General features: G+C 57.5%; 38 protein-coding genes, 9 pseudogenes and 1 other annotated feature. Of the genes and pseudogenes, 25 read left to right on the forward strand and 22 right to left on the reverse strand.

All coding sequences use genetic code 11. The annotated features are described in order from the left end of the window. Positions 1–241 precede the first annotated feature (241 nt). The 14 genes and pseudogenes from ROSMUC_RS14480 (at position 242) to ROSMUC_RS14545 (ending at position 18,732) form a co-directional block, all read left to right on the forward strand. Entirely contained in the window at positions 242–826 is a 585-nt protein-coding gene (locus ROSMUC_RS14480) for an ANTAR domain-containing response regulator (RefSeq protein WP_037274664.1), read from the forward strand. Then, a complete protein-coding gene (locus ROSMUC_RS14485) occupies positions 823–1,995 on the forward strand; it encodes a CmpA/NrtA family ABC transporter substrate-binding protein (RefSeq protein ID WP_037274666.1) in 1,173 nt (390 codons plus the stop codon). Before ROSMUC_RS14480 ends, ROSMUC_RS14485 begins: the two co-directional genes overlap by 4 nt. A gap of 267 nt (positions 1,996–2,262) precedes the next feature. Then, the gene (locus ROSMUC_RS14490; RefSeq protein ID WP_037274667.1) at positions 2,263–3,630 is read left to right on the forward strand and encodes a CmpA/NrtA family ABC transporter substrate-binding protein; all 1,368 of its coding nucleotides are present in this window, start codon (positions 2,263–2,265) and stop codon (positions 3,628–3,630) included. Between the two features lie 75 nt (positions 3,631–3,705). Continuing rightward, positions 3,706–4,782 carry an ABC transporter permease gene (locus ROSMUC_RS14495; protein WP_037274669.1) on the forward strand — a complete coding sequence of 359 codons (1,077 nt, stop codon included), beginning with the start codon at positions 3,706–3,708 and terminating at the stop codon, positions 4,780–4,782. Positions 4,783–4,787: 5 nt separating this feature from the next. Then, positions 4,788–6,473, forward strand: a complete 1,686-nt coding sequence (locus ROSMUC_RS14500; protein WP_037274671.1) for an ABC transporter ATP-binding protein — start codon at positions 4,788–4,790, stop codon at positions 6,471–6,473. 4 nt (positions 6,474–6,477) lie between these two features. Then, positions 6,478–8,911, forward strand: a pseudogene (gene nirB / locus ROSMUC_RS14505) (nitrite reductase large subunit NirB). After that, positions 8,908–9,237 (forward strand): nitrite reductase small subunit NirD, encoded by a 330-nt coding sequence (gene nirD, locus ROSMUC_RS14510; RefSeq protein WP_037274673.1) that lies wholly within the window; start codon positions 8,908–8,910, stop codon positions 9,235–9,237. The pseudogene nirB and the gene nirD overlap by 4 nt, the downstream one beginning before the upstream one ends. Next, a complete protein-coding gene (locus tag ROSMUC_RS14515; RefSeq protein ID WP_037274675.1) occupies positions 9,237–11,867 on the forward strand; it encodes a nitrate reductase in 2,631 nt (876 codons plus the stop codon). The genes nirD and ROSMUC_RS14515 overlap by 1 nt, the downstream gene beginning before the upstream one ends. Continuing rightward, a complete protein-coding gene (locus ROSMUC_RS14520; protein WP_037274677.1) occupies positions 11,864–12,790 on the forward strand; it encodes a glycosyl transferase family protein in 927 nt (308 codons plus the stop codon). The genes ROSMUC_RS14515 and ROSMUC_RS14520 overlap by 4 nt, the downstream gene beginning before the upstream one ends. A 13-nt stretch (positions 12,791–12,803) precedes the next feature. Further along, positions 12,804–13,952, forward strand: coding sequence for a siroheme synthase CysG (gene cysG, locus ROSMUC_RS14525; RefSeq protein ID WP_037274747.1), 1,149 nt, complete (start codon positions 12,804–12,806; stop codon positions 13,950–13,952). A 145-nt stretch (positions 13,953–14,097) separates the two neighbouring features. Then, positions 14,098–15,165: pseudogene (locus ROSMUC_RS14530) on the forward strand (ISKra4 family transposase); the annotation flags it as partial. 171 nt (positions 15,166–15,336) lie between these two features. Next, positions 15,337–16,965: a Mu transposase C-terminal domain-containing protein gene (locus tag ROSMUC_RS14535; RefSeq protein WP_146005695.1), complete on the forward strand. Its 1,629-nt coding sequence runs from the start codon at positions 15,337–15,339 to the stop codon at positions 16,963–16,965. Then, on the forward strand, positions 16,943–17,800 hold the full coding sequence (locus ROSMUC_RS14540; protein ID WP_245875192.1) for a TniB family NTP-binding protein: 858 nt from the start codon (positions 16,943–16,945) through the stop codon (positions 17,798–17,800). The genes ROSMUC_RS14535 and ROSMUC_RS14540 overlap by 23 nt, the downstream gene beginning before the upstream one ends. After that, positions 17,797–18,732, forward strand: coding sequence for a TniQ family protein (locus ROSMUC_RS14545; RefSeq protein ID WP_075571747.1), 936 nt, complete (start codon positions 17,797–17,799; stop codon positions 18,730–18,732). The genes ROSMUC_RS14540 and ROSMUC_RS14545 overlap by 4 nt, the downstream gene beginning before the upstream one ends. 91 nt (positions 18,733–18,823) lie before the next feature. On the opposite strand, the pseudogene tnpC reads toward ROSMUC_RS14545, so the two are convergent. The 9 genes and pseudogenes from tnpC to ROSMUC_RS14590 form a co-directional block, all read right to left on the reverse strand. Beyond that, a pseudogene (tnpC, locus tag ROSMUC_RS14550) lies at positions 18,824–20,305 on the reverse strand (IS66 family transposase); the annotation flags it as partial. A 59-nt stretch (positions 20,306–20,364) separates the two neighbouring features. Then, positions 20,365–20,715: an IS66 family insertion sequence element accessory protein TnpB gene (tnpB, locus tag ROSMUC_RS14555; RefSeq protein WP_037274686.1), complete on the reverse strand. Its 351-nt coding sequence runs from the start codon at positions 20,713–20,715 to the stop codon at positions 20,365–20,367. Then, entirely contained in the window at positions 20,712–21,122 is a 411-nt protein-coding gene (tnpA, locus tag ROSMUC_RS14560) for an IS66-like element accessory protein TnpA (protein ID WP_037274688.1), read from the reverse strand. Before tnpA ends, tnpB begins: the two co-directional genes overlap by 4 nt. Positions 21,123–21,181: 59 nt before the next feature. Further along, positions 21,182–21,343: pseudogene (locus ROSMUC_RS14565) on the reverse strand (Tn3 family transposase); the annotation flags it as partial. Positions 21,344–21,394: 51 nt separating this feature from the next. Then, positions 21,395–22,516 (reverse strand): transporter substrate-binding domain-containing protein, encoded by a 1,122-nt coding sequence (locus ROSMUC_RS14570; RefSeq protein ID WP_052115395.1) that lies wholly within the window; start codon positions 22,514–22,516, stop codon positions 21,395–21,397. A gap of 86 nt (positions 22,517–22,602) precedes the next feature. Beyond that, positions 22,603–23,338, reverse strand: a pseudogene (locus ROSMUC_RS14575) (IS3 family transposase). Continuing rightward, positions 23,076–23,168 (reverse strand) — a sequence feature (AL1L pseudoknot). Its footprint overlaps the pseudogene before it by 93 nt. Positions 23,339–23,495: 157 nt before the next feature. Then, positions 23,496–24,134 carry an ANTAR domain-containing response regulator gene (locus ROSMUC_RS14580; protein ID WP_052115396.1) on the reverse strand — a complete coding sequence of 213 codons (639 nt, stop codon included), beginning with the start codon at positions 24,132–24,134 and terminating at the stop codon, positions 23,496–23,498. 72 nt (positions 24,135–24,206) lie between these two features. Further along, positions 24,207–25,766 carry an ABC transporter substrate-binding protein gene (locus ROSMUC_RS14585; protein ID WP_037274693.1) on the reverse strand — a complete coding sequence of 520 codons (1,560 nt, stop codon included), beginning with the start codon at positions 25,764–25,766 and terminating at the stop codon, positions 24,207–24,209. A gap of 388 nt (positions 25,767–26,154) precedes the next feature. Further along, on the reverse strand, positions 26,155–26,328 hold the full coding sequence (locus tag ROSMUC_RS14590) for a hypothetical protein (RefSeq protein WP_245875194.1): 174 nt from the start codon (positions 26,326–26,328) through the stop codon (positions 26,155–26,157). A gap of 95 nt (positions 26,329–26,423) precedes the next feature. Here ROSMUC_RS14590 and ROSMUC_RS14595 point away from each other — a divergent pair. Then, positions 26,424–26,654 (forward strand): annotated as a pseudogene (locus ROSMUC_RS14595) (IS3 family transposase); the annotation flags it as partial. A gap of 89 nt (positions 26,655–26,743) precedes the next feature. Here the strand turns inward: ROSMUC_RS14595 and ROSMUC_RS14600 are convergent. The 7 genes from ROSMUC_RS14600 to ROSMUC_RS14625 form a co-directional block, all read right to left on the reverse strand. After that, positions 26,744–27,319: a HupE/UreJ family protein gene (locus ROSMUC_RS14600; protein WP_037274700.1), complete on the reverse strand. Its 576-nt coding sequence runs from the start codon at positions 27,317–27,319 to the stop codon at positions 26,744–26,746. Between the two features lie 165 nt (positions 27,320–27,484). Further along, positions 27,485–28,831, reverse strand: coding sequence for an amidase (locus ROSMUC_RS14605; protein WP_037274704.1), 1,347 nt, complete (start codon positions 28,829–28,831; stop codon positions 27,485–27,487). Continuing rightward, the gene (locus tag ROSMUC_RS21060) at positions 28,818–28,967 is read right to left on the reverse strand and encodes a hypothetical protein (RefSeq protein WP_170062579.1); all 150 of its coding nucleotides are present in this window, start codon (positions 28,965–28,967) and stop codon (positions 28,818–28,820) included. Before ROSMUC_RS21060 ends, ROSMUC_RS14605 begins: the two co-directional genes overlap by 14 nt. Position 28,968: 1 nt before the next feature. Next, positions 28,969–29,667, reverse strand: a complete 699-nt coding sequence (locus tag ROSMUC_RS14610; RefSeq protein WP_037274707.1) for an ABC transporter ATP-binding protein — start codon at positions 29,665–29,667, stop codon at positions 28,969–28,971. After that, positions 29,660–31,471, reverse strand: coding sequence for an ABC transporter permease subunit (locus ROSMUC_RS14615; RefSeq protein WP_037274710.1), 1,812 nt, complete (start codon positions 31,469–31,471; stop codon positions 29,660–29,662). Before ROSMUC_RS14615 ends, ROSMUC_RS14610 begins: the two co-directional genes overlap by 8 nt. Positions 31,472–31,483: 12 nt before the next feature. Beyond that, on the reverse strand, positions 31,484–32,350 hold the full coding sequence (locus ROSMUC_RS14620; RefSeq protein WP_037274713.1) for an ABC transporter permease subunit: 867 nt from the start codon (positions 32,348–32,350) through the stop codon (positions 31,484–31,486). Between the two features lie 58 nt (positions 32,351–32,408). Then, complete coding sequence (locus ROSMUC_RS14625; RefSeq protein ID WP_037274716.1) at positions 32,409–33,614, reverse strand: urea ABC transporter substrate-binding protein; 1,206 nt, start codon at positions 33,612–33,614, stop codon at positions 32,409–32,411. A gap of 181 nt (positions 33,615–33,795) precedes the next feature. On the opposite strand from ROSMUC_RS14625, the pseudogene ROSMUC_RS21415 reads away from it, so the two are divergent. Then, positions 33,796–34,274 (forward strand): annotated as a pseudogene (locus tag ROSMUC_RS21415) (IS66 family transposase); the annotation flags it as partial. A gap of 91 nt (positions 34,275–34,365) precedes the next feature. On the opposite strand, the gene ROSMUC_RS14630 reads toward ROSMUC_RS21415, so the two are convergent. The 5 genes and pseudogenes from ROSMUC_RS14630 to ROSMUC_RS14640 all read right to left on the reverse strand — a co-directional run. Further along, positions 34,366–35,373 carry an IS5 family transposase gene (locus tag ROSMUC_RS14630; RefSeq protein WP_037274754.1) on the reverse strand — a complete coding sequence of 336 codons (1,008 nt, stop codon included), beginning with the start codon at positions 35,371–35,373 and terminating at the stop codon, positions 34,366–34,368. Between the two features lie 260 nt (positions 35,374–35,633). Then, on the reverse strand, positions 35,634–35,846 hold the full coding sequence (locus ROSMUC_RS21065) for a MerR family transcriptional regulator (protein WP_037274722.1): 213 nt from the start codon (positions 35,844–35,846) through the stop codon (positions 35,634–35,636). A 30-nt stretch (positions 35,847–35,876) separates the two neighbouring features. Then, positions 35,877–36,173, reverse strand: a complete 297-nt coding sequence (locus ROSMUC_RS21420; protein ID WP_245875195.1) for a hypothetical protein — start codon at positions 36,171–36,173, stop codon at positions 35,877–35,879. Between the two features lie 185 nt (positions 36,174–36,358). After that, entirely contained in the window at positions 36,359–36,814 is a 456-nt protein-coding gene (locus ROSMUC_RS21200; RefSeq protein ID WP_206018463.1) for a hypothetical protein, read from the reverse strand. Between the two features lie 50 nt (positions 36,815–36,864). Continuing rightward, a pseudogene (locus ROSMUC_RS14640) lies at positions 36,865–37,017 on the reverse strand (IS3 family transposase); the annotation flags it as partial. Between the two features lie 219 nt (positions 37,018–37,236). Between ROSMUC_RS14640 and gcvT the strand changes: the two are divergent. From gcvT to ROSMUC_RS14685, 9 genes and pseudogenes are all read left to right on the forward strand, one after another. Next, positions 37,237–38,352: a glycine cleavage system aminomethyltransferase GcvT gene (gene gcvT, locus ROSMUC_RS14645; protein ID WP_075571748.1), complete on the forward strand. Its 1,116-nt coding sequence runs from the start codon at positions 37,237–37,239 to the stop codon at positions 38,350–38,352. A gap of 30 nt (positions 38,353–38,382) precedes the next feature. Further along, positions 38,383–39,021 (forward strand): urease subunit beta, encoded by a 639-nt coding sequence (locus ROSMUC_RS14650; protein ID WP_052115399.1) that lies wholly within the window; start codon positions 38,383–38,385, stop codon positions 39,019–39,021. A 75-nt stretch (positions 39,022–39,096) separates the two neighbouring features. Then, on the forward strand, positions 39,097–40,806 hold the full coding sequence (gene ureC / locus ROSMUC_RS14655) for an urease subunit alpha (RefSeq protein WP_037274732.1): 1,710 nt from the start codon (positions 39,097–39,099) through the stop codon (positions 40,804–40,806). A gap of 8 nt (positions 40,807–40,814) precedes the next feature. After that, complete coding sequence (gene ureG, locus ROSMUC_RS14660; protein WP_037274764.1) at positions 40,815–41,447, forward strand: urease accessory protein UreG; 633 nt, start codon at positions 40,815–40,817, stop codon at positions 41,445–41,447. Further along, positions 41,431–42,246 (forward strand): urease accessory protein UreD, encoded by an 816-nt coding sequence (locus ROSMUC_RS14665; protein WP_102105984.1) that lies wholly within the window; start codon positions 41,431–41,433, stop codon positions 42,244–42,246. Before ureG ends, ROSMUC_RS14665 begins: the two co-directional genes overlap by 17 nt. Next, complete coding sequence (locus ROSMUC_RS14670; RefSeq protein ID WP_037274741.1) at positions 42,243–42,731, forward strand: UreE family protein; 489 nt, start codon at positions 42,243–42,245, stop codon at positions 42,729–42,731. The genes ROSMUC_RS14665 and ROSMUC_RS14670 overlap by 4 nt, the downstream gene beginning before the upstream one ends. A 95-nt stretch (positions 42,732–42,826) precedes the next feature. Then, positions 42,827–43,420: an urease accessory protein UreF gene (locus tag ROSMUC_RS14675; protein WP_037274742.1), complete on the forward strand. Its 594-nt coding sequence runs from the start codon at positions 42,827–42,829 to the stop codon at positions 43,418–43,420. A 159-nt stretch (positions 43,421–43,579) separates the two neighbouring features. Next, positions 43,580–43,999 (forward strand): annotated as a pseudogene (locus ROSMUC_RS14680) (helix-turn-helix domain-containing protein); the annotation flags it as partial. Between the two features lie 344 nt (positions 44,000–44,343). Next, entirely contained in the window at positions 44,344–44,733 is a 390-nt protein-coding gene (locus ROSMUC_RS14685) for a TadE/TadG family type IV pilus assembly protein (RefSeq protein ID WP_037274745.1), read from the forward strand. 22 nt (positions 44,734–44,755) lie between these two features. Here the strand turns inward: ROSMUC_RS14685 and ROSMUC_RS14690 are convergent, their stop codons facing one another. After that, positions 44,756–45,496, reverse strand: a complete 741-nt coding sequence (locus ROSMUC_RS14690; protein ID WP_052115400.1) for a response regulator — start codon at positions 45,494–45,496, stop codon at positions 44,756–44,758. Positions 45,497–45,543: the final 47 nt, after the last annotated feature.

Raw genomic sequence — 45,543 nt, forward strand, 5'->3', positions numbered from 1 at the left:
GACGGAAGACTGTCAGCCCGACACCTCAATGCAGCTTGAACCCCAGATGCTTTCCACTCCCCAGTGACACGTGCTGTCGATCTGAAGCGTTGGCCATTGCTTGAAAACTGATCCTGGTAAACTGGGCTTTCGCCCATTTTATGGGCACACTGTTTGAGGTGGACATATTCTGTAAAGGAACCGTGTCCGTTTGATCGTCAATCAATTGCATCCTCCACAAGAACCATTGCAGTTCCAGATCATGAAAAACTCGATCCGAATTGTCGTCGTCGAACAGGACCGCGACAGAGCCTTGGCAATTGTTGACGCCCTGAAAGACGCCTGCGCCTGTGACGTCCTGGTTGTCGGCGATTCCAGTGGCCTGGAGCGGAAGATCGCGGGGTACGGCCCCGATATTGTCCTGATTGATATCGACAATCCGACCCGCGATATTTTAGAGGAACTGACCCTTGCCTCCGGGCCGCTGGAGCGTCCTGTGGCGATGTTTGTCTCGGGCAATTCCGATGGGCTGGCGGCAGCTGCCATTGAGGCGGGCGTTTCCGCTTATGTGGTTGACGGTCTGGCACCAGAGCGCCTCAAGCCCGTGATGGAGACCGCGATTGCGCGCTTTGCCATGGTGCGGCAGATGCGCAATGAATTGGCCGAGACGCGGCGTGCCCTGGAAGAGCGCAAGATCATTGATCGCGCCAAGGGACTGTTGATGAAGGCCAAGGGCATTGATGAAGATGCGGCCTATGCGCTCTTGCGCAAGACCGCCATGGATCGGGGGCGCCGGGTCGCCGATGTTGCGGAGGCGCTTGTGACGGCAGCGGGGCTTTTGGGATGACGCGGGTCACGGTTCCTGTCGCCTATATGCCGCTGGTTGATGCGGCCCCTCTGATTGTCGCGCAGGAGATGGGGTTTGCGCATGCCGAAGGTATTGCGCTTGATCTGATAGCCGCGCCGTCCTGGTCTTCGGTTCGCGATATGCTGGCGTTTGGGCGGGTTGATGCGGCGCATATGCTTTCACCTGTTCCCGTGGCCATGGCCATGGGGCTGGGCGGTGTGGCGACAGCGATGAGCGCGCTTTCGGTGCTGTCGGTCAATGGTAACGTCATCGGCGTGGGGAAACCGCTTGAGGACCGGCTCCGGTCCATCGGCTTTGAGTTTGATTTCGCAGATCCTGCGAAGGCCGCCCGTGCCTTGGCCGAGGTTCGGCAGGGGCCGATCACCTTTGGCGTGCCCTTCCCGTTTTCCATGCATGTCGAACTGTTGCGCTATTGGAGTGCTGCAACCGACCTTGGTGCTGATGGCATCGTGATCCGCACCGTGCCCCCACCGCTGATGGCGAACGCCTTGGCGGCAGGTGATATCGACGCCTTTTGCGTGGGTGAGCCGTGGGGTTCGGTGGCGGTGGAGCAGGGCGCCGGTGCGCTTTTGTTGCCCGGCGTCGCGATCTGGAGCTTTGCGCCCGAAAAGGTGTTGGCCGTGCGCACCGAGTGGGCCGAGACCGAGCCGGACCTCACGGGACGGCTGATGCGCGCCGTGTGGCGGGCCGGCCGCTGGCTCGCCGATCCTGATGCAAGGCTGACGGCCGCGACCCTGTTGTCGCGAAAATCCTATCTGGATCTTTCGCCCGAACTGATCGACCGGGCGCTGTCGGGGCATCTTGTGGTGTCGGACCGCGGCGAGCAGCGCCGGGTCGATGGCTTTTTGATGTTTCATCATGGTGCGGCGAATTTTCCCTGGCGCAGTCAGGCAAAGTGGATTGGCCAGCATCTTGCGCAATACCACGGCACTCGCACCAAAGCGGATATCGACGTCATAGCCAAGGTCTATCGCGCTGATCTGTACCGCATGCACATGGGCATGACCGGCAGTGACATGCCCGGCGCCTCCGAGAAAGTCGAAGGGGCGATTCTGCATGCGACCCCTGTGGCATCGGCGGGTGGTACGTTGACGCTCCTGCCCAATCGCTTTTTTGATGCACAGGTTTTTGACTTTCACCTGGATTGACCGTCGCTTTTTTGTGCAGATGAGAAAAGTGCCGGTGATCTGACACCTTTCCCCGCGAATTATATGGAAAGCTTTGCTGCGTTGCGGCATCGTTTGACCGTGCTCGCAACGATGTGAGCAAATCGAATTCCTCCCAGGATCGGGACACTCTGAGCAGGGCCGCTCACTCTCCGCCGGTATCATCCGGTGGTCAGTGTCGGCCCTATTTCTGTTCTTGTTCGGTCTTGTCTTTTTCCCGACAGACCGGGCGCTTTGAAAGGATACACCATGAGAAGGCTCCTTCTGAGCTTTGCCGCCACCACGGCTCTGGCCAGCCCGTCATTTGCCGAATTGCTTGATCTCGAAAAAGACGAACTGACCTTTGGCTTTATCAAACTGACCGATATGGCGCCGCTCGCGGTGGCCTATGATCAAGGCTATTTTCTTGACGAGGGATTGTTTGTCACGCTGGAGGCGCAGGCCAACTGGAAGGTGCTTCTGGATGGTGTGATCGACGGTCAACTGGATGGTGCGCATATGCTGGCCGGTCAGCCGCTGGCGGCGACGATCGGTTACGGGACGCAGGCGCATATCGTCACGCCCTTCTCGATGGACCTGAACGGCAACGGCATCACCGTGTCAAACAAGGTCTGGGAGATGATGCGCCCGCATATCCCGTCTATGGATGATGGCCGTCCACAGCACCCGATTTCCGCCAAGGCGCTGGTGCCCGTGATCGAGGACTACAACGCCAGAGGTGAGGCTTTCAACATGGGAATGGTGTTTCCCGTGTCGACCCACAATTATGAACTGCGCTACTGGCTGGCCGCCGGCGGCATCAATCCGGGGTTTTACAGCCCCGACAACATCTCGGGCCAGATCGAGGCGGATGTCTTTCTGTCGGTCACCCCGCCACCGCAGATGCCTGCCACGTTGGAGGCGGGGACGATCCACGGCTATTGCGTCGGCGAGCCGTGGAATCAGCAGGCGGTGTTCAAGGGGATCGGCGTGCCGGTCATAACCGATTACCAGCTGTGGAAGAACAATCCCGAAAAGGTCTTTGGTCTGACCGAAGAGTTCACCGAACAGAACCCGAACACAACGCTGGCCATCACCAAGGCATTGATCCGGGCCGCCATGTGGCTCGATGAGAACGACAATGCCAACCGCGCGCAAGCCGTGGAGATCCTCAGCCGCCCGGAATATGTCGGCGCGGATTACGAGGTGATCGCCAACTCGATGACCGGCTTTTTCGAATTCGAGAAGGGCGACAAGCGCGACATCCCGGATTTCAACGTGTTCTTCCGGTACAACGCGACCTATCCGTTCTATTCCGATGCGGTGTGGTATCTGACACAGATGCGCCGCTGGGGGCAGATAGACGAGGCCAAGCCGGACACCTGGTATGACGAGGTTGCCAAGTCGGTTTACAAGCCCGACATCTACCTTGAGGCGGCGCGTCTTCTGGTCGACGAAGGCCTGGCCAACGAGGCGGATTTTCCCTGGGACAGCGACGGCTACAAAGAACCGACGCCCGCGGCTGATATCATCGACGCCATTCCCTATGACGGGCGCGCGCCCAATGCCTATCTCGACAGCCTGCCGATCGGCCTGAAGGGCGAGCAGACGGTCGATGGCAATGAGGTCAAGGGCTGATCCGCGCCTGCAAACACGCTGTGCTCCGGGCTTGGCCCGGGGCCTTTCTCTCTCGCCGAGGAGGACATGTGAGACATGACAACCGTTGATCCCAATTTCACCGAAACAAAAGACCGCGAGGCGCGTCGCGCCCGGCTTTTTACCCGTATCAATGCGGCTGATAAATGGTTCCAGGTTCTGGGCCTGTCCTGGCTGACACCTGTTCTGAGGGCCGCAGCCGGCGACAACCCGACCGCGCAGTTGAAGGAAATCTGGCGGCTTCTGGCGGTTCCGGTCATCGCGATTGTCGTTTTCCTGATGCTCTGGGGCACGCTGGCGCCGAAAGTGCAGACATCGCTTGGTGCGGTTCCCGGACCTGCTCAGGTCTGGGCCGAGGCTGTCAACCTGCACGAGGATGCGCTGGCCAAGGCCGACAGCAAGGCCCGGTTTGACGCGCAGGTCGCGCAGTTGAACGAACGCCGTGTCCAACAAGGGCAGGAGCCGGTTGAGCGCGCATATACCGGGGCGCCGACGTATTACCAGCAGATCTGGACCTCTATTCAGACGGTGTTCTTTGGCTTCTTGATTGCAACGGTGGTCGCCGTGCCGCTTGGGATCGCCGCGGGTCTGTCGCCGATCGCCAATGCCGCGCTGAACCCGCTGATCCAGATCTTCAAGCCGGTCTCGCCGCTGGCATGGTTGCCGATCGTGACGATGATCGTCTCGGCGCTGGCGGCCTCCAATGACGGGGTCTTGGCCAAGAGCTTTGTCATTTCGGCGGTGACCGTGACGCTCTGTTCGCTTTGGCCGACGCTGATCAACACCGCCCTTGGCGTGGCGAGCATCGACAAGGATCTGGTGAACGTCTCGAAGGTGCTCAAGATGAACACCTGGACCAAGATCACCAAGCTGGTCCTGCCGTCGGCCCTGCCTTTGATCTTTACCGGTTTGCGTCTGTCGCTTGGCGTGGGCTGGATGGTGTTGATCGCGGCTGAAATGCTGGCGCAGAACCCCGGTCTGGGCAAGTTCATCTGGGACGAATTCCAGAACGGCTCCAGCTCCAGCCTCGCCAGGATCATGGTCGCGGTCCTGAGCATCGGCATCATCGGCTTCCTGCTGGACCGTGTGATGTATGCGCTGCAATCGCTCTTTACCTTTACGAACAACCGGTGAGCGCCATGGGGATTTTGACACTCGACAAGGTAAGCCAAAGCTATGGCACTGGTGCGCATGCCAGCCATGTGCTCAACGATATCAACCTGGACGTGCAGGAGGGCGAGTTCCTGGTTCTGCTCGGCTTTTCCGGGACAGGTAAGACGACGCTGATCAACCTGATGGCGGGGCTTGAAACGCCCGCCAAGGGCAAGGTCACCTTCAAGGGCGCGCCGATTACAGAGCCCGCCCCGGAACGCGGCGTGATTTTCCAAAACTATTCCCTGATGCCGTGGCTGACGGTGAACGGCAATGTCCGGCTGGCCGTTGACACGGTTTTCCCCGGTCTGTCGAAGGCGGAAAAGGCCGAGAAGGTCGCGCATTACATCAAGATGGTAGGGCTGAGCCACGCCGCCACGCGCCGTCCAGCAGAGTTGTCGGGCGGCATGCGCCAGCGGGTGAACGTGGCCCGCGCTCTGGCCATGAACCCGGAAATGCTGCTGTTGGACGAACCTCTCTCGGCGCTGGATGCGCTGACGCGGGCCAATCTTGCCGATGAGATCGAGGGCATCTGGCAGGCCGACAGGAAGACCTGCGTTCTGATCACCAATGACGTGGACGAGGCGATTATCCTCGCGGACCGCATCATCGCGCTGAACCCGGACGGCACGCTTGGGACAGAGTTCAAGGTGACCATTCCGCGCCCGCGCGACCGGACCCGAATGAACACGAACGAGACGTTCAAGCGTCTGCGTGCGGATGTGACCAAGTATCTGATGGAAGTCGGGATCGAGGCCAAGGTCGAGGGAACGCGGCATTTGCCGAACGTGACGCCGATCCACGGTGTGCCGGCAGCGGTCAAGGAGGCGCAGCACGGTCTGATCGAAAACCGGTTCCTCGATTTTTCTCAGCTGCACAAGGTCTATCCGACGTCGCAAGGGCCGCTGACGGTGGTAGAGAATTTTGATCTGAAGATCGACAGGGGCGAGTTCATTTCGCTGATCGGGCACTCGGGCTGCGGCAAATCCACGGTGCTGACCATGGCTGCCGGTTTGAACCCGATCTCAAAGGGGGCGATCAAGCTGGACGGGCGTCATGTGGAGGGGGCGGACCCTGAACGCGCGGTGGTGTTCCAGTCGCCGAACCTCTTCCCATGGCTGTCGGCGCGCGAGAACTGCGCCATCGGGGTCAACAAGGTATACCCGAAGGCGTCTCAGGCCGAACGGCAGGATGTGGTGGAGTACTACCTTGAACGCGTCGGTCTGAGCGATGCGATGGACAAGCCTGCCAGCGATATGTCGAACGGCATGCAGCAGCGCGTGGGGATCGCGCGGGCCTTTGCCCTGTCGCCGAAACTTCTGCTTCTGGATGAACCCTTCGGCATGCTCGACAGTCTTACCCGCTGGGAATTGCAGGAAGTGCTGATGGAGGTCTGGAGCAGGACCAAGGTCACGGCGATCTGTGTCACCCATGACGTCGACGAGGCGATCCTGTTGGCGGACCGGGTCGTCATGATGACCAACGGTCCGAAGGCCACCATCGGCAAGATCACCCATGTGAGTTTGCCGCGCCCGCGCACTCGCAAGGCCCTGTTGGAGCATCCTGATTACTATGCCTATCGTCAGGAGGTTCTTGATTTCCTTGAAGACTACGAACACGGGGCGACACCAAAGCCCAAACTCGCGGCCCCAAAGGCCGTCGCGGCGGAGTGAAGACATGACCCAGAAACTTGTTATCATCGGTGCCGGCATGGCGTCTGGCCGGGTCATCGAGACCCTGGTCGAGACCGCCCCCGACGTCTTCGACATCACGCTGTTCAACGCCGAGCCGCGGGGGAACTACAATCGCATCATGCTCAGTCCCGTCTTGTCTGGCGAGAAGTCGTACGAGGATATCGTCACTCATGGTGACGACTGGTACGCACAGCACCGCGTGACCTGCCGGTTCGGCGAGCATGTGGTGAAAATCGACCCCGAGAGGAAGGTCGTCGAAGGGCAAAACGGGCCTGTGTCCTATGACAAGCTGGTGATCGCGACCGGCTCGGCCCCCTTTATCATCCCGGTCCCCGGCAAGGATCTTCCGAGCGTCATCACCTACAGGGATCTCGACGATACCAACGCGATGATCGAGACCGCCGAGAAGGGGGGCACTGCCGTGGTCATCGGCGGTGGCCTGTTGGGTCTTGAGGCGGCGGCGGGGCTGGCCGAACGCGGCATGGCGGTCACCGTCGTGCATCTGATGGGGCATTTGATGGAGCGCCAACTGGATGAGGCCGCCGGATATCTGCTGCGCAAGGACCTGGAAAAGCGCGGCATCACGATCCGCACGCAGGCCTCGACCAAGGCGATCATCGGCAAGGACCGCGCCGAGGCGGTGGTTCTGGAAAGCGGTGAAAACCCTGTCTGCCGATCTGGTGGTCATGGCTGTCGGCATCCGCCCCGAGACGCGGCTGGCGACGGATGCGGGCCTTGACGTCGCGCGCGGGATCGAGGTGAGCGCGCAGATGCAGACCTCGGACCCCGATATCTTTGCCGTCGGCGAATGCGTGGAGTTCGATGGCACCCTGTTTGGCCTTGTCGCGCCGCTTTACGATCAGGCGAGGGTTCTGGCCCGCACGCTTCTGAACGAGCCCGACGCCTTTGTCGTGAAGGATACCGCGACCAAGCTCAAGGTAACGGGCTGTGATCTGTTCAGCGCCGGGGACTTTGCCGAAGCCGAGGGTCGCGAGGACATCGTGCTGCGCGATCCCGGCAGAGGCATCTACAAGCGGCTGGTGATCGAAGATGACCGGCTGATCGGTGCGGTCATGTATGGCGATACCGCCGATGGCAACTGGTTCTTCGGTCTGATCAAGGATGAGACCGACATCTCGGAGATGCGCGAGACGCTAGTCTTTGGCCCGGCCTATCAGGGGGGTGCCTCTGCGGACCCTCTCTCAGCCGTTGCAGCATTGCCGCGTGATGCGGAGATTTGTGGCTGCAACGGCATATGCAAGGGCACCATCGTGGATGCAATCGAAGGCGGCGCAGCCGATCTGGGCGCGGTGCGGGCCACAACCAAGGCCAGCGCGTCCTGCGGGACCTGCACCGGGCTGGTGGAACAATTGTTGCAGGTCACGCTTGACGATGATTTTCAGATGCCTGCCGCGCAGCCGATCTGCGGCTGCTGTGATCTGACACATGAGGATCTGCGCCGCCTGATCAAATCGAAGCCGTTGAAATCGCAGGACGCGGTCTGGCAAGAGCTTGGCTGGACGACCCGCAATGGCTGTCATGTCTGTCGCCCGGCGGTGAATTTCTACCTGCTCGCCGACTGGCCGCTGGAGTATCGGGACGACCCGCAAAGCCGCTTCGTGAATGAACGCAAGCACGCCAATATCCAGAAGGACGGCACGTTTTCGGTGGTGCCGCGCATGTGGGGCGGCATCACCAACCCGCGCGAGTTGCGCGCCATCGCCGACGCGGCGGACAAGTACAACGTGCCCACTGTGAAGGTCACCGGCGGCCAGCGGATCGACCTGCTGGGTGTCAAGGGCGAGGATCTGCCGCATATCTGGGCGGATCTGAACAGGGCCGGGATGGTGTCCGGGCACGCCTATTCCAAGGGGCTGCGCACGGTAAAGACCTGTGTCGGCACCGATCACTGCCGCTTTGGCACGCAGGACAGCACCGGGCTTGGCATCAAGCTCGAACAGATGTTGTGGGGGTCGTGGACGCCGCACAAGGTCAAGCTGGCGGTGTCGGGCTGCCCGCGAAACTGTGCCGAGGCGACCTGCAAGGATGTCGGCATCATCTGTGTCGACAGCGGGTATCAGGTCGGTGTTGCCGGTGCCGCTGGAATGGATTTGAAGGAAACCGAGCGTTTGTGCGATGTCGCGACAGAGCAGGAGGCCATCGATGTGACGGTCGCCTTTATCCAGCTTTATCGTGAAAACGCCAGATACCTCGACCGGCCTTACAAATGGGTGGCCAAGGTCGGGCTTGATTGGGTCAAGGGCCGCGTCGTTGACAATCTGGACGAGCGCGCGCGATTGATCGCGGCGTTTGAACTGTCGCAGTCGATCTACCGCAGGGACCCCTGGGCAGACCACGCCAAGCGGGTCGAGGCCTATCAGCCGCTAGCCGACCTGACATTGGAGGCCGCAGAATGAGCTGGATCGATATTGGCCCGGTGAGCGACATCCCCCTGCGCGGGGCGCGCAAGATCAAGACGGCGCAGGGGTGTGTCGCGGTGTTTCGCACCGGCCCCGATGAGGTTTTTGCCGCCACCGACAGCTGCCCCCACAAGGGCGGGCCGCTTTCCGAAGGGATCGTGCATGGGCAATCAGTCACCTGTCCGTTGCACAACTGGGTGTTTGACCTGAACACGGGTCAGGCCCGAGGCGAAGACGCGAGCATTACCACCTTTCCCGTGCAGGTCCGCGAGGGCCGCGTCTGGATCGACGGTGCCAGCCTTGCGGCGCGGAGTGCCGCGTGATGGACGGCAGCGGTCTTCCCGAAACGCGCTCGACCTGCCCCTATTGCGGGGTAGGGTGCGGGGTCTTGTTGCGCCCGGACGGGCAGGGCGGTCTGGCGGTGCGGGGCGATCCCGAGCATCCGGCGAATTTTGGCAGGCTTTGTTCCAAAGGCTCGGCGCTTGGTGAAACCGTGGGGCTGGGTCACCGGCTGCTCACCCCGCGCGTGGCGGGCAAGGACACGGATTGGTCGGGCGCGCTGCAGCTGGTGGCCGACAGGTTCACCCGGACCATCGCGGCGCACGGGCCGGACAGTGCGGCCTTTTACGTCTCTGGTCAGATGCTGACCGAGGATTACTACATCGCCAACAAGCTGATGAAAGGCTTCATCGGCTCGGCCAATATCGATACCAATTCGCGGCTGTGCATGGCGTCATCGGTTGCCGGGCACAAACGCGCCTTCGGCAGCGATACGGTGCCCGGCACCTATGAGGATATTGACGCGGCTGATCTTGTGGTGCTGGTCGGATCGAACCTGGCCTGGTGCCACCCGGTGCTGTATCAACGCCTGCTTGCGGCCCGCAAGGCGCGCGGCACCAGGATCGTCGTGATCGATCCGCGCCGCACCGCAAGCTGCGACGAGGCAGACATGCATCTGGCGCTGCAACCCGGATCAGATGTGGCGCTGTTCAATCGCCTGTTCATCACGCTTTGGCAAGGCGGGGCGCTGGACAAGGATTTTATACGCCATACCACCGGATTCGATGCTGCGCTGCAGGCGGCGCAAAACGACCCGAGCGCGCCGATTGGCCTGGCCGAGGCGGATATCGCCGCCTTTTGCGCGCTTTGGATGCGCACCGAAAAGGTTGTCACCATCTATTCCCAAGGGGTCAATCAATCGACCTCTGGCGCGGATAAGGTGAATGCGATCCTCAACTGTCATCTGGTCACGGGCCGGATCGGCAAGCCGGGATGCGGACCGCTGTCAGTCACCGGCCAACCAAACGCCATGGGCGGGCGCGAGGTGGGCGGGCTGGCAAATATGCTGGCCTGTCATCTTGACCTTGAAAACGCCGATCACCGGTCTGTGGTGCGCGGCTTCTGGGGGTCAGGACCGTTGCCAGAGGCGCCGGGACTCAAGGCGGTCGATATGTTCCGCGCGGTGGGTGACGGCCGGATCAAGGCGCTCTGGATCATTCACACCAACCCGGCCGTGTCGATGCCCGAGGCCGATGCCGTGCGCGATGCGATTGCCGCATGCCCCTTTACGGTGGTCAGTGACATCACCGATCAGACCGACACGGCGCGGTTGGCCGATGTGCTGTTGCCGGCAACCGCCTGGGCCGAGAAAGACGGCACCGTCACAAACTCGGATCGCACCATCAGTCGCCAGCGCCGGGTTCTGCCAGCGCCGGGGCAGGCGCGCCCGGATTGGGACATCCTTGCCGAGGTTGGTCGCCGCATGGGGTTCGAGGCGGTCTTTGATTTCGCCAGTGAGGCCGAGATTTTCCGTGAATATGCAACCCTGTCGGGCCTTGCCGGTCAGATGGGTCGGGATTTTGATATCTCGGCGCTCTCAACGCTGTCGGACGTAGCGTATAACGACCTTTCCCCTCAGCGATGGCCGCTGACGCGGGCGCGCAGCGGAGGACGCTTTTTCGCCGATGGGCAATTCTTCACGCCGGATGGCAAGGCTCGATTGCTGCCGGTGTCATGCAGACCGCCCGCCGCCAGAACCGAGCCGCGCTATCCCTTCCGTCTCAACACCGGGCGGCTGCGCGATCAGTGGCACACCATGACCCGCACCGCGCTCAGCCCGCGCCTGTCGGCGCATCTGGCGGAACCCTTTGTGGATATTCATCCGCAAGATGCAGAGCGATTGAGCCTTGCGCGGTCGGATCTGGTCACGCTGCAAAGCCCTCATGGCCGCGCGATCCTGCGCGCCCGGATCACCGATGCGGTGCAGGTCGGACAGGTCTTTGCCCCGATGCACTGGACCGGGGAAACAGCGCCTTCGGCCCGAATTGACGCGCTGGTGGCCGCGGCCTGCGATCCGGTTTCTGGACAGCCGGAGAGCAAGGCGAGCGTGGTCGCGCTCGCCCGGTTTGACGCCGCGTGGTATGGTTTTGCGGTGGCGCGTGATCCAATGGTGCTGAGCAGCGATTACTGGGCCCTTGCCCGCACGAGCCGGGGTTACCGGGCCGAGCTTGCGGGAGTTAGGGCGATTGCAGATTGGGAGGTCGAGGCCCGGCGTCTGTTTGGTGCCCCCGACGCGCGGCTGGTCAGCATGCTTGACGCAAAAGCCGGCAATGCGCGGATCGTGCTCTATCAGGACGGGGTGATGATCGGAGCGCTGTTTGTCGCCGCGACGCCCGTCGCTGTCATGCGCGACTATCTTGCGACCTTGCCCGGGACCGACAGCGCGGGCGCGATCACGGGGCGCACGCCGCCCGATGTGGCCGATCCGGGGTCGGTTCTGTGCTCGTGCTTCGGGGTCGGGGTCAACAGCATCGTGACGACGATTGAGACCCAAGGGTTGATCTCTGTCGAGCAGATTGGCGCGGCTCTCGGCGCGGGGACGAATTGCGGTTCCTGCCGCCCCGAACTTGCGGACCTGCTGAACCGCGTGCGCGCGCGTGAGGCTGCGGAATGAGCCTGGCCGATCATGTCCGGACACTGGGCCGGGGGCCGGGGCGTGCGCGGGGCTTGACGCAGGACGAGGCGGCGGACGCCATGCGCCTGATGCTGCGCGGTGATGCAGCACCAGAAGCAGTGGGCGCCGTGCTGATGTTGCTCCGCATGAAAGGCGAAACCGCCGAGGAAATCGCCGGGTTCGCGCGTGCGGCGCAGATCGCCTTGCCTGCCTTGCCGAACGCCGATCTGGACTGGCCAAGCTATGCTGCGGGCCGCACCCGGGGGGCCCCGTGGTTTCTATGCGCCGCGCGGCAGGTGGCGGATGTGGGGCACCGCGTCCTATTGCATGGCTGGAACGGCAACGACCCAAAGGTGCGCGCGGGATTGGCGGGGGTCGGCATCGGGATCGCGACCGACCCCGATCATGCTGCATCCCTGCTGGAGCGTGACCGGATTGCCTATTTGCCGCTTGAAACCTTCCATCCGGCGCTGTTTCGCATCTTGAATCTGCGTGAGGTTCTGGGGCTGCGCTCTTGCATCAACACCGTGTGCCGCATGCTGAACCCGGCCGCCGCGCCGGCCAGCGTGCAAGGCGTGTTTCACCCGTCCTATCGGCTTTTGCAGGCGGATGCCGCGAGGCTTCTGGGGTGGGATGCACTGAGCGTCATCAAAGGCGGCGGGGGCGAGTTTGAACGGCACCCGGCCAAGGCCATTTCGGCCTTCGGCCTGCGCGGCGGTGTCGCCTGGGACGACGTGTTGCCTGCCCTCTTACCCGAAACCCGACGCCTGTCCGAGCCTTCGGGTGAAACGCTCGACCCACGATGGGCCACGCAATCGCCCGACGTCTTTGAACGCGCTGTGGTGGCAGGGACGGCGGCAGCCGCCTTTGACACGCTTGGTGCGCGTTCGGCGCCTGATCAGACCTCACAAACCGCTGCCTGAGAAGGGGACGCCCATGAAAGCCTTTCCAATGTTCATTCGCACCACCGGGCGCAAGGTGGTGATTGTCGGCGGCGGCGAACAGGCCGCGCAAAAAGCGCGCCTGCTGCTCAAGACCGATGCGGATCTGGTTCTTGTGGCCCCACGGCTTGAGGATGAACTGCAAGGTATCGTGAAGGATGGCCGCGCGCAGCTGATCACAACCCTCTCGGCAGAGGTTTTTGCAGGGGCGGCCATGGTTTTCATCGGCACCGGTTGCCCTGCCTTCGACGCCGCGGCCCATGGAATTGCCAAAGCCTCGGGCTGTCTGGTGAACGTGGTCGATCAACCGGAGCTGTGCGATATGACCACCCCGGCCATTGTAGACCGTGATCCGATCGTTGTGGCCATCGGCAGTGAAGGCACAGCCCCCGTTCTGACCCGCGACATCAAGACACGGCTCGAGGAACTGCTGCCGATGAACATCGGCGGGCTTGCCGCGCTCGCGGGGCGTTTACGTCCTGGCGTCACACGCAAAGTGCCCCGCGACCAGCGCCGCGCCTTCTGGGCCTGGGTTTTCAAGGGGGAGGCGCGGGATCAATGGAGCCGCGGCGCGGAACGCGATGCGGCGCGTGCGATCAAACGGGCGATTGTCGCGGGCGGCCCGCCGTTGCGATCCGGAAAAGGGCAGATTGCGCTGGTGGGGGCAGGCCCCGGTGCCCGCGATCTGTTGACCCTGCGCGCGGTCGAACGGCTGCAAGAGGCGGATGTGGTGTTTTACGACAGGCTGGTCGACGTGGAAGTGCTTGAGCTCGCCCGCCGCGACGCAGAACGCGTCTATGTGGGCAAGGACGTCGGTGCACATGCTTGGCCGCAGGACAAGATCAGCAGGGTCATCCTGGCCGAAGCGTTGAAGGGCAAACGGGTCGTGCGCCTGAAGTCGGGCGATCCCGGTATCTTTGGCCGGGCGACCGAAGAGATCGCGGCCGCGCAGGCCGCCGGTGTGCCCGTTGAACTGGTTCCAAGCGTCACCGCTGCCTCGGTCGCAGGGGCAGCGCTTCGTCAAAGCCTGACCGAGCGTGGCGTCGCCGATACCTTTGTCATTGCCACCATATCGGGCTGTTCAGACAATCCCTTGCCGGATTGCACACGGTTGACCGGCCCCGGAACGACCACGGCCTTCTGAATGTCGGTGAGGCGCGCGGCACGCATTTCGCAACGGCTCATTCAGCACGGTTGTCACTGTACCCCAATTGATCAGAATCTTGCGGGAGTGGGCAAAACCTGTGGGTGTCTGTGTATGCTAGTGGTTCATTGAGAGGGGAACTACCATGGACATGCGGATTATTGTCGAGACGACTTTCGAGAACGGAACCACAAAGAGGCATCGTCTCGGCCGTCTATCCCGCCCGTTTCGGCGCACTCAGCCTGAGGGGTTCGGGTTATTGCTCGAAGATGCGAAGACCATCCTGGGGCAATTGCAGAATGCGATCCTGCGTGACCAGATCGAGGAAATTTCCGAAGCCAGCAGAATCTGTCCGGACTGCGACGGGGTCCGGGCTATACATGATTATCGGTCGCGGGTGCTCGACACGCTTTTCGACAGGTTCGAGGTCAAAGCGCCGCGCATTCGCCGGTGCGCCTGCAATGCAAAATCCGATGTTGTCTTGGGCGGACCGCTTTCGCCTCTCGCTGACTATTTTCCGGATCGATCGACCCCGGAACTGCGACGCCTTCAAGCCGAACTTGGGGCGCGTCATTCCTTCCGGGAAGCGGCGCGTATCCTGGAAACCTTCCTGCCTTGCGCGAAGCAGGTGAATACATCGGTGCGCAATCGACTGGGCAAAGTTGCCCGGGAAATCTGCGATAGCGAGCAGACTGAACCGTTGGTTCCTTCAGCCGCCAAAGAGGCGCCTGCGTTGACGGTTTTCCTGGATGGTGCGCATATCCGATGCAGGCCGGAATAGCAGAAGCGACACCTCGATGTTGTGGTGGGCAAGATCGAAAGCCACGATAGGTACCGTCGCTTCGGCCTAGTGCAACAGGCGGTCCTGTCACCTGCCAGTCAACTTCGCCAGGACTTGAGGGCTCTCGGTTGGGATTACGAACAAACCGTCACGGTAATTTCGGACGGGGAACCAGCCCTGCCAAACCTCGTCCGCAATGCCGTCGGTAGAAAGGTCCGCCACATCCTCGACTGGTGGCATATCTCGATGCGTATTCAGCACGTCGAGAACGCCGTAAAAGGCCTGCTGCAGAGCAGGGGTTCCTCCGGCATTCCAGTGCTGTTCAAACGTCCAGCCGAAACGCTGCGATGGTACCTTTGGCATGGAAAAGTTCTAACGGCCACGACCAGTCTGCAATGGTTAATGGTCGATTGCGCGCGGCTAGTTACAGATGTGTCATTGTTCCCTAATTAATCAGAATCCGGCCTGAAATTGTCCCATGGAATCAATAGTGATTTGTACCCTTAATTTTAATATTGTACCGTTAATTACCATACTGTACCCTTAATTGCCGTACGGTCGGAACTGTGGATAAATGTCGGCCTATTGGGGCAGGGGATTGACGTGGTCAGCGAACGTCTTGCGAAACACCGTGCAGCGGTTCTGCGTCCGATCCTAGAGCTTGAGAAGAGAGGTAAGCCGATTAGCGCTGCTATCGGAGATGCCGCTTGGGAACTGGGCTTGGCGAAAAGTCACACATGGTCGCTCTACCGGCGCCTGAGAGAGAACGATGCACGTGCCACGGCGTTGGAGTTGGACCGTCGCGGTCCGAAACGTGGGTCGAAACGGATTCCCCAAGACGTCGAAATCATCATCGATGAGAGTCTGCGAAGATACTATCTCGTCCGCGAGCGTTCGAGCTTTCTTCGCATCTGGCGTGAGATTCGTGCCGAGTGCGAGGCGAAGGGGTTTCAGCCGCCGACCCGGAGAACGGTGAAAGCCCGTCTAGACGCTATGGATCAGCGAGAGGTCTTCCGGAAACGGCGCGGGGCAGAGGAGGCGGACAAGGTTTTTGCCGCGCGTCCTGGCCGCTTTGAAGTTTCAGCCCCGCTGGAAGTCGTTCAGATTGATCATACAACTTCAGACATCACGTTGGTCGATCACGTCAATCGACGGCCGCTTGTGCGCCCCTACATGACGGTTGCTATTGATGTTGCGACCCGAATTGTTCTCGGGGTCTATGTCACTTTTGACGAGCCGTCTGTCTTGTCGATCGCACTGTGTCTCGATCACTGCGTGCGCCGAAAATCGGTGCACGTGCCAGGAACACTGGAAGAGGTGGTTTGGCCGACGGCCGGCATTCCGAAGGCGATCCACGTTGACAATGCGCAGGAGTTCCACAGCGACGCCTTCAAAATGGCCTGCGAAGATTGGGGCATTGCTATCGAGTATCGTCCGCTCGGCGGCAAACACTACGGCGGCCATGTCGAGCGTCTGATCGGAACGACCATGGGTGCCGTTCATGTGCTGCCCGGGACCACTCAGTCCTCTATCGTAGAGAAGGGTGACTATGATAGCGAGAAACACGCGGCCCTGACCCTGGCCGAGTTCGAGGATTGGCTTAATCTGGAAATCTGCCGCTACCACAACACGGTTCACGAAGCCCTCGGGCGAACGCCTCTTGCGGCATGGGCGGAAATGGGCGGTGATACTGCGGGACGGCAGGTTGTCGATGTCGATGCCTTTCGGACAAGCTTCCTGCCCTTTGAATGGCGCCGGCTCGGGCGCACCGGGATCACGCTCTTCGGGGTGCATTATTGGAGCGATGTCTTTGCGTCATTGGTCGGACGCGGGCAAGGCAAGGTACAGGTGAAATACGATCCACGAGACCTGTCGCAAGTTTGGGTCATCACCGATGATGGACGCGTGATCCCGGCACGCTACCGGGATCTCAGCCACCCGCGCATATCGCATTGGGAAAGTCGGCGGGCGCGGAAAGAATGGCAAGACAAGCATGGGGGGCAGATCAATGAGCGGGTCCTGTTCCAGTTGATCGATGCGCAACGGCGGCTGGCTGAGGCAGCACGCCAAAAGACAAGGGCTGCCCGGCTGGAAAATGAAAGAGGTGCTCGGCTTCCCCGGCACCAACCGCGCCGTGATCCGTCGCGCGAAATGTTCGCGATCGATACAGGCAACCCTGATCTGCCAACCTATGAGATAGATGAGTTTAATGACCCCAGACGAAAGAATTGACCGTATCCGCGGTGACCACTGGATCGCGTTCGACCGTGCCACGATCGTTCTCAACCGATTAACGTCCCTAATGGAAATGCCGCAACAAAGCCGGATGCCCGGCCTGATGGTCTATGGAAGTTCCGGCATCGGCAAGACGATGATCGCCAAGCGCATGGCAAGCAAGTATCCGACGCAGTACAACGCAGAACTGGGCGCCACGAAAACACCCATCCTGCTGGTTCAGGCGCCTCCCGCGCCTGATGAGCGAAGGTTCTATCAGCACATTCTGGCGACGGTCGGAGCGCCGATGTGGGGAAGGCATACCGTGTCCGAGCTTGAGGTGCGCGCGCTCAGTCATCTTCGCGACATGGACCTGAGGATGTTGATGATTGATGAGGTACACAATCTGCTTGCTGGCAGCTACCGGGAGCAACGTCGTTTCCTGAACATGCTCCGGTTCCTCGCAAATGATCTGTGCGCTTCGCTTGTCGTCTTTGGCGTCAACGAGGCCCTCGAGGCGGTTCGGGGAGACGACCAATTGGCCCGACGACTGGACGAACACTATCTGCCGCTCTGGGATGATGACGTGGAGTTCTCTCGCCTGATCCAGACTCTGATCGCGGCGATGGTGCTTGAGCAACGCTCAAGCTTGACGGTGGCGTCTCTTAGGACGATCCTGAAAGTGACCGGCGGAGTTACCTCGCGCGTGTTCATCATGATCAAGTCACTGGCAATTGATGCGATCGAGACCGGAGAAGAGCGAATCACTGACGAGGCGGTTCAGGCCTGGCAACCGGTTTGGACGAAGCACGCCTGGAACATCCCTCGCCAGCCCGCCGCTGCATTCGGGTGACCGTCAGACCGCTACCTTTTCGACCACCGCCTGCACGCGATGAGCTTCTGTCCAGTTGGATCGGGCGATTGGCGAAGGCCAATCACTGCTCCGCTGAAGAACTTTGCGGCTATCTCGGATTGGGGCAGGGCAGGGTGCCGGAGCATATCAACGATCTCGGACAAGTAGACTGGACCCGCCTCTGCTCGGCAGTTCAACGGACCCGGGATGAGATCGCCGCCATGTCCCTGCCGGATACGGTGCATCATGCCGTGCGATACGTGTCGCGACATGACTTTCAGCATTGTCCGGGGTGCACGGAGCAAACTCCCGATCTCGCTCTTCGTCATTGGCGCTTCGCGTGGTCGCTGACCTGCGAGACCTGTGGTCAGTCCCTCGCTGCAAAATATCCAGCCGGGGCTGTATCAGAGCGGCTACTTGCGCGCGCTGCACGCGGCGCGCAGGCCCTGGAAACGGCTGTAGTGAATAACAATCTCCGGCGGTTGCGTCGGATGGAACTGACCCTGCATGTCGTATCGATGCTGGACGTCGGTCGATCAGCATCCGTCATCTCCGCAAATGAGCGCGAAAGATCGATAGCGCTCGCCGCGGTCGATGTCGGCAAGACCCGTCCCTTGTTGGGGGCCGCCATCATCTTGAGAGCAAACGATCGTACGGTTAGGGGGCTGCGCCGCGCCTTTCCGAAGCATGGTCGGGTGATCGAACGGATACGTGCAATGTCGCATGCCCTCGACCGGCGGCTTCCGGGGCGATGGGAAACCGAGCATCCGACTGGGCAGAAAACATATGGAACGAGCCGCCCAAGTGCATCCGAGAGCGCTCTGCAGGCAGCTCGTCAGGCCATCTCCGAACTTGGAACCGAGGCAGATCGTCAAGTGCTTCTGGCGCGGGCCGATGCAATCTGGAAGCGCTCAGGCGGCATCGAAAGCTGAAGCGAGTTGCCTGTGGATATATTGTAATTAAGGGTACAAAAACGTCCCAAAATGCTCCAAATCCGCAGAATCTGATTAATTAGGGTACAGTTACATTTGCGGAGCCGATCAGGGAATACATGAAGGCGGCGCGCTGCCCGCCGCGCTCGGACCTCGCGAAGAGCCAGGACTTCCTTCCGAGGGCCACGCCGCAGAGGGATCTTTCGGCGGCATTGTTGGTCAGGCAGACACGGCCATCCTCAAGGAACCGCGCGAAGCTCGACCAATGGTTTGGCGATAGCAGGTAATCAATCGCCTTGGCGACCTTGGCGTGTTTCGATAGCAACGCCCGTTCGCCGCGCAGCCAGGTTTCCAGATCCTCGACCAGCGGGGCCGACAGGCGTTGTCGCGCCTCACACCGCTCGTCGGGGGATTTGCCGTTGATGTCGCGCTCGATCTCGAACAGGGCGTCGATACGCTTCACCGCCTCGAAAGCGATCGGCGAGATCTCCTTGGGCGACTTGCCCTTCCGGATGTTGCTTTCGACATCCGCGAGTTCGAAGAACTTGCGGCGTGCATGGCTCCAGCAGAGCGCGGATGTCACCGGTCCGGGCGAGCGCTTTTGATCGTAAAGCTGGTTATATCCGGCATAGGCGTCAGCTTGCAGGATGCCCTGCCAGCCCATCAGATGCCCGGTCGGATGCTCGCCGCCCCGGTCGCGGGAGAAGCGGAAGGTCACCGCCGGTGGGGCGGCACCGCCAAAAGGGCGATCATCGCGGACATAGGTCCAGAGCCGGGCCGTCTTCGTGCCACCGCGGGCGAGCAAGGGGACCGTCGTGTCATCGCCGTGCAATCGCCCGGCGGCCATCACATGCGCCTCGATCAGCGCATGCAGCGGCGTCAGCAACTCGGTCACCGCGCCCACCTGGTCGGCGAGCGTGGACAGGCTCAGATCCACGCCTTCTCGGGCATAGCGGTCGGCCTGGCGGTTCAGCGGCTGGTGCTGGCCGAACTTCTCGAACACGATCATCGCGAGCAGGCTGGGACCAGCCCAGCCGCGCGGGATCGGGTGGAACGGGGCGGGCGGCTGGCTGATCTTCTCGCAATCGCGACACGTGAACTTCTCGCGGACGGTCTGGATCACCTTCCACTGCCGTGGCACCACCTCCAGCGTGTCGGTGATGTCCTCGCCCATCTTCACGATCCGGTCTGACCCGCAGCATGCACAGGCGGTTGGCGCCTCGACGACCACCCGTTCGCGCGGCAGATGCTCGGGGAAAGGCTTCTTCACCGGCTTGCGCCGCTCGAAGCTGCGAACCTTCGTCGCCTTCTCCTCCGCCTGCTCGGCGCGGATGGCGTCCTCCGCCGCAGCGGTTTCAAGTTCCTCGAGCTGCAACTCGAGCTGGTCGATCAGCCGGGCGGTGCGTTCGGCGCTGCGGCCATACTTGTCGCGCTTGAGCATGGCGATCTCGAGCTTGAGGCCCGCGATCAGCGCCTCGGACGCCGACACAACGGCGTTCGAGCGGGCCAGTTCGGACCTCAAAGCGGCCAGTTCGGCGCGCAGTTTCTCGAGCTCGGAGGCGGCATCTGACATGGTCACAATCTACCATCCGGTTTACGAATGCCCATGCAAAACAGGGCTATAAGCGCGTTTTACCCAACCTTTGCAGGGCGTTGTGTCCAACGCGGATTGCGCCAGTCAATTCCTTCCAGAAGATAACCGAGCTGGGCTGCGGAGATCTGAACCGCGTCGCCCGTGCGACTGACGGGCCAGATGAATTTACCTGCCTCGAGGCGTTTCAGATAGAGAGATGTGCCGACCCCATCATGCCATAAAATCTTGACCAGGTCGCCCTTGCGCCCTCGGAAGCAGAATATCTCCCCGGCATGAGGATCGCGCCCGAGGCCTTGCTGGACCTGCAATGCAAGGGTGTTCATGCCACGCCGCATGTCGGTGACGCCACCCGCCATCCAGACCTTCACGCCCGCCGGAAACGCGATCATTGACCGTCCACCACTGACAGGATCCGGGCAAGCGCTTCCGGGTCGACCAAGATGGGCACGATAAGCCGACGACCATTGGGCAGAGCAATCTCCACCTGCGAGTTCCGGGAGAGATCAGGGAGATCAACAGGCCCAGGCTGGGAGGCCGCGATGTCCTTCGTCACGGTTACCGGTGTGAAGGATATCGGGCGGGGCGCTCCCAGCTCACCGTTGCGATACTGTCGACGCCAGGTCGTCAACAGCGACCGGCACATGCCATGCCGCCGCGCCGTAGCTGCCACTTGCCGGTGGCCGACAAAACTTTCCTCTACGATCCGGAGCTTGTCCTCATCCGACCACTGCCGACGACGAATGCCATCGGCCGCGGAAAGAACTTCGATTTGAGGGCGAGAAATGAAATCGGACATAAGGTCGGACTTATCATCGGATCGTCGCCGAAGTCAGACGGCCCCCACCGGAGCGTTACGTGTTGTCTGGGATAGGATGCAAATTTCCGCAAGAGTTGGCTTGGCGGCATCGCGCCCGCCACCATGGTGGCCGCGCTGCGCAGGATATCTGGCCAGTTTGAGCTGATGACGGGTTCCCTGACCTTGCCGCCGATCAAGCCCTTCAGTTCTTTCGGGCAGGATTGTAAACGGCGGAGCAATACTTGGCCACGGTAGCGGCGGCATGCCGGACGTCAACTTGCAGCGAGGACATCGAAGTAGTTGATCTGATATGGATCCGGCTTGACGGAATTTAATGGCGATCGCACGATCTGGAATGTTCCTGCGTCCTCCATCACACCGATTCGTGGCCACTGGTAGGTGTGATTGTTTTCACAATCGACTTTTATCCGGCCTTGAGGCGCATTTACCTCTACCCGATAGATTTCCTCGCGAAGACGGTTTGCGTCCATTCCGTCAAGTGACCTCATCGCATTCGCAAACAAATGCACTTGAGAATAGGCCGACTCGGCGCAGGTATCAATCGGCACCGAGCGGCCGAAGCGCTCAACAAATCGTTTGCAGAATAGTCTGTTCTCGGGCGTCTCAATCGATGCGAAATACGGGGAAGAGGTTACATGACCCGAGAGGGGCAGATGTTTCATTTTCGAAAGATCCAATTCACTAGCTGTTAGGCTAGCAATTACGATATCATTCGGAGTTATTCCACGCTCGTGAAATGCATCGTACAATCGAGTGGATCCTGATCCGACAACAGTCGACAGCACAACATTTGCTTTCGTCGACATTATGTCCGAGACGATATCGTCGATCTGACGATCAGCGCAATCAAGTGGGACATATCTCTCTCGAACGACTTTTCCGTTGCTTTGGGCAACGAGGTCCTTGATGACGCGGTTCGACTCCTGTGGGAACACGTAATCCGATCCCAGGAGATAATATGAAGCACGGCCCCTTTCGTACAGGTATCGGTGCAGTTCTAGGTGCAGTTGATTGGGACAAGGTCCGGTAAATATTATGTTTGGTGAGTAGTCAAACCCTTCATAGCATGTCGGAAAGAACAGTATTGCGTTTCGTTTTTCTACACATGGTGTAACTGCTTTTCTGCTGAATGAGGTGGTACATCCGAAGATAACCGAAACCCCATCGTCCAACAGTAGCTTGTTCGCCAACTTGCTATATTGTTTGGGATCCGATCCCGGGTCGCAAATGATTGGATCAATCATTCGGCCGTCTAAACCACCATTCAGGTTTATCTCGTCGATTGCGAGTATCGTCCCCCTAAGTTGCGAGCTTCCATACCACCCACTGAAACCCCGCTGTGAAAACAGAACTCCAACCGTCAAACTTTGCATTTTCCTGCTCCGAATTACCTGGCGTGTTTTGTGCCGATGTAACACTCTGAACCGCTCCGGTTTTACCGGAGGCTGTTAAGTTCTTCTCAAGCGACTTTATCGAGTGTGTTCATGTTTGCATAGAACGCCTCCTCAGCTTCCGTTGGTGTGATGTATCCGATAGGTTCGAGCAGGCGGCGGTTGTTGAACCAATCGACCCATTTGAGGGTTTCCCATTCGACGGCATCAGCGGATTTCCAAAGGCCTAATCTGTGGATCACTTCTGCTTTGAACAGGCAAATCATCGTCTCGGCCAGCGAATTGTCATAGCTGTCCCCACTGTCCCAATACTGGGTTCCAGCCCCGCGTCAGCCAACCGTTCTGTGAATTTGATCGACAGATATTGGCTGCCCCGGTCGCTGTGATGGATCAAGTTCTCTCCGGACCTTCGCTCGTAAAGCGTCTGCTCAAGGACATCCAAGACAAACTGTGTTTGCTGCGATCTGGATGCACGCCAGCCGACGATGTTGTTGGCAAACGTATCGATGACAAATGCTACATAAACGAACCCTTGCCAGGTCGAGACGTCGACCCCACACACTTCCCGGCGCTCTTTGATAAACCGGATCATTTCCGAAATGGGCGGTCGAGCTCCGCCTGCGCAAAATACGCTGATGCTTTCTTCAGGATCTCATTGGCTTGTCGAAGCTGGCGATTCTCACGCTCCAACGCCTTGATCGCAGCAGTCTGGCTATCAAATTCACCCTGATGCTCAAACACCATCCGCACAGCTCGCTCGCGCACTTCAGGTGAATATCTGTTTCCACATTTGCTCTTTTCCATAGCCCAGTATCCTTACTTCTGGGTCTCCGGCAAACAAGGGGCGGTTCACTCTGCACTTGTCTACCCATTTCAAAACCGTTGGTATCATATGCTCATCCACGGAAATTACTTTGGCTCTTCATTGAGCTTTCTGCGTCATAACAACAAGTTCTTTCCCCTATTTTTTCGACCTTAGCTGGATCGTGTTGGAAGACTTATGAGTTTCCAAGGTTAGCAGTTCACTGGTATTGATTATCGACTCAGAGATAACGTACATTGATAGCCTTTTGCTTGTGGCCTGCCTTCGAATCAGTTCGTACGCTTCTCCTTCGCCAATGTCGTTGGCCCTGCAAAGAGTTTGGACAGCCTGCCCTATGATTCGGTGAGATTTGAGACTTTCCTTCAACTTGGCGATCTTGGCAGATTGTATGCGTTCATACCGATGAATAGAACGCGCCATGATAAGTGCAGTCAGAACTCCGAATGTACGAATAGGCTTTCCGATAAATCCCGTGACGCCAATCTCGAGTAACGAGCGGATGACAGTTGGGTGTTCAAATTGGGCGATCGCGACAACCGGAACCGCGAGATGCGGTCGAACCCACGGAAGGGTCACAATGGATGCGTCTTCGACGAGACAGAAAATCATGTTGATTTCAGGGTCTATCGTGGTTGGTATCGGCCATTCGACGCTAACTGTACAGCCAATGCGTTTCAATTGATTAACGAGTTCGGAGCGTTCCTGGTCCGAGGGGTGAAGGACAAGAACCCGCAAACTGCGCAGTTCTCTTAGCAAAGCCTCACCAGCCTTTGACATTGAACACTTTCCTTTCCTAGGTCGATTCGAGATTCAATTAATCGCCTCGTTTCGCGGTCCGTCCCGGCTCCGTCAAGAACTCGAACGGGCGTTTAGTCCAATACTCCTGTCCAACCACGCGTCAGATAAATTATGCCAGTTCTGAGCAGGAAATCGCAAGCCTTGAACGCGGGGGTGGTGTGCGACCAGCCCTCTGCGAATTGTCAGAAGCGGAATAACAGGGGCGTCAAGCATTATCAGCCGATGCGCTGTCTGATAAAGCATCGCTCGTTTTTCAGGCTCGAGCTCGCGCCTTGCGACGTCGAACATCTTGTCTACGTGCTCGTTATGGTAATAGCCGGTATTGAATCCACGTGGCGACGCATTGCGGGAATGCAATACCTGCTCGACCCAGACGTCGCACGACATACCCCAACTCATTTCGGATGCGTCGATTTCGCTATTCATGCCTTGGTGCCAGTTTTCACAGTACTCAACCCAGTCATCGTTTATCCGCAGATCGACACCGATACCGACGTTTCCCAGATCCCTGCGAATGCGTTCGGCAATGCCAACCGGATTCAATTGTCCGGAACCTGCGCGTGCGATACTGAATGTAAAGGTGAACCCGTCATTTACGCCGGCAGCGGCCAGAAGCTCACGCGCGCGCTCCGGCCGAAATGGGTACAAATCGGGAAATCCGGGTTCATATGACGGCGAAGCGGGCGGCAAAATTCCATTCACAGGTGCGGCGGCCGATCCGAAAAGCTCCTCACTCAAGCTCTTGCGGTCGATTGCGTGTAATAACGCGCGTCGAACGCGCACATCGTCGAGGGGCGCCTTGTTGATGTTCAAGGCGATATACCAGACATAGGGAATAGGCCGTTCGGACACAATGAAGCCAAGTCTGGAAAGCTCATCCAATGATGACGGGTCGGGGCCATAAACGATATCCGCGGAATCGCTAATTAGCGCCTCCGATCTTTTTTCGGCCGAAAGGATCGGAGTAAACTCGATGAATTCGGTCGCCGCTGGCCGGCCCCAATAACCCGCATACCGTCGCAACAGCGCACCATCACCGTGCGGTGTCTCGAAGCGTCTCTCCAAGGCGTAAGGGCCGGTCCCAGGAGCTGACGCTCTGTTGCCGATGTCGGTACGGATGTATTCTGGACTGACCATAACGAAAGCGCCGGGCGCGTCCTCCTGCGTCATGTAGCGCAAGAACTCGGGAAAAGGATCGGTGAGTTCGAGCTCGATCGTTCGAGCATCTGATACTCGGACTCTTTTCAACGTTTCGATCGCCATTCTATTGTAGTCGAATGCCCTTTCGTCGAAGTATGGAGACGACGTGTCCCACATTCTCTCAATGTTTATCCGCACCGCGTCGGCGTCGCATGTCGCACCGTCATGAAAGGTTACCCCTTCGCGCAGTCTGAACGTGTACCGCAACCCGTCCGGCGAAACCGACTGGCTGACTGCCAGAGACGGCACAAGGGATGTCACTGCCCCGATTTCCGAATTAAGGTTGTCTTCTACAAGACTATCGAACATTTGCTGGACCACGCGACCGGTGTTCCAACCACCGAAGGAACAAGGGGGATCAATATGGTCCACCTCCCAGTCCAGAGCGACCCGAATTACATCTTGTTTCATCTTTAAACCTCCAGAATTCTGAACTTTGGGCGCTGACTGTGGAACGTCATTCAGAACTGACCTCGGCGAAGGCGGCTGAACTGGTCATCGTCAGTGCAGTTGTAAGGCTCAATGCGGCCAGCAGTCTGTTCATAGCTTGCGCTCCCTGAATAACAACAGGCAGGACCAGACTCGCGGCAGGAATTTAATTGAGGATAATCACAAATGATTCCACTAGGGCGTCAACGTCCAGCTTTGTCGCTTGGTGATTTCATGTGCATCCAGCACTCGACCATGATCCGCGCTTTTCACCGGCTTTGTCAAGTAGTTTAGGTGGAGTTGGAGTTCCGCCGACTTTGAACTGACGCGGTGGATGTGACCTGCCAAGGGATTTTTTCTCCACCGTCGATTAAAGTCCGGCTCTATCGGGCACCTGAACCTCTCCTTCAGGGGTTCCTTCGTCGCGCTCCCCGCCAAGATGTTCCTCCATTTCGGTCGTCAGCGCGCGTTCCGCCAGCACCTTCATCAGTTCGGAAAGAACGCCTTCCTTGCCGAATAGATCGCCGGGTGAACGGCCTTCCATCAGTTGGTCCAATAGGTCTTTGTCGATGCTTATACGTGCGACTCCTTATCGAGCAGTTACCACGCCAGAGCACAAAATTCAGGTTCGTCCCTGTTCAAAAAGACGGTTTGATCCACCATTCGGACTGCGGCGGGCAATATATGTCAATTTAGTACACTGAACGGCTGGCCGAAGCCAAAATTGCACCGTCTGTCGGCAGCGTCGGGGCCTCGTATGACAATGCCCTCGCTGAGACGATCAACGGCCTCTACAAAACCGAACTGGTCCATTGCCAAGGGCCCTGGCGCAACATGCAGGATCTGGAAATGGCGACACTCGGCTGGGTCGTGTCAACCACACAGGGGCATTCACGCACGATCTTGCCCAAAAAAAGGCAAAGCGCCGAGGATCGATGTGATCATCCGGGACGGAACAATTACCCTGCGGCAATCACCCACACGCCACCGATTGTTGTTGCCCAGCCCAGTCCCCGAATGACTTGTGTTCCGGTCAGCGCGCGACCTGCCGCGACGGCCAGGGCAACACCTATCCCGTGCAAAAGAGCCGTCGAAAGTACGAACCCAACTCCGAAGCTAAGCGCTGCGGCTGAGCCCAATTCCCCGCCATGCGCATGGCCGTGAAACAGCGCGAACGCTCCGACAATACTCGCAGCCGCAAAAACCGGCAGATACACGGACAGGGCAACTGCAAGCCCCAACGCAAGGACGGATAACAGTATCATCGGCTCCACGAACGGCAGACCATACCCGAACACCGCCGCGACGTAGCCCAGCATCATGACGCCGACAAACGACGCAGGAAGTGCCCAACGCGCACGTCCCCCGAGCACGACAGCCCAGAGGCCGACTGCTAACATCGCAAGAATGTGGTCGAGACCGAACATAGGATGCGACAGGCCCGCGACAAACGAGCCATGCTGTTCCGGGCTTAGATGTGCGAAGGCCGGGGTTGCACCAAGCGTGAGTATTGCAGTTGTGAGAATTCGTTTCATGGTCGGTTCCTTCCTGTTTGGGTCGGTCAGCACAGCCACAGTACTGCCCGTTGTGTTGAGTTCTTCGATTGTGAGCAGCGTTCCTCTCAGCAGGGCCTGTTCCGTGACGGCATTGGGCCAAATTGAGAAAATAGCTCCCCACCAAATTTCTGCCTCTGCCAGAGGCTACGGCCTTTTGTCAAACCGCCGTGCGATATCCAGTAGTAGCTCGTCTTGCCCTGGCCTGCCCATCAACATCATCCCAATGGGAAGACCATTTATTGATACGCCTATAGGCAGACTGATACTGGGCAATCCAGCAAGGTTACCAAGCCAGCAGAACCACGTCATACTATCTTGTGTAGTGACATCGCGTCCGCCGAATTTCTGACGATCCTCGCCGTGGCGCGGTGCGAGGACAGGCAGCGTCGGGAGGGCCAAGGCATCCCACTCGCCGAGTCCATTCAAGAGAAGGTCGCTAAACCGCGCGCGCAGTTTCTGGGCGTGCAGTGCCTCTTGCGCTGTGAGTTGTTTCCCTACTTCCAAATGTGCTCTTGTGATTGACGAGAAGCCGCTGTCGGTCCGGGAAAGCAAGTCTTCGTGATAGGATGACGCCTCGACATGCAAAATGGCCTCCCAGGCTGCAAAGTAACTGCGCATGTCTGGCAACGAAACATCAGCCACAGCGACATCCGACCCAGACAATGCGCTGCACACGACGCTGTTCACGTCTTCAGCACGCTCCAGCCCTGTACCAGTGAGGTGGAGAACCTGGAGCTTTTCCGGGGCTGTCTCCGGGCTGAACGGCTTTGCCCGCGTGGTAGATGAATCCCGCTTATCGGCTCCAAGAAAATAGGGCAGCAGAAGGGCGATGTCATCCAAACTAGCTGCAATCGGCCCCGGCGCGTCCAGCGACCAACTCAGTGGCAGAACGCCATGCCGAGACGCCCGCCCGTAAGTGGGCTTGAACCCGTAGACACCACAGGCAGATGATGGAATCCGTACAGATCCGCCTGTATCACTGCCAAGGGCGGCTCCGACAATGCCAGCGGCAACCGCCGCTGCTGAACCGCCGCTGCTGCCACCAGTGATATGCTCTTGGTTATGCGGGTTGCGCGTCGCACCGATACTTGACGTGGAGTTTGTCGCGCCGAACGCCCATTCGTGCATGTTCGTCTTGCCAAAAATGACAGCGCCAGCGGCACGGAGGTTGGCGACAATAGTTGCGTCAATACCCTTTGGCTCCAACGGCAGAGCGTTCGAGCACGCAGTGGTGGAATAATCCTTCGTAAGATAATTGTCTTTGACCGCGATTGGCACACCATCGATAGGACTGAGGGGTTTGCCCGTCTTTCGCCTCTGGGTTGCTGCTTTGGCTTGAGCTGTGACGATTTCTTCGTCTATTGTGACGAACGCATTCAAGTCGGCCAGTTGCGTTTCGCGCTCAAGAGACTGCTTTGCCAGGGAGTCGGGCGTTTGTCGTCCCTCTGCCAAAGCGACAACAAGATCGGATAAGCTCTCACTTTTCGACACTGCTTAGAGCCTCCGGTAAAAAAATATGGGCCGGTTCACCGAACTGATCAACTTTCAACTTCGAAAGCCCACCGCGAATGCGTGCCAGAGTTGCCTTGATGCGCTTGAGCTGATCCTTGCTGAGTTTATCTGGCATCTCACACACCCAACAATTCCTGTTGCAGCTCTTTGTCAGCGCGCAGGCTGTCGCGATCCGTCTCCATCCTGATCGTGCCTTTCTCCATGACGTAGGCGCGTTCCGAAATCGACAAACAAAAATCGAGGTTCTGTTCAGCAACAAGAATTGCAATTTTATGCTCTTCGTTGATCCGTTTTAAAACCCCCGCCATTTCGTCGATGATCGAGGGTTGAACACCCTCGGTCGGTTCATCGAGCAGAAGGATTTTCGGTCGTGTTGCAAGGGCGCGGGCCAAGGCCAGGACCTGTTGTTGTCCGCCGGACAATCCGCCCGCGAGATCGTTCGCCTTGGGTTGCAAGAGAGGAAAATCCTCCAGTATCGCCGCTACGCTTTTCTTTGCGTCAAAGCCATTTGATGCTGCTGCAACGGCGATGTTCTCGGTCACAGACATCCGCGGGAAGACGAACCGGCCTTGAGGTACGTAACCCAATCCAAGGCGGGCCCGTTTTGCTGGTGATGGTGGCGCTGTTTCACCGGCAATCTCGATCGAACCTGACGTCGCCTTGATAAGTCCTGTCGCATACCGCATCAGAGTGGATTTCCCGACCCCGTTACGTCCAAGAAGGGCAACGATTTCAGCGGCGTTCACGTGTATGGAGACATCTCGAATGATAGTGGTCTTTCCATATCCACCAGTGGCGTTCTTGATCTTAAACATGCTCGCCTCTCCCCAAATAGATATCGAGGACAGCATCGTTCGCTCTGAGCGTCTCAATATCCCCTTCTGCAAAAAACTCGCCTTGGTGGAGCACAGTCACATGTCCTTCCAACGTCCGCACGAATTCCATGTCATGCTCAACGACAACCACCGTCGTATGCTTGGCCAAAGTACGGACCAGCAAGGACAGCTCGCGAGTTTCCTCATTTGTCATACCCGCCGCTGGTTCATCCAGAAGCACGACACGAGGTGCAAGACAGAGCACCATTCCGATATCGAGCCACTGCTGCTGACCATGTGAAAGAGCTGAGGCCTGCACAGCCTTCTGTTCTTCCATGCCCAACATCCAGAGAATGCGGGTCGCGGTTTTATCTGCTTGTACCGTGTCTCTTGTGCGTGCAAAAGCTGCGATCCAGAGGTTTTCCATCACGGTGTTTTCACCAAAGACTTGGGGTTTCTGGTTCTTGACGCCCATCCCCTTGTGAACCCGCTCGAAGATTGCCATCTTCGTAATGTCGTCCTTGTCGAGAAGGATCTTGCCACCTTCGGGACGATAGATGCCCACGCAGGTTTTCAAGAACGAGCTTTTACCTGCACCGTTTGGGCCGATGAGTGAATAGGGCCGACCGGATGCAAAGTCGAGCGAAACCTTGTTGACCGGAATTACGCCGCCAAATCGCTTGAAGGCTTCATCGGTCGAAAGGTTCTTCGCGGGACCGGCCTGGGCTGCGGCCTCTTCGAGAATGCTGTCAAGCACTTCAGTGTCGATCTTCACTGCCCCTGCACTACGAGCGGCATCGTTCGGATCAGCCAGGAACTTCTTCCAGAGAGTATCCAGTGCACCCAGAAACCCGTTTTGCAAAAACATTACCAAGAGGATGAGTGTCGTGCCGAGGATCAAAGTCGTTTGACCGCCTGCTACTCCGCCGCCAAGCCAGAATGAAAGACCCCCGATAATAAGGGCACCCAAGAAAGGCCCAGCAAGTGTGCCCAGACCGCCCACCAAGACATAAATCGGAACGAGAAGTGCTTCTTGGACGGAGAAAATCGACGGGTTAAGGTAGTTTGCCCACAATGCGAAGAGTGCGCCCGAAAGCCCTGCAACGGCACCTGAATAGGCAAAGTTCAACAGCTGATATTTGCGGATATCGTAGCCCAGAAGTTCCGTTTTCTCGATATCGATGCGAATGCAATCCACGATCTTGCCGAAGTTGCTTCGCATTAGCCAGCGCGTGAAGAAATAGACTGCTGCGGTGACAACGACGACAGTTGCGAAGGCCTCGTTCGGACCAATCTTTTTGGCTTCGGAGCCAAATCCTAGAATGATCCCGGGGATGTTTGAGAGCCCGTTGTCGCCGCCAATACGGGCTTCACCAACGTCCAATTTGAAAGATTGGGCCACCGACCAAAGCAACAAAGTAAAAGTGTAGGACAGGATCGTGCTCTGCAACTCACCCATGCGAGCGTAGAAAATAACATAGCCGAGGGCGACCGCAATCAGAGCGCCGAAAACAGCCGCGGATGGCAAGGCCCAGACCAAAGTCATTCCGGACGAAGGCGCTAAGTTGATCGCAATGACTGCGCCAAAGTATCCGCCCAATCCGTAGAAGGCTGTCTGAGCCAGGCTGAGCAGACCTCCACGCCCCCAGGCGACATCCAGGCTCAGACCCAAAAGGCCAAAGATAACCCAGGATGTGGCAACGAAAGCAAGGTATGGATTCAAGGTTCCAGACAGAGCCAGTGCGATAATTGTGGCAAGCGCTGGAAAGATCAGGCCTGCATTTTTATGGAGTTTTTCAAACATATCCGATGACCCCTAAAGCTTTCGGCGCCATTTGGCGGAAATACCCATCGGGTAGAGCCAAAGCAGAATGGCGGTCACGAGGAAGAAGAAGACATCACCGACCACGGATGTCATGAAACTGGCGGTCACGGATGCACCGCCGCCGAGGCCAAGGGCTGCAAGAGCACTCCCCGTCAATGTGACCGGCCCGGCTACGACAACCGTAAGGAAGCCTTTTACAGCGAAGAAAAGACCCATCGAAGGCGTTGCCGGAATGATTGGAAGTAGGATTGCACCCGCAAGCCCGGCGAGGCCACTCCCGATCGCAAAGGTCATGGTATTGACCCGAGATGAGTCGATGCCAATCGCCTGAGCCATTTGCGGCTGCTGGATTGAGGCTCGGGCCTTCATTCCATAGACCGTGTGCGTCATGAGCAGATAGATAAAGACGAGTATGACTGCCGCCACGAAAATCATCAGAGTCGGGTATACTGCGAGGCTGTAGTCACCGATTTTGAAACTCCACTGCGGCATCCCGATGCCGGGCGACACGGTTCCAAACACCAGAACCGCAACCTGGTTGAAGACCATGCCAAGGCCCCACGTTGCCAGCATTGTGTCAAAGAGCCGTCCATAGAGCTTACGTATAATCAAAAACTCGACCACTGCGCCGATAGTCATGGTCGTGACCACGGCAAAGGGTATGGCTAACAGAAATGGAAGCCCGATCTGTGTCGCGGTCAGTGCCGAATAAGCCCCGACCATGATAAACTCGCCATGCGCGAGGTTGATCACACCCATCAAGCCATACACAACTGCTAGGCCAAGCGTAGCGATCAACAGAATGGATGCGCTAGATAAAGATGACAGCAAAATTGTCGCCAAGAAATTGAGTTCCATGGAACCTCCCGAAGCTGGGGCAACCTTTGAGGCTGCCCCTTTTGTTGTGTGGCGTCGTTTAGTTTTCTGGGGTAAAGTGCTCTACCACATCAGGATTATCCACCAAGTTGCAGACCTCATTTTCAAAGGTCGGTTCAGTGTCCGTGAAGGTCTCGATGATATCGAAACCGTTATTGGCGTTGCCACGCGCGATATACATATTCTGCCGCAAGTGGTGAGAACCTGGCTCAAGCGTGACCGTGCCATTGGGGGCTTCGTAGGAAATCCCGCTTTGCAGCGCCGCGATCACCTCATCGGTGTCGGTCGTTCCGGCCTTATTCGCAGCTGCGGCCCAAAGATGGACAGCGTTCCAGACGTCTACAGATCCGGTAACCACCGGCGTATCGGTTCCATAGGCTTCTTCCCATGCCGCGAGAAATTTGGCGTTGGTCTCGCCCGGGGCCGAAGGGAAGTAATTCATCACTGACATATAGCCTTCGCCCGCCTGTGGCGACACGACGATCTGCTGGTTGCCCGAGCCGTAATTCGTGGAGATAAGGCCGATGTCTTCCTTCAGACCAGCCGCCGCGAATTGTTCAAGGAAACCCGTTTGCGCGGAACCAATAGGAAGTGCTATGACAAAATCTGGTTTCGCAGCCTGAATTTTCTGAATGGTCGGCGTATAGTCTGTCACGGAGAGGGGGAGATAATCTTCACCAACAACCTCGGCACTGAGCTCTTTCGCATACTCGTGAATCCAGTAACCGGAAATCGTGCCGAAATTGTAGTCAGGACCCATGATGTAGACGCGCGGGCCAAAATTTTTGACAGCCCATTTCATCAGAATGTTCAACTGCTGGGAGGCTGACGAACCGGTAACGAACGTAGTGCGATCGCAGGCACCGCCCTCGTAGAGCGACGAATAGAAGTAAGGGATGTTCGCCTCGCGCAGGATCGGGCGGAGGGCCTCACGCGAGGAACTGGTTAAACCCGCGAACATGGCCGAAACACCATCCCGCAGGACGGCGGTTTGTGCGAACTGAGTGTATTTGGAAAGTTCAGACTGCGCGTCATACCCGACGACAACGATGTCTTCGCCATTTACACCACCGGCTACGTTGATGCTGGCAACAGCCAGATCAAGCGCTTGGTCTTGTTGGATTCCGTATATGTTCAATCCACCGGTGAGGTCGAATATCGCGCCGATCTTGACCTCGGCGAAGGCGACGGAACTGGTCATCGTCAGTGCGGTTGTAAGGCTCAATGCGGCCAACAGTTTGTTCATAGCTTGCGCTCCCTGAATAAAAACAGGCAGGACCAGACTAGTGGCGGGAATTTCAATGATGATAATCACAAGCACCCCGCTAGGGCGTCAACGTCCAGCTGTGTCGCTTGGTGATTTTATGTGCTTCCAGCACGCGGCCATGATCCGCGCTTTTCACCGGCTTTGTCAAGTAGCTTAAACGCCCGGTCCCGGCGTATGCCATGCCGATTGGATCTTCCACGACTTCTCCGGCGTGATCTAGGTCGACGGCTAAGTTGGCTACAACCGGTTGCTCGCCCCTGATCGGCTCGGTCCCGATATCCGGCTGGCTTTCTATTGAACGCACGCCCGGCGCAAGCTGGTCGAGATCACCCGCACCCGCACCCGCACCGGCCCGGCCCGGCGCCGATTGCCGAAGAGGGCGTGAAGCGTATCGGTTACCTCTACCGCGTCGAGGCTAAGATCCGGGGGCGTGATCCCGTCGCCCGCCGCGCGGCGCGACAGGAACGCTCCGCACCGAACGTCGCAGACCTCGAAGCCTAGTTCACACACCATCGCGCCCGCGTCGCGACTAAATCGCCACTGGGTGAGGCATTGAAATACATGGCCAAGTTCAGGGACGACCTCTGCCTGTTCCTGACCGATGGCCAGATCGAACTCGATACGGAAAGACCTCTTCGTGACGAGCTGGTTTTCTGCTGCAGCGCGGATTTGCCCATCCCTTTCGCCCCGCTGTCTTTTCAGCGGGCAAAGTGGTTTTGGGGGTTTTGGTTTATGCGATCGCCTGGGTTTGTCGGGTTAGGGTGATCTTGTTTGCGGCTTTCAGGAGGTTTTGTCCGATGGCCGCCATCGCCAGTTGGGCGTGGGTTTTGGCCCTTCCGACGTATCGGGCGCGGTGCAGGCCGAAGAGCCGTTTCATCGTGCCAAAGCACTGTTCTACCCGAAACCGCTGTTTTGAGATGAGCCGGTTGAACCGTTTCTCCGAGGCGCGCAGCGGGCGGCCCCGGGCGGCCTTGCGCATGATCCCGTCGCGGTGCTTGCCTTTGAGCGCAGCGCGATTGGCCCGGCTGGCATAGGCCTTGTCAGCCAGCACGCGCTGCGCGGATGCGCCGTCGATCATGGTGGCAAATTCCGGACTTTCGGCGCGGTTGGCGGGCGTGGTGTGGACCTTGTCCACAAACCCGTCCTCGTCGGTGCGGGCAAATCCCTTGTAGCCCAGCGTGGATTTTGAGCCTTTCTTCACCCAACGCGCGTCAGGATCGGCGCTGAAATGCAGCTCGGGGTCATCGGGCGCGTCGCCCTCGGCGCGGTCCTGCGGGGGCTCGATATGGCTGCGCGGGCGGGCTGCAGACTCGATCAGCGTCGCATCAATGATCGCCGCCTCGGCCTCTTTCATCTTCAGGCCGTGCTCCTCGATCTGACGGCAGACCTCTGACAGCAGATCATCGTAAACCCCGCCTTTGACCAGCGCATTGCGGAACCGGCAATGGGTAGTCTCATCCGGCACCGATGCGTGCAGATCAAGCCCGCAGAACAGCATGAAATCTAGCCGGACCTTGAGCGCACGTTCCAGCTTCGGACCCGACAGCCCGTGCCACTGGCCGATCAGCAGACACTTGAACAAAACCAGCGGATCATACCCCTGCGGCCCGACACCGGATCTCCCAAGGCCCCGCGTCAGGATCGACGAAAACGTTCGCCAGTTCATCAGAGCGTCGATCTTCGACAGCACATCCTCAAACCCAATCCGATCCGCCGCTTCGCGAAAAAACAAGTCCATGAAAACCATCCCAAAACTTCTGTGACAGAATACCAAAAGATCAAACCGGCAGGAATCCCGGAATTACGCAGAGGTCTTTTACCATGACATTCGGGAAACAGGGGCAGAAACCGAAGCGCCAAAGTCAGCATTCTCGATAACAACACCTTCGAGCGGACATGCCGTCCGATCGCCGTTGGTTGGTCGTTATGTATCCCTTTCATAGTGCTTGGAAACATTGATAGCTGATCTTCGAAATCCGCGCGACACGGACGTCCTTTTCATACAAGAGCATTTTTGACCTTATCAGAATGCAGGTCAGCCGTTCGATTTTGGTTCGGTGCGCCATCCACCACCTGATTTGCGGGCAGAATACCGTCCTTTATCAGCTTGCGGATGACGTGATTGGTCACACCGAGCCGTTTCGCTGCCTCGGTCATGGTGCGCCACGGACCATCCTTGTCAGCAGACAGGTATCCATGAATGTCGTTCACACGTCGGATGGATGAAACGCGTTTTGAATTTCAGGTCTTGCGCTGATCTGTCGGCGTTCCCAGGCGCACGACTTGCGCGAGACTGATAAGTTGATCCGTGATCTGTCTGCCGGGCACTTGCTGGCGGACAGGGCTTTCGATGCGGATTGGTTGTGAAATGACCTGCTGGAACGTGGCATCATCCCGGTCATACCGCCGAAATCCAATCGGAAATTTCCCGCATCCTTCGGCAAGGAAACCTACAAATGGCGACTCTTGATGGAGAACTACTTCGGCAAGTTGAAGGAAAACAGAGGCATAGCCATGCGCTCGTGCAAAACCGACCAAAGCTTCAAAGCCTTCATCTCGATTACCGCAGCAATCATCCAGACCCGGTGAACGTCAACAGCCCCTAGATGTCAGCTGGTTTCTGTCGGACAGTTTGAAGGGTGCGTTCTGCACACCTGATCAGTTCACCGCGGTCCACGGTTGCGCCGATCTGATTGATCGCGTTCCTCGCCGCCGCGAGATACTCAGGCTGGGGTGTAACGATGGTGTGCGTGCGGCTGCCCCGGCGACCGGTCTGTGTGTTTTTCTCCGTTCGCTGTTCCGAGACACGGCAAATCGCCGGCAATGCTGGCCCGCCGATCCAGCAGTTTCCGTCGATGAGGAAAGGCCACGCAAAGCCTGGTTTCTGCTGCAGGATCATTGCGCAACGAAAAAGCCACAGCGAGCAAAGGGCGCGTCATTCCGAAGTTCAAAGCCGCGAGCATACCGTATCGGTCGTAGCGGCTTTGGGAAGAGGTCGAGCAATGGCGAAGCCCATGCTCAAGAACACCGACATCCTGCATCGTCAAACCCAACCGCCGACCTGCGTGGCAACTTCCCTTTTGATAAGCCAGCTTCAGCTGACTTGCCCCTTCGGAGATACATTCGACCGGAAACTCCGCGCGGCACGCGAGCAACATGCCGTTGAGATCGCTCCGCACCAAGCGCGTGATTGAACCTGTCCCGCTTTCGTGCCGCCCCAAGTGCTCGATTCGAATGCGACAGGGCTTTTCCATCCCAGTGCTGAGTGACGTCGCCGTGGATTGTAGAACCCGTTGATGCATTCGAAGATCGCCATCTCAGCTTGCCGCCTCGTTTCCCATGACCGTCGCCAGATCAGTTCGGCCTTGATGGTTTTGAAGAACCCAAGGCGCGGTCTTGACATACCGCAAGGTGAATGGTCTATTGCTCGTTGGGCTGGGAAGCCGATCAAATTCCGACCGGCATTCAGCGCGTCGCACGAAGTGATGGCAGGGCAATTTGTTCCTGCGGCTGCGCCGCTCCCGAAATCCCTAATCTCTGTCGCCACTTTCTTGTGCTAGCTGCGTGTCGCTTACTTCACGAAGCCAAAGAGGAACACATCATGGCAAAAATCCAGAGAACCCCGTTTCACGCAGTTGGCGAAAAGATGGGCGCAGATATGAGAGAGCTTTTCGGATACTATCTTCCGTGGCATTACAACCCGGGACCGGAGGCGGAACACCTTGCGACTCGTGACAAGGCAAGCCTTTGCGATCTTCATTATATGGCGGAGTTTTCGGTGTCTGGACCGGACGCTTCGAAATTTGTCCAACATGTGGCCACAGCGAACGTGTCTGAGCTGAAACCAGGTTCGATCAAGTACTCGACCTTTTGCAACGCCGAAGGTCAAATGATAGATGACGGAACTATCTGGTGTTTCGAGCCTGATGAATACATGCTGATCACGGGAGACGAGACCGATTTCTCATGGTTTCAAAAACAGGCCGAACGCTTTGACGTCAGTATTAAGAATGTGACGGATCAACACACCACACTTGCGCTACAAGGACCGAACTCGCGTCAGGTCTTGCAGCAGGTCACGTCTGCGCCAATTAATGACATCAAATACTACAAATTCATCAAGGGCGACGTGGCCGGTGTTGCCTGTGTGATTGCGCGTATGGGCTACACCGGCGAGTTCGGGTTTGAATTGCACTGTGATCCTGAAGAGGCCGAGAAGGTTTGGAATGCTCTGTTCGAAGCCGGAGAGAAACACGGTCTTGTTCCTCTGGGGCAGTGCGGGCTGGAAAGCGTACGTCAGGAGGCCGGCTACGTCTTGGTCGGCAACGAGCATAACAAGCAGACCAATCCGTTGGAAGCCGGCCTGGGCTGGACGGTCGATTTCAACAAACCCGATTTTTGCGGAAAGGCCGCGCTGGAGAAAATCCGGGATCAGGGCATCAACCGCACGCTGGTATGGTTCGACGTTCCGGACGGTACGATCATGAGCACCGGTGATGCCGTAATCGCCGGTGGAAAGGAAATCGGCCGGGTCACAAGCGGATCGTATTCTCCGGGCCGGAAGAAGGGCAGCGCGATGGCCTATGTCGCGCCGGAATACGCAATAAGCGGTGTTTGCTACGATCTGAAGGACAAGGCTGCCAGCCATTCTGCGAAACTGTCTCTGGTGCCCTTGTTCGACCCTTGCAAGGTCAGAAGCAGAACGTTCGTTCGGTAATTGACTAATCAGGCGGGCGGATAAAACTCTATGTACTTGTCATCAAAAGACGAAGAGCGACTGCGCTTGTTTCTTGCGGCAGAACTCGCCCGCCGCCGAAAGGCTCGCGGATTGCAACTCACTTACCCCGAGGCCTATGCCCTTATCGCAGACGACATTTGCGAGGGTGCCCGAGACGGCAAATCGGTTGCGGAACTGATGTCACTGGGCACACTAATCCTCACCGAAAGCGATGTGTTGCCGGGCGTTTCGACACTCCTGGAAACCATAATGGTCGAGGCTATGTTCGAGGACGGTCAGAAACTGGTTTGTGTTCACAATCCGATACAGAAAGCAGATCTTCCGGCCTCAACGGAAATACCGGGAAAAATCGAGTTCGCCGACACGGATGTAGAGATCAATTCCGGCCGAAAGGCAATCGAAGTCACTGTCGTGAACACTGGTGATCGCCCGATTCAGGTGGGTTCGCATTTCCACTTTTTCGAAGTGAATAGCGCTCTCCAGTTTGATCGGTCATCAGGTTACGGTCGTCGGCTTGCAATCCCCGCAGGCACGGCCGTTCGATTCGAACCTGGTGCGGACATGACCGTACAACTGATTGAGTTTGGAGGGAAAAAAATTTTCAACAAGCCAGAATCGATTGAAAAGGGCGACGCTGAAACGACTTGAGCCATGCCGGACAGAAGATGTCGTTCTTATGTCTTCCCGAAAGCATGGCGGTGATAACAGAAAAGAAGAATCAAGATGAAAATCACACGCCGCCAATATGCTGATCTCTATGGCCCTACCCGTCGAGACAAAATAAGACTCGGAGATACTTCTCTTTGGATCGAAATCGAAGAAGATCTGACGGGAAAAGGCGATGAATTGGTATTTGGCGCTCCCAAAACCTTGCGAGCGGGTGCAGGCGCAAACGTAGACACCTTATCGCGCTGCGGTGCACTGGACATTGTCATCACGAATGCGATCATCGTTGATCCGATTTTGGGAGTGATCAAGGCCGATATCGGCATAAAGAACGGACGTATTGCAGGTATCGGGAAGGCTGGCGACCCCAACATTATGGATGGCGTGGCTCCGGACCTCATTGTCGGCCCGTCCACGGATGTTCGTGCGGCCGAGGGGCTTATCGCTACCGCCGGGGGAATTGACTGTCATGTTCACTTTATTGATCCAGGACAGTGCGGAGAGGCGCTTTCGTCCGGAATCACCACGCTCATCGGCGGTGGTCTGGGCGCGACCACGGTACCCATTGCATCGACCGGCGTTCAAAATCTGGCAATCATGCTCAGAGCCGCGGAGGATTTTCCGCTCAATTTCGGTTTCTTCGGAAAGGGCGGCTCATACACGGTAGAACCGTTGGCCGAGCAACTTCGAAGCGGTGCCGGCGGGCTGAAGATTCACGAAGACTGGGGGGCCATGCCTCCGGTGATCAATGCATGTTTGGAGGCTGGCGATGAATTCGATGTTCAGATCCAGTTACACGCGGATACGTTGAATGAAGCCGGTTATCTTCAGTCAACCATGGAAGCGATCGCGGGCAGAACGATCCATGCCTATCACGTCGAAGGGGCTGCGGGCGGACACGCGCCTGATATCCTTGAAATTTGCGGATACGAAAACGTACTTCCTTCGTCAACCAATCCGACCAATCCGTACACGATAAATACGTTCGATGAACATTTCGACATGACGATGACAAGTCACCACCTGAACCCGAGGGTTCCCGAGGATATTGCATTTGCTGAGTCGCGCATCCGTCATGAGACCATAGCCGCCGAGGACGTTTTGCACGACATGGGGGCTATCAGCGCAATGGGATCCGATTCCCAGGGCATGGGGCGCATTGCAGAAACGATCTGCCGGACCTGGCAACTTGCATCGCACATGAAGTCCCAGCGCGGTGCGCTGGACGAGGATCGGCCCAACGGAAACGATAACCAGCGCGTGCTTCGCTACATTGCGAAGTACACAATCAACCCGGCAATAATTTTCGGTATAGCGGGTGAGGTTGGCTCACTCGAAGTCGGCAAGATGGCTGACATAGTGCTCTGGAAGCCCAAGTTTTTCGGGATTCACCCCGAGATCGTTTTCAAGGGCGGTTTCCCGGTCTGGGCGGTCATGGGCGAGCCAAGCGCTTCGTTGATGACATGCGCGCCGCTGCAATACAGGCCTCAATGGGGGGCATTCGGCCATGGCAACGCCGAATTGTCGGCCACGTTCATGGCAAAAGTGGCCATTGATGACGGAATTCCAGAAAAGCTTGGACTAAGCAAGAAATGTTTGCCTCTGAGAGGAGCGAGACAACTCTCGAAGAGAGATATGATAAGAAATTCCACCCTGCCGAAAGTACGGGTCGACCCTGAGACCTATAGGGTTACAATTGATGATATCGAATGCGTTCACAAACCCATGACCAAAGTGCCACTCGGCCGCCTTTATAGCCTCCGGTGATGGATATAATGAAAAACGAATTGATCCGAATAGGAATTGGCGGGCCAGTGGGAGCTGGAAAAACCCTTCTGATCGAAAAGCTGTTACCAAAGATGATTGCGGACGGCCTGAACGTCGTCGTGGTCACAAACGATCTCGTGACGAAAGAGGATGCCGCTCGATTGAAAGACAGCGGCCTGATAGATCCCGATCGCATCGTGGGAGTGGAAACTGGAGCATGTCCGCACACCGCGATCAGAGAAGACCCGGCGGCGAACTTGTGCGCCGTCGAGCGTTTATCCAGTCTCTACGATCCCGATATCTTGTTTGTCGAGAGTGGCGGTGACAATCTGGCATCGACATTCAGCCCGGACTTGGTCGATTACTGGATTTTCATGATAGATTGCGCGGCCGGTCACGATATCCCGCGCAAGCGGGGACTGGGAGTCCTGAAGGCCGATCTGGTCCTCGTGAACAAGGCGGACATAGCCGCTTTTGTCGGTACCTCGCTGGAAAAGATGGCGCAGGGTATGGAAGAAGTGCGACCCGGTCGAGCATGGCTGATGTCCAGTCTCCTGAACGACGAAGACGTTCAGGATATCTACGAAACACTGCGGCAGCAACTCCCGTTTAAGAGGCGAGCCGATGCTACCACAACTTGACCTGCACTTTTCAACGATAAAAGAAGGGCGTACTGTCCTTCGGTCCGGTTATTCGCGATTTCCCTTAAGGCACAGTCCCGAGTTACACCTTTCAGAGTCATTGCCGAGTTTGGCGACGTGCTTCATCACCAACAGCAGTGGAGGGATGTTCGAAAGGGATCAGCTTGAGGTCTGTGTCACACTGGACGCCGACTCCAAGCTTCAGCTTTTGAACTTGTCGGCAACGCTTCTTCACAAATGCAACCAACTGGCATCACGTGAAACTTGTCGGTTCGAAATCGGAGATAACGCTTACTTTGAAATTGTCAGGAAACCACTCATTCCAACGTCAGGTTCCGATTACGAGCAGAACAGTTATCTGGAAATCGGGCGCGGTGCCATCGCGGTTATAGCCGACACGGTTTTCTCGGGGCGGTACTCTTCTGGCGAACGTCATCGTTACAAGGCAATAAAATTAGGACTGGATGTCGTCTTTCAGGGAAAGCGACTTGTGTCTGAACGAAGTGGTATGCGCCCGTGTGGTGGTATTTCCGCTCTGAGGTCTGAATCCGGGTGGAATTGCATGAGTACGGTTTACTGCATCGGTATCGGTCCCGACTGGAAGGCGGTCGAGCGCGAGACAATCCAAGCTCTGGACGATCCGATGTTGGAAATCGGCTGTCTGCCAAACGACTCTGGCTTGATAGCGAGATTTTTGTTCCGCTCGTCGGGCTCCGCCTCGGACCGCACAGAAATGTTTGTAAGGTATTTTCGGGAGCGTTTCGCCGGAAGTCTCGTGAAAGGAAATGACACGCAATGATCATCGTTAATCGAATTGAATTGAGCTCCGAGCAACGTGGTCCACTAGCGACAGATGACCGAGTTGCCATCGACTGCTTTCAGGCCTGCCGCAACCGGCTGGCGGTGAAGTCCGAGGCTGGGCGCCAACTGTTCATTGAGCTCGATAAGGACGTCTATCTGGAAGATGGCTGCCGTCTTGTCTGCGAAAACGGAAAGCATGTCTTGGCGTTTCGCCCGAAGGAATCCGCGTTTCGCCTAGGTTTTCCAGATGCAATGGACGACCAAAAACGAGAGGAGATGTATTTCGCTATAGGACACCAGCTTGGGAACCTGCACCTTCCCTCGGAGATCGTTGACGGCGATGTTCTTGGTCCATCAGTAACCGGTCGCGACTCGATTATCCGTGTGGCGGAAGCGTTCTCGGGACTCTTGAATTTGGCATTTCTGGATACCCAATTGGGGCTTTACCGGCCACTATTTGGAATCCGGGGAGGGCATCATTGAATAGCTCCTCGGCGTTACAAGTGCTGTTGCATCTCAGCGACAGCGCGTTGCCCATTGGCAGACTTGCGCATTCTTTTGGATTGGAACCGTTAGTCATGTCGGCGCTGATTGAGGGCGAGGAAGCGGTGCATGAATACCTGGTCAGCAAACTGCGCGACTGTATCGCGCCCCTCGATGGCGTTGCCGTATCCTGGAGCCACAGGTATCTGTGCCAAGGCGATCTGTCGGCTATTCATACGCTCGACGAGTTGGTAACGTGCCGAAAACCTATTCCTTCAATGAGGGCAGCGTCTGAAAATTGCGGTCGCGAATTGCTCCGTCTGCTGGCCGATATACCGATCTCACCGGATTTCTCGCTCTTTTCAGATCAGGTTAGACTTCAAAAATGCGGGGGAAACCTCTCCGTCGTGATCGGTTCGGTCTCTGCCGCAGCAGGCATTGGACTTCGTGAATGCGTGGTGATGGAAATGCGGTCGGCTGTTTCGGGACTGTTGTCAGCAGCTGTCAGGTTGGGTATCCTGTCCGCTTCGAATGCTCAAAACATGCTTTGGCAACTGGGTGGAAGTATTGAAGAGGCCGCCGATATCGCACTGAGTTTGGAGCCGGAATCAATGGCGGGCTGGCTTCCTGATGCAGATGCCTATTACCTAAAACACATGCAGCTTTTGGGTCGAAATTTCGGCAGTTGAGTAAGCGACATCTAGGCAGCAGCTAGCTTTCAACTTGACGGTTGTGTGTTGATTGTCACTGAGAACTGACCCGGCAACAGCAGAAATTGTCATTGAGAATTGACCCATGTGCAACCTTGCCCCGGCTTGAACCAGCTGGGGGCATTTGGAGTGATCGACATGGGATTTTTGAAGGTTATCAGGACATGGGCGCTGCGAGACAAGATGCCCATTCGCGAGATTGCTCGGCGCACGGGCATATCGCGTAACACAATCAAGAAGTATTTGCGGGAGGGGATTGTTGAGCCTGCGTTTCAGGTGCCGGATCGTCCCAGCAAGCTGGACCCTTATGCCAAGCAACTTACAGCATGGCTGAGGACCGATCAGCGCAAATCACGCAAAGAACGCCGAACGGCGAAGCTGATGCACGCCGATCTGGTAAAGCTTGGATATGGCGGTTCCTACGAGCGTGTTGCGGCCTTCGTGCGGGAATGGAAGGGTGAACGGCAGCGTGCGCATCACACGACAGATCGCGGGACCTTCGTGCCGCCGGTGTTCGCGCCGGGCGAGGCTTTCCAGTTCGATTGGAGTGAGGACTGGTGTCATTGTTCCCTAATTAATCAGAATCCGGCCTGAAATTGTCCCATGGAATCAATAGTGATTTGTACCCTTAATTTTAATATTGTACCGTTAATTACCATACTGTACCCTTAATTGCCAGACGGTTGAAACTGTGGATAACCTAACCGCTTCGTGTAGCGCGCCAACAGATATTGCCCTTCTAGGGAGCGTAAAACGTTTAGTGTCGGCCTGCAGTACGGGCTGTGGAAATATTGTAATTAGGGGTACAATCTCGCCCCAAATCGCCCTGAATCCACAGAATCTGATTAATTAGGGTACAGTGACAAAGACGCTGGAGTGGAGATTGCACTGGAGCGGTCACGGTGGAGTTTGTGATTCTCTTTCCGGCATTGATCCTGTTCTTGATCTTTATCGTCGGTGTCACTCTATACCTCGGGATAGCGAGTGATGTACAACAGGCAGTTCAGCGCCTTGCACGGGCCTCAGTGGGCATCCAATATGGTCCAGCACCCGTGGGCGACCTGTGCGCAAGGCTAAGTACGGAAGTGCTTGATAGGATCATCGAACAGAGCCCTTTTTTGCAGATCGACAATGTGGTGTTTCCGACCAGCTGCGCGGACCAGCCGGATGAGTCCGGCACCGTCACCCTCACACTTGTCTATAATGTGCCCGTAGGTGTGATCCACACTGTCGCAGATCTTCTCGGCTCCGGGATGGCCAGAATTGAACGCTCAGCGACCATCGACTTGTAACGGGAACGTCTGAATGGTCGCTTCAGTCATCAAGCTCGATTGTAGTCTCTGCCAAGCTTTTTCTGAGCACGCTTATAACATGTTGCATGGCGGGACTCGTCATCGGCTTGACGCGTGAAACGGCCTGAACGATCCGCAATCGGTCATTCAAGCGCACCAGCCCTGTCAAACTCAACGCCCCGAGGACCGAGTGGATCTCTTTGTAGAGATCATCGTCGACGCCATCTCTTTCGATGAGCGTGACAAGTGCTGCGGTTTGGGCAAGGGCCTGCCGCATCAGACGGCGGATTTCATCCCGACCGAGATCTTCGTAGAGATCTTCAACCGTCTGCCGCGCCACGACAGGGAGGCAACACTCTTGGCCGGATGTCACTCGCTCCGCCAATAGGTCCGAAAGTCGCTGTCGCAAGCTACCCGGCGAAATGGGCTTGAGAAGAACGTCCTTCATGCCAGTCCGCAGACAGGCCGTGCGCCATTTTTCATCAATCTCGCCGCTCAATCCGACAAGTATCGGGCCAGCGTCAGCATTGGCTGCCAGCAGGGCGCAGGCCAGATCCAACCCATCCATGACCGGCATCGACAAATCCATCAGCACCAGATCAACCGGTTCGCCGAAAGTAAGTCGATCAAGCGCCAGAGCCCCGTTCTCCACGGCTTCCGCTCGCGACCCGCTCTTGGCGAGCAAATGAACAAACAACGTGCGATTGGTATCATTATCCTCGACTATGAGGATGCGCGCATTCTGAAGGGTGTCAATGTGCATTCAAAACTGACCCGGTTTGATCATTTAAAAATGACCCGCCCCTGAGG

Source organism: Roseovarius mucosus DSM 17069 (assembly GCF_000768555.3).
GTDB lineage: Bacteria > Pseudomonadota > Alphaproteobacteria > Rhodobacterales > Rhodobacteraceae > Roseovarius > Roseovarius mucosus.

Coding starts and splice junctions, on each gene's coding strand:
- ROSMUC_RS14480 (WP_037274664.1), top strand. CDS start 242: ATGAAAAACTCGATCCGAATTGTCGTCGTCGAACAGGACCGCGACAGA.
- ROSMUC_RS14485 (WP_037274666.1), top strand. CDS start 823: ATGACGCGGGTCACGGTTCCTGTCGCCTATATGCCGCTGGTTGATGCG.
- ROSMUC_RS14490 (WP_037274667.1), top strand. CDS start 2,263: ATGAGAAGGCTCCTTCTGAGCTTTGCCGCCACCACGGCTCTGGCCAGC.
- ROSMUC_RS14495 (WP_037274669.1), top strand. CDS start 3,706: ATGACAACCGTTGATCCCAATTTCACCGAAACAAAAGACCGCGAGGCG.
- ROSMUC_RS14500 (WP_037274671.1), top strand. CDS start 4,788: ATGGGGATTTTGACACTCGACAAGGTAAGCCAAAGCTATGGCACTGGT.
- nirD (WP_037274673.1), top strand. CDS start 8,908: ATGAGCTGGATCGATATTGGCCCGGTGAGCGACATCCCCCTGCGCGGG.
- ROSMUC_RS14515 (WP_037274675.1), top strand. CDS start 9,237: ATGGACGGCAGCGGTCTTCCCGAAACGCGCTCGACCTGCCCCTATTGC.
- ROSMUC_RS14520 (WP_037274677.1), top strand. CDS start 11,864: ATGAGCCTGGCCGATCATGTCCGGACACTGGGCCGGGGGCCGGGGCGT.
- cysG (WP_037274747.1), top strand. CDS start 12,804: ATGAAAGCCTTTCCAATGTTCATTCGCACCACCGGGCGCAAGGTGGTG.
- ROSMUC_RS14540 (WP_245875192.1), top strand. CDS start 16,943: ATGACCCCAGACGAAAGAATTGACCGTATCCGCGGTGACCACTGGATC.
- tnpB (WP_037274686.1), bottom strand. CDS start 20,715: ATGATCGCGTTTCCGGCGGGCGTGAAGGTCTGGATGGCGGGTGGCGTC.
- tnpA (WP_037274688.1), bottom strand. CDS start 21,122: ATGTCCGATTTCATTTCTCGCCCTCAAATCGAAGTTCTTTCCGCGGCC.
- ROSMUC_RS14570 (WP_052115395.1), bottom strand. CDS start 22,516: ATGCAAAGTTTGACGGTTGGAGTTCTGTTTTCACAGCGGGGTTTCAGT.
- ROSMUC_RS14580 (WP_052115396.1), bottom strand. CDS start 24,134: ATGTCAAAGGCTGGTGAGGCTTTGCTAAGAGAACTGCGCAGTTTGCGG.
- ROSMUC_RS14585 (WP_037274693.1), bottom strand. CDS start 25,766: ATGAAACAAGATGTAATTCGGGTCGCTCTGGACTGGGAGGTGGACCAT.
- ROSMUC_RS14590 (WP_245875194.1), bottom strand. CDS start 26,328: ATGGAAGGCCGTTCACCCGGCGATCTATTCGGCAAGGAAGGCGTTCTT.
- ROSMUC_RS14600 (WP_037274700.1), bottom strand. CDS start 27,319: ATGAAACGAATTCTCACAACTGCAATACTCACGCTTGGTGCAACCCCG.
- ROSMUC_RS21060 (WP_170062579.1), bottom strand. CDS start 28,967: ATGCCAGATAAACTCAGCAAGGATCAGCTCAAGCGCATCAAGGCAACT.
- ROSMUC_RS14610 (WP_037274707.1), bottom strand. CDS start 29,667: ATGTTTAAGATCAAGAACGCCACTGGTGGATATGGAAAGACCACTATC.
- ROSMUC_RS14615 (WP_037274710.1), bottom strand. CDS start 31,471: ATGTTTGAAAAACTCCATAAAAATGCAGGCCTGATCTTTCCAGCGCTT.
- ROSMUC_RS14620 (WP_037274713.1), bottom strand. CDS start 32,350: ATGGAACTCAATTTCTTGGCGACAATTTTGCTGTCATCTTTATCTAGC.
- ROSMUC_RS14625 (WP_037274716.1), bottom strand. CDS start 33,614: ATGAACAAACTGTTGGCCGCATTGAGCCTTACAACCGCACTGACGATG.
- ROSMUC_RS14630 (WP_037274754.1), bottom strand. CDS start 35,373: ATGGACTTGTTTTTTCGCGAAGCGGCGGATCGGATTGGGTTTGAGGAT.
- gcvT (WP_075571748.1), top strand. CDS start 37,237: ATGGCAAAAATCCAGAGAACCCCGTTTCACGCAGTTGGCGAAAAGATG.
- ROSMUC_RS14650 (WP_052115399.1), top strand. CDS start 38,383: ATGTACTTGTCATCAAAAGACGAAGAGCGACTGCGCTTGTTTCTTGCG.
- ureC (WP_037274732.1), top strand. CDS start 39,097: ATGAAAATCACACGCCGCCAATATGCTGATCTCTATGGCCCTACCCGT.
- ureG (WP_037274764.1), top strand. CDS start 40,815: ATGAAAAACGAATTGATCCGAATAGGAATTGGCGGGCCAGTGGGAGCT.
- ROSMUC_RS14665 (WP_102105984.1), top strand. CDS start 41,431: ATGCTACCACAACTTGACCTGCACTTTTCAACGATAAAAGAAGGGCGT.
- ROSMUC_RS14670 (WP_037274741.1), top strand. CDS start 42,243: ATGATCATCGTTAATCGAATTGAATTGAGCTCCGAGCAACGTGGTCCA.
- ROSMUC_RS14675 (WP_037274742.1), top strand. CDS start 42,827: ATGTCGGCGCTGATTGAGGGCGAGGAAGCGGTGCATGAATACCTGGTC.
- ROSMUC_RS14690 (WP_052115400.1), bottom strand. CDS start 45,496: ATGCACATTGACACCCTTCAGAATGCGCGCATCCTCATAGTCGAGGAT.